Below are 57671 nucleotides of genomic sequence, written 5' to 3'. Positions count from 1 at the left end.
AATCCTTAAGGGAATCCATAATAGATTTTTTAAATTGTGAGTACCACACTCAAAAGTCTAATACTATCCAGTTAAATATGACTAAAAAGGAGTTAGCTGAAATATTGGGAGTTCAAAGGACTTCCCTATCTAGGGAGTTAAATAAGATGAGAAAAGATAATCTTATTAACTATGATTCCCATTCCATAACAATAAAAGATTTAAATGTGTTAAAAAAGGCAATGGATAACTTATAAAATCCATTGCCTTTTCACATCTAACGTTTATTTTTTCAATTTTAAATAATTTAAACCCTACTAGTCTTCATAATTACTTCACTAAAATTAGTAACATCTTGAAATTCTCAACGGCCTCTAAACCATGAGGTATATCAGCAGGCATTACTGTAGTCTGTCCAGCCTCTAATAATAGTTTCGGATTGTCTCCAATACTTATTTCTACCTTACCATCTAATATATATACCATAGCATCTCCTGGTGCAGAGTGAGTACTTATTCCCTCGCCCTTATCAAAAGCAAATAAAGTCATAGTTAAATTATCCCTTTGTACTAATGTTCTACTTACAACTCTTCCCTCTTCATAAGTCACTAACTCCTTCATAACTAATGCCTCTTCAAAGGGTATATTTTTTATAAACTTTCTTTTTTCCATTACAATTCCTCCTTAATTATTATATATAGTGTATAAAAGTATTTATTTTAGTTTCCATAGTATTATGCTTAGTTCCATCAAAATCTAGATTAATTATTGGTGGTATTTCCTCATTTTCAAAATTCTTTTGTAATATGTTCAATATGGTAGCCGTATTTTCATACATGGAACCAATAGTCATAATACCGTTAATATTTTCAGGATGGCGATATAATTTAGTAAATCTGTATCTTCCATCTCCTCCTGCATATAGTTTTAATTTACTATCTGCCCCATTTACAAACTCGCCTAAATCCTTATCGTATGGACTATGTTCACATAATATATGATGCAGCTCACCCATTATGTTTTGTAACTCATATAGGTGTTTTTTCATACTCTTATTTTTCTTCTTCTCCTTAATAAAATAGTCATTCCATCTCATCCACAATAGTTCTCCTAAAGGTTGGTATATTATCTTTATATGTTCCTCTTCTATCTTTTTTAATCTATATTCATTAAGAAATGGTTGGAAGAGAATATTAACTTCTCCTAGGGCCAACACTCTTTTTAAATAATTCCTTTTCTTTAAATCTTCATATATATCCTTAGCCATTTCCTTTAAATTCTGTTCATTTAATTTACCTCTTTTAATAAGATCACATACTTTATCTAAATATTCTTGTCGAACCTCTATATGCGATGTCATCACCAAGTCACCTGCAATGGTACCTAGACCCATATCTATTCCATAGTGAGTTTCATCTATTAACATGTCTTCCATAAATGGGGAAACAATCTTCACGTCTTCATAATTGGCCTCATCTAACTTTTGACGTAGAAGACGATTGTATTGACCAAAGACTTCACTTCCCTCAGTTTTTGGTATATATATACTCCCCTTATTAGATCTAATTTCATCAATATTGCTCATCACATCTCCAATTAACCCTAAGCATGATAAATATTCCTTAGACATGGAATATGATTTCCCAATTTTGAGAGAAGCCTCATTTGTCATAGGCAGAACTTCTGCATCAATTCTCTTATTCTTAAAAATCTCTTTATATATACATCCATAGGGAAATAAATAAGGTATATATAGTTTTCCTACTCCTTGACTATTTGAGCCAATATTTACATTTTTATGCTTAACAACCTTAGAATATTTTTCAATTGGAAGAATTTCTTCCCCTGAAGATGTTATTCCATCTATACTGTTTACAAAGGCCTCTAGCCGAGTGATTACACCCACACTAGATTCATGTTCATCAACTTCTATGTGTAAATATGGTTTGCCCTTCATTTCATCCTTAACGTAATGGGCTATCATACTATCTGGCCCGCATCCGTGGTTTGATAAGTATATGGCATATAGGTTAGGATTTTGTTTTACAATCTGAGTTCCTGATATGATATGTTGACCAAAGGGCCAATACATATTAGGATATTCCTTAGATATATCATGATCATGGGCTGGAAGATTGGATAGATTCAACACTTTATAACCCATTTCTCTTAACTTTTGTGGAATTCCCATGTTAAGTCCCTTATCCACAATATTGTATGTTCTTGTAATGATAACAAAGGCCTTTTCATCAGGTTTTAAATTATCTATAATATCTTTACCTAATTTTTCAACTTCATTTTCATATTCCATAAGTCTTCCCATTCCCTTTTGTAATGCACTTATTGTCTTTATCTTTCCTTTTCCTAATTGGGCACCCATATCCATTAATGTTTTAGCCATATATTTCTTACCAAATTTAAATGAAAGGGCAGGTGCAAGTAATTCTATACCCTTATTTTCTAGGTCCATGACAGAATTCACCATTTGGGGAATTGTCTGCATAAATGTACAAGAATAATCCTCCCTAGTCTTTGAATTTGCATGCTTCATAGTATATAGACTAGGCAGGAATATATAATCAACACCCTTGTCTAGTAATGAAGCCACGTGACCATTAATAAGTTTAATTGGATAACAAGTTTCATCTAAGGAATAGACTTGAATCAATCCTACAATATGCGAATTAGTTTGATCGGAAAGAATAACATTAAATCCTAACTCCTTAAAGAACACATTAAACATTGTAAATAATTTGTGTAAAAATAGGACCCTTGGAATCCCTATTGTCTTCTTAGAAGGATCAATTTTTCCCGTGTATCCTTTTAAGAATAGTTTTTCCATCTTTTCTTCAATCCAACTATGCTTTTCCTTAGGACTTACTTCTAGTGATTCATCTTTCACATTTTGATCAAGATACCATCCCTTGAAGTTTGTTGATTGACCTTTCATCTTTTCCTTAGTTAAAATGGCCACACCATATGCCCCTGTAACACTAAAGAAAGGAGGAACCTTTATTTCCTTTCCTAGTACAGATTCAAATGCATTTACTACGGCTTGATTGTTAGTTACTCCACCTTGGAAAAATATTTTTTTCCCAACCTTCTTTGTTCCCACAACCCTATTTAAATAGTTATTTACAATGGAATAACTAAGTCCTGAAGCTATATCTTCCTTCTTTGCACCCTCAGCCAATGCATTAGCAATGTTCCCTTCTATGAATACTGTACACCTCTCCCCTAAATATATAGGGTTGTCACTTTTCAGTGCTAAATCTCCATAGTCTTCTATGGCAATATCTAATTTCTTTGCCTGCTCTTCAATGAATGATCCAGTTCCAGCAGCACAGATTTTGTTCATTTCAAAATCTACAACAACGCCCTTTTCAATCTGAATATATTTTGAATCCTGACCTCCAATTTCAAAGATGGTATCTACTTCTGGATCTATAGTTATGGCTGCCTTAGCTTGGGCTGTAATCTCATTTACAATCACATCTGATCCTGCCTTCTTCCCTACTAAATATCTACCAGATCCTGTAGTTCCCATGCCTTTTATGGTTACACGGTCACCAAATTCTTCATATATGGATCCTAATCCTTTTTGTACTGCATTAAGAGAGTCACCTAGGGTTCTTAAATATCTATAAGTAATTATTTCATTTTCTTCATCCATTAAAACTAGGTTTGTACTAGTAGAGCCAATATCAATTCCTAAATACGCATCTACTTTTTCATCTTTTCCTATAGTCTTACACCTATGTTTATTTAAAATCTCTCTCTTACCACGTAAGTGTAATGGTTTTTGATTAAAGTCATTTCCCATCTTCCTAAAGGATGGATTCTCACCTTCTTTTACTAGAAATTTAATTAATTCATCTAAGGTCACTGTAGGACCCTTTTCTTTTACATTTATTGCTGCACCTAGGGCTCCAAATACAGGAAACTCTTTTGGAATAATAAGGTCACCTTCTTCAAGATCTAAAATATCCTTAAGAGCCTGAATAATTCCCTCGTTATGTCCTACTCCTCCTGCAAAGATAATGGGTTTCTTAATTGGAGTCTTTTTAATAACACTACCCTTATAATTTCTTACTAGGGCATAAGCCAATCCTAACAACATATCCTCTGTCTTTATTCCCTCTTGTTGGTGATGGATAATATCTGTCTTTGCAAACACACTACATCTGCCTGCAATTCTAGGAATAGAAGTGGCTTTTTTTATATACTCAGAATAATCTTCTAACTTAAGACCTAAACGAGATACCTGTTCTTCTAGAAATGACCCTGTTCCTGCTGAACAACTTGAATTCATAGCAAATCCAATTCTTGATTTATCCCTATTTGACACATCATATATATATTTTGCACTCTGTGCTCCAATTTCTATAATAGAGCCTATATTTTCGTTTATTCCTAGGCTTCCTTCAACTAAACAATAGACTTCGTTAAACCAAAGGTCTTTATTTAATTTTTCAAATCTCTTTGCTCCTTCACCTGTAAGTCCAATATGGCTAATATTATCCTTACCATATAATTCTCCCACTTCTTCAAGTGCTTTTAATAATACTGTACCCATATCTCCCTTATGGAGAATATATCTTGTTTCTTTTATTTCATTTTTTTCATTTATAATTACTAGCTTTATAGAAGCATATCCAATATCAATTCCTAAACTATACATAATATTTCTCCTTTTGTAATATAATGGTCACTTCCGTTTTAGCAATGATTTCCTTTTTCTTTTGATATTTATTCTCATTATAGTATAAGATACATAAAATTTACGTATCCAATGATACGTTTTTGAAAAAAATTTTATGTATTATTGTAATAGTATTTATTATTTTTTACATTTTTTTACTTTATTGTAAAAAATTACTTTACCCTATGTTTTTAAGTTTTAATTTAAGTGGTTAATCCTTCTCTCAAAAGCTATTTTACTATTTATCAGCCCTCTACAAGTATCACTTTTAAATTCATTTCAAAGTCTAAATTTGTCGCAAGCAGGTCCAAAGACCTATTGTTGTATAGTTAGTTTGATTATAAAATTTAAATAAGAATCAAGTGCAACAAAAACTCGATAATGGCAAAACTGGTGAAATCCAGTGACGCAAAGCTATAGGGGCTAAGGTGTATCTTACACTATGCCAGCCAGTTACCGAAGGTGGATAGGCACTTACTATTTGGTTATCATAACCCTGTCTTTCCTTACGGTAAAGGCAGGGTTATTTTTATATGGGAGGTGAATTTTATTGAAGCTCATTAATCTAGATAATGGTCAGGTTTTAGCAGAAAAGGTTCATATGGCAAATACTTTCTTCAAAAGATTAAAAGGACTCATGTTTTCAAAAAATCTACCTTCTGATTGTGCGCTTTATATTCAACCCTGCCGAGGTATTCACACCTTTTTCATGCGTTACAGCATTGATGTGTTACATCTTGATTCTTTTGGAAAAGTTGTAGCAATAGAAGAAAATGTACAGCCTGGAAGAATTGGAAAAGTCCATCCTCATACGATGGAAATCATTGAACTTCCAGCTGGAAAAATTGAAAAAAACCAAACAAAATTGGGAAACACTATTCAATTGAGTAAAAAACAAATGTAAAAAAGGAGTGATACACATGTTAAAAAAATTAAAAGGTTTAATCACTGAAGAAAAAGGTCAAGGTATGACAGAATACGGTCTTATATTAGGAGTAATCGCAGTTGCAGTTCTTGCAGTTATTGGTTTATTCGGTACTAGCATTGAAAATATGTTTAAAGATACACTAGAGAAAGTTGAAAAACCTACATCTACAGAGTCTTAATATTTACATAAAAGGTATTGGCGTATAGATAACGGCCCCACATTAAAATGTAGGGCCATTTTTTTCAATATTCTGAAAGAGAGGTGATAGTATGTGGTTTGATCTTTTATTAGTCATAATTTTAATTATCTGTGTTGTTACAGATATAAAAGAACGAAAAATATATAACAAAGTAATCTTTCCAAGCCTTATGATTGCCTTTTTATCTCATATTCTATTAGATGGACCTAACAGCTTATATTCTTCCTTTACTGGCTTTCTTGTTGGTTTTTTAATCCTTTTGGGGCCTTATCTTTTAGGTGGAATGGGAGCTGGAGATGTAAAGCTACTTGCATTAATTGGTGCTTTGAAAGGTCCTTCCTTTGTATTTTACACAAGCATATATATGGCACTTGCAGGAGGACTCATGGCACTCATAATGCTGATTTTCCAAAAACGACTCCATGCTACCCTTAAATCTATATATTACTATATTTTCAGCTTGAAATATGGCATAAAATTACATTTATTGATCAATAACGATGACCTTTCCAACACCTATCCATACGGTACAGCCATTGCAGCAGGAGCTATGATAAATCTCCTTTTAGGAGGGGGATTGCTATTATGTTAAAAAAGGAAAATGGTCAATCTCTTGTTGAATTTGCATTGATTTTACCTATTTTATTGCTTTTATTATGTGGCATTTTGGATTTTGGAAGGGTAATGTATACATATATGCATCTCAATTTAATCACTCAAGAATCAGTACGGATAGGCGGCCTTGGAGAATCAGATACAGAAATTATAACTTTTGCTCAAAGTAATTTCAATGTGGGAGATGTAGATCTTCTTCTGATTCAAATCTCCCCTAGTGAGTCACAAAGAAAATCAGGAGATTATATTACAGTTACCCTGGAATATCCTGTTACATATGTTACCCCTTTCTTTGCAACCCTATTCCCATCTCCTTACAAAGTGATTACCGATTCTACAATTCGTATAGAATAAGGTGATATAAATGATGAATAAAATTATTTGGAAACAGGCTACCCTGAAAAATTTAAATTTTAAACATTATTCATACCCTATCAAACTAGTAAAGTAGGTGAAAATATGAAATCAAAGTTAATGCTAGTACTTGCAATTATCATGGGACTTATTACAACATTTTTATTCTATAACTATATGGAGACACTCAAAGAAGAAAAGTTATCTAATAGTAAAATGGCAACTATCCTTGTTGCAAAACAAGATATCCGCAAAAATCAGAAAATATCAAAATCCATGGTCATCCTAAAGCAGGTTCATGAAAAAAGTATCCATCCACAAACAGCAAAGAATCTTTCAGAAATAGAAAATCAAATAGCAACAGCTAACATAATAAAGGGAGAACCGATTCTAAAACACCGACTTCAAAACCAGGCTGAAGAAACACAGTTTGTTTCCAGAAAAATTAGAAAAGGTTATAGGGCTGTATCTGTAGGTGTGAATATGGTTCAATCTGTTACAAATTTAATCGAACCAGGAGATTTAGTAGATGTAGTTTTTAGTGAAGAAATAGAAGAATCCAACAAAGAAAAGGTTGTTCGAACAGAGCTAATCCTTCAGCAGGTGCGTGTTTTAGCTGTTGGCAGAAAAATGGTTGAATCAACAAAAGAAAATCCTTATGTGGAGTATAGCGCTGTCACCTTAGAATTAAGACAGAATGATGCTGTAAGATTAGTCAATACTCAAGAAAGAGGAAATATTCATCTGGTTCTTTATAGTAAACTTAAGTAAAGGAGGATCTCATGATAGGAAATCAAAACGCCACGACAAAACGAGGTAAAATGATCGTCATTTGCAGTGCTAAGGGAGGCGTAGGAAAAACCGTACTCACAACCAATCTTTCCGTTGCCCTATCTAAGAAAAAATTTAAGACGGTCATTTTAGATAGCTGCTTTCAGTTTGGAAATATTCATTTGGTCATGGACCTTAAACCTAAATTCACAATAAAAGATGCAGTAGATCAGATAGGTGACTTAAATAAAAACCTTCTTACCTCTTATCTTAGTAGTCATGAAAGTGGTGTGAAAATATTACCTTCACCTCCTAGTCCAGAATATGCTGATTTGATTACTTCTGAGTCTCTTAATAAGGTTTGTAGTCTTTTATTAGATAGTTGTGATTATTTACTTATAGATACAAATGCAGGACTTCCTGAGCATAACCTATATTTCATTGAGAAAGCAGATGAAATTCTCCTTATAACCGATTTAGAAATGACTTCATTAAAAAATACAAAATCTATGTTGTCCATATTTGACGCTTTAAATTTAGGTGAAAAAGTAAAGATTGTGGTTAATCGCTCTACTATGAAAAGTCTTTTAAAATCAAAGGATGTTCCTAAAATCTTAGAGAAAGAATCACTACATTATATTCCTAATAATTTTGAAATTGTATCAAGATCTATTAATATAGGAATGCCCTTTGTCATGCATTATCGAAGAAAAGATATTACAAAAGCTATTTTTCATATTGCTGACCTTCTTTCAACAGAATCATAAAGGAGAGATATAGATGAGTCTTCTAGCAAAATTAAAAAACAAAAACCAGGATAGTACCTCTCCTCCTTCAATAGAGAAGAAAGAGGAGATAAATCAAAAGGTCATACCTACTCCTAATGAAATAAATGCTCCTAATAAACAAAAAAAAGAACCAATTCAACCTACAGATAAAAATCAAGAATTAAAAAAACAGCTCCATAAACAGGTCCTAAGAGAGATGAAAAAGGATTCAATAGAAAACATCATTGAAAGAATTGATGAAATGGCTGTTGAAATCATTAAAGAAGATGAAACACTTTTGGGAATGGTTGATAGAAAAAAAATTGTAGATGAGTTAGTTAATAATCTCATAGGCTACGGTCCAATTAATCCTTTATTATTAGACCCAGAGGTTACAGAGGTTATGGTAAATGGCCCTTCTATGGTATATGCCGAAAGAAAGGGAAAATTAGAACTAACGAATATAAGATTTCAAGACAACGACCATGTAATGCATATTATTGAAAAAATTGTTGCCCCCCTAGGACGCCGAATCGATGAAAGCAGTCCTATGGTTGATGCGAGACTACCTGATGGCTCTCGTGTAAATGCAATCATTCCTCCTCTAGCATTAAATGGACCAACCATAACCATTCGTAAATTTTCAAAGGACCCTTTTACAATAGAGAATTTGATTGGTTTTGGTACCCTTACAAGGGAGATGGCAATATTTTTAGAGGCTTGTGTAAAGGCAAGGCTCAATATCTTTATCAGTGGAGGGACAGGATCTGGAAAAACAACAACCCTAAACGTCCTTTCTTCTTTCATTCCTAACGATGAAAGAATTATTACCATAGAAGATGCAGCTGAACTTCAGCTTTGGCAGGATCATGTAGTATCTTTAGAATCTCGTCCTCCCAATATAGAAGGAAAAGGTGCTATTACCATCCGTGATTTAGTTCGAAATTCATTACGTATGAGACCTGAGAGAGTTGTTGTAGGAGAAGTCCGCGGTGGAGAGGCACTGGATATGCTTCAAGCAATGAACACAGGGCATGATGGTTCATTAGCTACAGGGCACTCTAATAGTCCTAGAGACATGATCTCTCGTTTAGAAACAATGGTCTTAATGGCTGGAATGGAACTTCCTATAAAAGCCATAAGAGAACAGATTGGCAGTGCCATTGACTTAATAGTTCAGCAGTCAAGACTAAAGGATGGATCGAGAAAAATCACTAATATTACAGAAATTCAAGGTCTTGAAGGAGATGTGATTGTACTTCAAGATATCTTTGTTTTCAAGCAACAGGGAGTAGATGATCAGGGAAAAATCATTGGAAAATTAGTCCCTACTGGAATTCGTCCTAAATTCTATGAAACTCTCACAACTAGTGGTATTCATATACCAACAAGCGTATTTATGGAAGAGGAGGATTGGAATCTATGAAATGGGTAATTCTTTCATTCTTCTTGATTACATCATTGATTATTTTTGCAATAATTCTCAATACATTATCTTTTTCTCAAAGACGCTTTGAAAAAAGAGTTCAACATTATTTATTAAGTGATAATGAGAAAATATTAGAAAAGAAAAATTTTAATCTACTGGTACAAATGCAATTAATGAATCAAAAATTTAAAAAGCAACTTCCTTCCATAAAATCTACTGAAAAGCTAGAAACCATATTAAATAGAGCTGGTGTTCCCTTAAGTCCAGAAGAATTTGTTTTCTTCAGGTGGATGGCTGGTGTGTTCTTTGGAAGTTTATTATATATTTTTTCAAAAAATATTTTGTTTTTTATAATAGGAGGATTTTTGGGATATATTTTTCCAAAATTACTCATAAAAAGAAAAGTTCATGAACGTCTCTTAAAATTCAATGAAGGTCTTCCTGATATGATTACCATTATTGTCGGTTCCTTAAGAGCAGGTTTTAGTTTTCCTCAATCATTAAAATCTGTTGTAGAAGAATCAGATTCTCCTATAAAAGAGGAAATCAGTCTTCTACTAAAAGAAATGCAGTATGGTGGAAGTATTGAAGAGGCCTTATACAATCTTCAAGAAAGAATGCCTAGTGGAGATCTTGAACTTATGATTCAAGCTATCTTGATTCAAAGGCAAGTTGGAGGAAACTTGGCTACTGTACTAGATATTATTATACAGACCATTCGTGATCGAAATGCCATTCAACGCCAACTTATGACCCTTACATCACAAGGAAGGCTATCAGGGCTCATTATAGGGCTTCTCCCTATTATCTTAAGTTTTGCCATCTATTTCATCAATCCAGATTATATATCTGTTTTATTTACAGAACGGATTGGACTCATTATGGTTGGAATGGGCATATTTTCAGGAATTATTGGTTTTATTTTGATACGAAAGATTACAATAATCGAGGTGTAGTTCATGATATATATTACTTTTTTCTGTAGCACTACCTTACTCACCCTCCTATTTTTTTCTATTATTTATGGAAAAAAGGGAATAAAAAAGCAAGAAAGCACGTTATCTAAAGATAAGGAAAATAGACCGTCTCTTAGGAAGAGAATATTTTATCCCATATTAAAAAAATACAAGAGGCATTTTCGAAAAAATCTTTCAGGAGAAAAGCACGATAAATTGGAGATGAAAATCCTTCAAGCAGGCAGTCCTTTTGATATGACACCTGTGGATTTTCGTTTAGTTCAAATGATATTGATCATCCTATTTCCTATATTATTTGCAATTTACGGAATCCTCTTAGGTCTTTCTGTCCCAATGATTTTTTTAATAGTTACTTTCAGTATGATATTTGCAAGCTTTCTTCCTAATTTATATTTATCTCAAAAATCAAAAGAAAGAAGTAAACGTGCCCTTAAAGAACTTTCTGATATTGTAGACCTTCTTACTGTGAGCTTAGAAGCAGGTCTTGGATTTGATTTGGCTCTAAATAAATTAATTTCTAAAAATAACGGAGTTATTGCTAGTGAATTTCACCAATGTTTAGAAGAAATTCGTCTAGGAAAACCAAGAAGGGATGCCCTAAAAAAAATCACAGAAAGGCTCCTTTTAGATGAAATGAATATTCTAATCAGTAGTATATTACAAGCAGAAAAACTTGGAATCAGTATGGTTAAAATCCTTCGTATTCAATCCCATGAAATTCGAAAGAAAAGAAAACAAAGGGCAGAGGAACAGGCCATGAAGGCCCCTATCAAAATGCTTTTCCCTCTTATTTTTTTCATTTTCCCTAGTTTATTTATTGTTCTCTTAGGACCTGCTATCATTCAATTTATTAATACATTTCAAAAATAGCCGCTGATTTTCAGGGGCTATTCTACTACCACATTTACTTCTCTTAATGCTGATACAATGCTACTTGAACAAAATGGTTACATCTACAATTCCCTTAATTTTTCCAAAATTCGAAGTTTTACAAGGAAAAATACAGAATATATAGAATATATAATCATTAGACAAAAAGGAAAACCTTTCACTATATATTCTAGAAAAAATTCAGGTTTAAGGAGGGGTCCAAGTGTTCTCAGAAAATGGATATGATTTTATAGATATGAATGCTGTTATCAAAGCATCTCAAACTATTTCTACTGAAATTGAGTTAGATAAGCTACTTGAAAGGCTCCTTAGAATTATTGTAGAAAATTCAGGTGCTGAAAAGGGATATTTTATAATGAAGTCAGAAGGTAAATTTCTTATTGAATGTGAACTGAACAATGAGCATATATCAGTAATGAAGAGTATTCCCTTAGAAGAATGTCAGGATATTTCCCAAAGCATTGTACATTATGTCATAAAAACAAGGGAAAATATAGTTTTGGACCATGCATCTAATGACCAATTATTTTCTGCTGATCCTTATATAGTAAAAAAACAGTCAAAGTCTATTCTTTGTATGCCTATGATTTGTAGAGGAAATTTAATAGGAATTGGTTATTTAGAAAACAATCTATCCATTGGAGTATTCACTAAAAATCATATTGAAGTATTAAAAATCTTATCTTCCCAAGCAGCAATTTCAATTGAAAATGCCATTATGTATAAAAAAATTAAAGAAATTAACCAAAACTTAGAAAAGACCGTAGAAAAAAGAACAAATGATTTAAAAGATACAGTAAAAAAATTAAAAGAAGAAATAAATGAAAGAAAAAGAGCAGAATTAGAATTAAAAGAAAGTCAAGAACGATATCGTCTTTTAGTGGAACTTCTACCCGATTCAGTTTTTGTTCACATTAATTCTAAAGTAGTATTTGTTAATAAAGCCGGTACGAAGTTATTTGGAGCAAAAAAGAGTAAAGAATTAATTGGAAAATCCATAAAAGATTTTATTTATGAAGACTGTCATGATACCTTTAACGAAAGAGCTAATAAAATACAGAATAATAAGAGTTTTCTTCCTTTCTGTGAATACAAAATGATTAAGTTTGATGGAACAATTGTAAATCTTGAAGTTGCTTCAACTCTTTTCCCATGTAACGGCAAACAAATGATTTTGAGTGTTGCAAGGGATATAACAGAGCGGAAACAATCCGAAAGATTACGTAAAAGTGTAAAAGATAAAGATCGATTGCTAAAAGAAGCAATTGAATACGATAGGATAAAGACACAATTCATTACAAATATTTCACATGAACTTAGAACCCCTCTTAATGTAATGTTAGGGGCAATACAAATGTTTCATTTGCTTCTAAATGAAAAATCAAGTAAAAATAACACTTATAAAATGATAACATATTCAGATATGATGAAACAAAATTGTTATAGACTAATAAGACTAGTCAACAATTTAATTGATATTACTAAAATAGATACTGGATATTTCCAATTAAATCTTAAAAAATGCAATATTGTAAAAATTATCGAAGATATTACATTATCTGTTGCAGAATATGTTAAAGATAAGGATATAAATTTAATATTTGATACGGATGTGGAAGAAAAGATAATGCCATGTGATCTAGATAAAATGGAAAGAATATTACTTAATCTTTTATCTAATGCAATAAAGTTTACATATAAAAATGGAAGTATATCTGTAAATTTAAAAGATAAAGGAAAAAGTTTAGCCATATCAGTAAAGGATACGGGAATAGGTATTTCAAAAGATAAGCAAGACATAATATTTGACAGATTTATACAGATTGATAAATCCCTTTCAAGGAATCAAGAGGGAAGTGGTATTGGCTTATCCCTTGTTAAGTCTTTTGTTGAATTGCAAGGCGGTACAATTTCTTTAAAAAGTAAACTAGGCTATGGAAGTGAATTTATCATAGAATTCCCTAACCAAGAGTTAGTTGAAAACCCTCTAAAAGAAATAGCTATCTGCCATGTTAATAACAATAAAGAACATATACAAATTGAATTCTCAGACATATATTTCTAATGAATTGATAGTATAAATTAGCATTCTCATTTAGTGAGTATATTAAAAAAATTAACAATAAGATTTCATAAAGCCCATAAATAAAGAGTGATCCAAAAATTTATACGTTTGGATCACTCTTTATTTATGAGCAACTTATTTGACCAACTTGATTTGAAGATTTTCAGAAAGTGTTTCCCTATATCTACCATCGTAAACCAAGTTTAAATCAGATCCGGAAATAGATTCAAATTCTTTGGCAATTAAAGATCCCTTAATAGTATTTTTACTTCCATTTAATTTAATATTTCCGTTAGGCGCGTAAAAAAGTCCGTGAAATTCTCCATCACTACCAGGGATTTCAATGTCTTTCAAACTATAAAAGGCAACTGAATCATCATCAGATTTATATTTCAAGTTAGATCCACTTAATATGATATTCCCTGTTGCGAAGACTGTACCCTTTCCACTTATATGCCCCCCAGAGAATACAACATCTCCTTCTACGTATATTATACCGTCTACATTTGTATTACTATTTGAAAAGGTCTTCTTTCTATTGTATACGGTTGTTGCATTTGCTTTATATTCATCTTTACTTATATCCAAAATATCCATATAAACTGATTTTTCTTTTCCATTGGGGAATTTATTATTTCCACCACTATTCTTAAGCTTCCCAACATATTCATATATATCATTGAACTGATTATCACTACCGGAGATTTCCGATGGTCCGTTAATATGTACTTTTCCATTAAATTTGTTTTTTGATCCAGAAACATAAAATGTTTTTTTGGGATCTTCAGAGAAAATTAAGTAATCAAATATTGAACTCTTTGTAGAACCAAATAATGCTGCGGATGCTTTAACTGAGACAGGAACCTTTTCAACACCAAATAATCTATAAAAGGGAGTCATTACTTCCTTAGTTAAATAAATTGTTACTTTTTTATCTTCTGGAAATTCAAGTTTTTCTAAACTCTCAAGTTCATTATGGGCTGTTAAAATATAGTTTACAATTGACTTAACTTCATTATTGTTATTGTTTAGCTCCTGTGCACCTGACAAAACAGCTGCATTAGCCGTTTTTTGAAGATGGGTTTTTGTCACATAGAGCATACCTCCATCTATAACCACACCAACCATACAAAGCAACATCATAAACAAAAGTGCAAAAATACTCACTGATACACCATCTTGATTTTTGACAAAGTTCCTCATTTTCAACATTTAAAGTTCCCCCATTCATCTCGTTAGAAAATACCGAAACAGGGACTCTTCCTATGTTCGGTAGCTGGCAGACATAGTTTTTCATTCTAACCTTAGTCCCTATAGCTTTGCGTCACTAATTTTCATCAGTTTTGCCCTTATCAAACAATTTTCGTCATGTTTGTTTCATTATATCAACTGCTTAGAAAATCTTCAATCCACATAAATACCCATATTCATTAACTATTTTCCCACCTTAATACATAGATAATATAACTATGTTTTATTTAGCTAAATAAAAGATTTATAGGGTTTTCCTATATGATAACCTTGTCCATAATCTATTCCTATTTCTTTTAGAACATTTAATATTTTGTCATTCTCTACAAATTCTGCAATAGCAGTCATTTCAAACGCCTTGGCCATGCTTACAATAGATTTTACAAGATATAAATTCTTTTCATTTTCATTTAAATCTCTTATAAATGACCCATCTATTTTTAAATAATCTGCTGGAATACGCTTTAAATATTGCATAGAAGAAAATCCTGTTCCAAAGTCATCTATAGAAAACTTAAATCCTAATTCCTTAAAAGAATGTATTGTATTAATCAAGCGGTCCAAATTTTTTATATTTTGTGTCTCGGTAATTTCAAATACAACATTTGTGTAATTTATTTTATATTCATCTGCTAAAAGAACTACTCTAGGTAAAAAGCTTGAATCGTTCAAGTCTCTTCCTGAAACATTTATGGAAAGTTTAATTACATCTTTCTGATCAACTTCACTCTTATATTTTAGGGCCTTTTCTATTACTGTTAAATCTAGCTTTTCTATTAAATTATTATCTTCTGCCACTTTTATGTAAGGAAATGGAGATAAATAATTTTCTCCATCCTTAATGCGCATAAGAACTTCGTATTTTTCAATCTTATCTTCCTTTATATTGTATATAGGTTGAAAAAATGGAACTATTCGATCTTCCTCCATGGCTTTAATAAGTTCTTCTTTTTTATTATCTCTTTGCTTTTTTATCTCAAGTAGATCATGCGAGTCAGGAAACGCCAAAAAACTCTTTTCGCTAGTTTTCTTTAATTGATTTAAAGTATCTTCTATTAAAAATAAAGAAGTATCCAAGTCTTCCATTTCTAATGGATTTAATTTTGTTAAACCTAAAAAAACATTTATATTTATATTCACATTATCTATTTTTATAGATAAATCTTTTAATTTTTCATTAAGTACTTCTGTCTTTTGAATAGCATTGTTCCAGTCTTCCGTGTGGAATAAGAAAATAAAATCATCTGCTTTAGAGTGGATCAAAAGTCCATCATTATATAAATAATTTTTTAATATATTCGTTAGCTCTTTAATAATCTTGTTTCCCACTTTGCTTCCGTAATTTCCGTTTATTGCTGAGAAATTATATATGTCCATGAATAGAATAATTTTCTTCCCTCTATTAGATTCTTTTTGTAAAACTTCCAACAGCTTATTTTTCCTATAGACACCTGTTAAATCGTCTATATCATATATTTTAGTAAATACAAAATATATAAGTATTCCCATGCCTATTAAAATAACAAATCCTAAGCTGGAAGCCTTTATTAAGTAAAGAAGGTTATCAGTTTTCACTTTTTCATAATCTATTCGACTTACGATTGTCCAGTGTGTGTTAGGAATTTTGTTAAAATATACGTATGCTTTTTCTTTCAAATCACCACTGTAATATATTTTTCCTGACGGAGACCTAAATAAACGTTCTATATTTTCATTCCAAATTTTCATGTAATCTTCCATTTTCTTTTTTTCATCATCTGTAAATTGATCTAAATAGGTTTTTTCAGGTTGAAACGTAGAAACGCCTAGTAATTTTTCTTCAGGATGAAGAACAATACTTCCATTTTCATCAACAATATAATTGACTACATTCTCCTTATGTGTAATAATGCTAAAAGTTTTATAGAAATCTTCTAAAAATATATCTACTGCAATAACTCCTTTTAAGTTACCATTTTTTCTGATAGCATAGGACAAAGTTATGACAGACTTTTTAGTGCTCAAATCTGTATATACTGGTGTTATAATAGGCTCGTCTGAAAAACTAGTATTTACATACCAAGGTCTATCTCTTAAATCAACTTTATTGTTAACATTTCCGCTACTTTTTATCTCACTACCATCTTTCTCATTCACAAAATACATAGCAGATATAAGAGGTACTTCCTTAATAATTTTATTAAAAATCGATTCTATTTTATTAGGACTATTAAAATGAGAATCAGATAATAAAATTCCTGTATTTTCAACGAGGGCTTTCAATGGATCTATTATATTTTCCATGAATACAGAATAGTTTTGAGAACTTTCTATTAAGGTATTTTCCGTTTTTAATAGGGTATCTTTTTTATAATGTTCATAACTGAAATAAATAATAGAACAAGTCAATAAAAAAATCCCTATACATAATAAAATTAAGTATTTTAATTTATTGAATTTCATAATACACCTCCTTAATGCTTTAACCCATTCAACTTTTATGTAGGCAATATTTATGACTCCTTGTAAAGGGGCCATATGACAAAATCTAAAATTTGTTCACAAGTATATTTAATTCTATGAATTTTCTGATAAATAGTCCAATGTATTTTTTACTTGTATAGCAACTATTTCAATGTTTCCTTCTATTTTCAAAACTCTTCAATTCGTTACTTAAAACATCATAATTATACAATAAATTCCATAATTTTACTAGATTTTTTTGTCACTTTTTTATCTAATAATATAAAGGATGATATATGGAATTAAAATCTTGCAGAATTAATATTTGCGCTACTATTACATATGTGCAAAAACAAAGTATATTTATACACATAGTAATTTATCTATATTTTTTTCTCCCTTACTAATAAAATTATCCCTATTAGATTAGACTATAAATGCCTACCTAATAGGGATAATTTTATTAATAGTATGATTTGATCTAACAATCATAATACCTATTTAAATTTTTTCTATGATACATCTTAGATAATTCTATTTTTTGTACATATTCCCAACTTTCCAACAATCAGCAAAAGCATCTCCAAGTTTCCAATACTTTCTTAAGTGCATATCAAATAGCATAGGTTGTACTTTTGCCATATCTATTTTTTCATTAGTAAGAATTTCTTCATTGCAATAAGTATTTTTAGACCTTACTAAAAACACATCATGGTTTGGCATATCAATAATATCAATAACTTCACACTCCATATTTATTGGTGCCTTTTTTATCATAGGTGCTCCTTTTATTTCTCCGTAAAAACTTTCGAAAACATTTGATTTATCAGTTCTCATCCCAGATACTATACCTACATAATCAGCTTCTACAACCATATCTTCGGAAGGAATATTTATACTTAAAGTCATCTTTTCCTTAATCCCTTTATTTGAATAATGTGATTTATGCATACTTAAAGATAATGTGTTCATATCAATAATACCTATATGAGCTATATTAATATAATTTACCTTTCCATCAACTTCAGTCCCCACCAATACAACCGGTGTGGGATATAGTGCATTTACTTCACCTAAATTCTTTTTCATTTTATATTCCCCTTCTCATTTCTTTTTTAATAACGTGGTATAAATTCTTTCTTAATTGTAACTTTAGTCTATATTTGTATGTACAACTAAATATTTTTCAAATTTATAACTTGAATCTTCACTTCAAATTCAAGTTATATTTTGACTAATTTATTTTGTTTCTAATTTTCCAGCTGCTTCGTTAATTAACAAAGTCAATGCATCTCCATCTTCATAACCTAGTATTTCAGAATATCTATCATATAGACTTTTCCAACATTTTTGGATTTCTACTTGAAGCTCTTTTCCTTCTTGTGTTAAATAAATAAAAGAATTTTTACCTTTAAATTCCCTATTTACTAAACCTTTAACTTCTAATTTATCAACAAATCTTGTAATAGTTGATGGAGCAATGTGCAGTTCCTTAGAAATTTCTTTAGGCGATATTCCTGGATTACTATAAACAGTCATTAATAAAAATGCATAACTTGGCGATACTCCTGTTTTTACAAATTCTTCTTCTGCCATCTTTGTTATTATTCTGGATAATTTATTAGCTGTAAAATATAAGCAACAACTAAGTAAATTTTCTGTCATAGAATTCACACCTTCGATATTTGTATATACAAATATTATTCTATATACTTTCATTTGTCAAGTATTTTCATTGCCTATAGTTTGCTAAATATTCATTATTATAGTTCTATAATCATATCTATCATATTGGATTAGCTCACCTTTTACCTTTTCTCAAAAAAGACTTCTCCTTTATAGTAAAAGTCCTAGTCCCTTCTAAAATTAAATACCTTTGAACGACTATTTTCTCTCACTATCACATAATTAATGTACCTTCATAATAGATTCTTAACTTCTTTTCCATTTTTTATTAGTGACTTTTGGTATATTATACTAATTTAACTTTTCAGTTTTCCTTGATCTAATATTTTTTTATTTTCCCTTTTAATATTCTCTTAGCCATCTTTAAAATTACTTTTTGTTTGTATTTATATTCATTTGCCTACATAATAATCCTTTCATATGAATTTTCCTTGAAAATCATGTGTTTTCTAAACTCTAATTATTTTATCAAACCTATCAATGTGTTTTGTTTAATATTCACAATTTTCTAAATACTGGTTGATTTATTCCAAAATTTGCCTTAACATATGGTTATAACTTGTTGAACAGGTTGCACATGTTGCACAGCAAAATCATTATAAATTATATAACTCAACAAATCTTTAAATGGAGGTGGATAATGGTGACCAAACAATTTTGGTATGCAAAAAGTTTAAAATGGTCAATTATTGGAGGTGGAAATGGTGGTCAGGCAATGGCAGGCCACTTAGCTATTATGGGTTTTTCTGTTAAGATATATGATATCTTCTTAGATACCATTGAAGAAATAAAAAAACAGGGAGGAATTAAAGTAGAGGGTGTAGTTCAAGGCTTTGGAAAGCTTGAACTAGCTACAACAAACATAACTGAGGCACTTAATGGTGCAGATATAATTGCAATAGTTACTCCAGCATTGGCACATAAGGAAATTGCTAAAAATTGTGCACCATATTTAAAAGATGATCAAATCGTATTCCTACATCCAGGTTCAACTTTTGGTGCTTTTGAGTTCAAAAAGGTATTGTTAGAAGAAGGCTGTGAAGCTAATCCAGTTATTGCAGATGCTGAAACACTTCTTTATGCTTGTCGCTGTAAAGAGAAAGGTCATGTCAATATATTAGGTATTAAGAATAGATTAAAAGTTGCTGCGCTTCCATCTAATGAGACAGAAAGAGTTGTTAAGATGTTAAATACTGCATTACCTCAAATATATCCTGCTTCCAATGTTATGGAAATAAGCCTAGAGAATGTTAAGCCTATGGTGCATCCTGCTCCAACTTTACTAAATACATCCATGATTGAATCTAAACATGACTGGTTATATTATTGGGATGGTATCACTCCATCTATTGGTCATTTTGTTGAAGAAATGGATAAAGAAAGACTTAATGTAGCTAAAGCTTTAGGTTTGAAAGTAGAATCTATTTTTGAAGTATATAAACGCCAATATGATGTAGAGGCATTGACGTTAACTGATGTTGTTAGAAAAACTAAAGCATACGCAGGTGTAAAAGGTCAGAAAAATCTTAATACTCGTTATATCACAGAAGATATCCCTATGGGATTAGTGCCATTGGTTTCATTAGGTAGGATGTTAGGAGTAAATGTTGAAAGAATGGCAACAATTATCGAGTTAGGTGAATACTTACTGGATAAAGATTTTACTACAACAGGAAGAACTGTTGAAAATGTTGGTCTTTCAGGTATGACTTCTGAAGAAATTATTAATTATGTTCAAACGGGAAAAAGAGAAAATATAGCATTGTCAGAAGTGTAGAAATCTATTAATCTAACATATTGGGCTAGTAGAACTTAGAATAAAAAATAAAAATTCTATAATAATCTCTCATTTGAAAAGGATTTATACATGAAAAAGCTAATTCTAATAGGTACAGGAAGAACAATTGCTTCTTCAGATAACACAAAGTGTTGATGATCTATTAGTTATAGCACTTTATAGAAAATAATCAATTGAACGGGAGTAATTAATGCGTGACATTGGAAAATCCAAAATATAGTAGAAGTTAAAAAGTTTATTGAAACGTTAATTATGGGAAATATTGTGTATTTGAAGGATAACTTTAATTAGCTTATAGCTTTGATTACTTTATCAAAGTCTTCAAAAGAATCTTTATAATGTAAACTTTATAGTGTTTTCAATGGTTGTAGAATTGTACAACTGACTACAAATTATATTATACAAGGGGGATGTATATGATTAATTGGACTATATTATTGGTGTTATTGGGTTTCTTGGGAGCAATGCTTGCAGTAGGAGCATGGGCTGCAAAAAAACAAAAAACTGCTGCTGATTTTTATGTAGGAGGTAGAAATTTTAATACTCTTACGGTTACTGCTACACAAGTAGCTTCTGCCTTTGGAGGCGGGATGATGGTAGCACATGTAGGTCTTGGTTATAAATACGGATTTGCGGAATTTGCTTATACTGGAATTGCTACCGCAATAGGAGTTCTACTTTTAGCAACTTTAGTAGCCGGTTGGTTAAGAGAACAGGACTTTTATACAACCACAGACTGGATGTGCAGTATGTATGGTGACTCCAAAACATTAAGGGCTGTAACATCAGTTACTGCAACACTTGTAACCTTAGGATGGTGGGTATCCCAGCCAATTGCTGCAGGTAAAATAATGAATTTATTAACTGGAATTCCTATAAATGTTGGGATTATAATTTCTGCAGTTGTTGTTGTAATTTATACTATGAGTGGTGGAATTATTGCGGTTGCTTATACTGACGTTGCTCAACTTGGACTAATGTTATTTGGTATGTTGATATTATTTCCAATTGCCGTTGTTAAGGCAGGTGGGTTTAACGAAATTTTCGCAGCTGTTCCTCAAGCAAATCTAGGGTTATTTGCCCCTGGAAAATCTGTAGTATGGGGATGGATACTGGCTGTTTTGCCAGGACAGATGGTTCTTCAAATTTACCATCAGAGAATTTACGCAGCTAAATCAACCAAAGTTGCAAAACAGGGCTTATATAATCTTGTAATTTCTTGTGTTTTAGCAGGTACTTGGGCTTCATTACTAGGTATGGCAATATACAAATTAGCGCCAGATTTAGCAGATAAGGAGATGGCAATGAGCTGGGCTATTACAAACTTATTGCCTAAAACAGCTTCAGTAATAATGCTTGCAGGAATAGTTGCTGCAATAGTCTCTACTGCTGACTCTGCATTGCATAGTACGTCAGCAAGTATAACAAGAGACTTTTATCAAAACATATTTAATCTTGATGCCACTGATGAGGATATATTGAAATTTTCTAAGAAAGCTATTATAGTACTAGGTGTAGTTGGTGTTATTATCGGTATTTATATTCCTATGGTTTTAAAAGTTTTAGTTTTAGGATATACACTTACATCTTCAGGACTATTATTCCCATTATTCCTAGGTCGTTTCTGGAAAAGAGCAACTACGCAGGGAGCTATTGCCGGTATGATTAGTGGAGTGGGATCAGCTTTACTATTCTCATTAGTTCCATCTCTTAAAGCAATGTCAGTACCTGCGATTGGAGCAGGTCTAATAACATCATTAATAACGATGGTAGTGTTTAGTCTTATAACCAAATCCGACAAAGTCAAAGCTGATACTTAATATATTACATGTTATTAGATAATACTTGCTTAGTAGCATTGAAATACTTATTAAAAATGCCTTTTAACAAAGGCATTTTTTTATCAAATCTAAAGATTTTGTAGTAAAAGTTCAAATTTTCAATATCATTATACAAGATAAAAAATAAAAACTCTTTGAAATTCTTTCAAAAAGTATTATATTTATATTAATAAGATAATTGCACAATATGTGTAGTATGTCTTTAGAACTTTTATATAAATATATGTTAGAAAGTTTTTAAAATTATAATTATGCACTTTTCTCAAATAAACTTAGTAGTTACTTTTTTCTAGACAATATTAACAAACGCTTATGGAGGTAATTCATGATTAAATCAATTACAGGCAAACACTTTTATGAAGAGGTTTCAACTCAGATAATAGATATGATTAAGAAAGGCGAATGGAAACCTGGGGATAAAATGCCCGGTGAGATAGGACTGTCAAAACATTTTGGGATAAGTAGACACTCTCTGCGTGAAGCTTTAAAAGCATTAGCTTTGATAGGAATTTTGACTTCAAAGGCAGGAAAAGGAACATACGTTTCCGAGGATGCTCTAATAATTATTAATAACATGCAATCCATGTCTTTGACAAAGAAAGAATCTTCTATATTTGAATTAATGGAAACTAGATTAATAATTGAACCTGAATTAACATTTTTAGCTGTGAATAAAGCAACTGATGAAGATATCAAAAAGCTTGAAAAAATTATAGAACAAGAAGTTGTAGCTCTAAGAAATAAAAAGTATACATTCAATATTGGATTCGCGTTTCATAATCAAATAACAAAAATTTCAAAAAATAGTGTAATAGGAGACTTTTTAGATTCAATCTCTAATCAGCTTATTGCTCAAAGAGAAAAAGTAACTCTTGAACATCTAAATGAAACTATTATTAAAAATGGCCACAAAGAACACATTGAAATACTTAACTATTTTAAAACTAAGGAAGCTCATAAAGCAAAACAAACTATGTACAATCATATTTGTAATTCACTAGAGATTTTAACTAGTAAATAACTCAAATATTTATTGTTATCTCATTAAATTACTTTAGTTGTGTAAAATAAAAATCAAGGACATGGATTTTTAGTGTTTCATCTTGAGAAATATTAAAGCTTGATAGTTTAAAGCCAGTAGAAATAAAGAACCTTACTACCTTAAGTACACATGTAGCCTTATATCCAGCTTTTATCCACTTTGTAGCTATTTCTAATTTATCGTCTATAGTAGGTTCTTTTTTTGCTAAATCCCTTGTATAGATATTTCTAAGTTTTCAACAACCTTATTATTAATATTTTAACCACAAAAGCAGTTTAAAAGCAGATTCCTAATTATTTTTAGATTCCCTCCCCCACCTTCTAACAGTTCCAGGAATTAAATCATGTTCTCTAGCTACTATATGTTACTTTCTGTTTCTAAATAAAGTGGTATGATTATAAATCTAAATATTTTTCAAAGTAATATCATTCCAATAAATAAGTGTATTAAAACAGAACATTTCATATTTATTGTAACTTTATTCATCATTTTGATGAAACAATGCTTTTTCTTTATAAAGGGATTGGTCTCCTCTTTTAATCAAATCATCTATTTCTTCATCTTTTAAATATTCCGCTATTCCAATACTTATTGAGTAGCTAATATTTTCTCCTCTATGCTTAAGAGTCCAATTTTTTGATTCATCATTGATTTTTGCCACTACTACTCTTGCTTGGTTTTCATTGGTTTCAGGTAAAAGAACTAAAAATTCATCGCCGCCCCATCTAGATACAACGTCTTGTCTTCTTAATATACTTTTTAAATTTCTAGAAAAATTAATTAATACCTCATCTCCTGCCAGATGTCCATAACTATCATTAATTTTCTTGAAACTATTTATATCAATTATTAAAATTGTAAAAGTTGTTATAGATCTATATGATTTATTTTTTTCAAATTCTAATATTCTATTTATTGCACGTCTATTTAAAAGAGCAGTAAGTACATCTATGGTTGCTTCCTTTTCTAATTCTTTATTCAATTCTTCAATTTCTTTTTGCTTTTTTAAGAGTTCTTTATTTTGCTTTTCAAGTTCAAGTTGTAATTTTTTAATTTGTGTAATATCAGTATGGGCACCCAACATCCTAATTGGTTTGAAATTTTCATCTCTTATGACTATACCTCTACATCTTATCCAGACTGTAGATCCATTTTTATGCTTATACCTAACAATTTGATCATAAAGATGATTAGGATCTTTGCAATGTTTTTCAAAATTGTTTAAAGCAGTTTTTAAGTCTTCTGGATGAATTAAGTCCTGCCACTCACTAGTTAAATGCTTTTTTTCTTTTGGGTCAAAACCTAATGTTTCCCACAATCTAGGGCTCATCCATTCGTTTTCTATATTTTCCAAATCCCAATACCATATACCATCTAATGATCCGGATTGTATAAATTCAAATATTTTTGAGTTTTCTTTAACAAGGTTATAAAGTTCTTTTTTCAAGTAATTTTCTTCCCTCTTCATATATCAATCTCCAATCTAAAAGATACTTTTCCTTTCACTAATAAATATTTTTCTATATTAATATGTTCAGTCTCAAAAGGACATCAGGAATATATGTACTACAATCATACATATATTCAAATTATATCATACCATTTTGCAGTTTTCGACATTCCTCCTCAAAAGTTCCATATTATTAAACTTACAGTTTTGTAATTAAATTGTGCTGCCAAATAATCATTAAAGATCTTTGGTTCATCATATAATGCATGATATGCACGACCAAATGCTGATACAATTGCTGTCATACTTCCTTTACCATTCTCCATAAAAAACATTCCTTTTAAACTTTTCGTAACTTTGTATTGATAAATCATTTAAGTTGTGGTATATTTAAATATTGCATTCTTTTAGTGTCAATTGTATAATTTTATTGTCAATACTACTTATTACTATTGAATAATTAAAGCCATGAAGTTTATTACTTCATGGCTTTTTCTGTCTTATTATTTTTTATACTTTCTTTAATTAATTATCTGCTTACCACTCTAAATATGAAATGGTCATTACCTGTTTTAGTAACTACACTAGTTGCAAAATCAGTTTCCAATGCCTTAGAGCAGTAATTACAAGAGCTGTAGCAAATAGTTATACAACTAGTGCAGGTACAGGAGGTGCTAATGATTACGTTGGATTCAGAGTAGTACTTAAACAGTAAATGCTATAAAAAAACAGAGCTGCCTCTGTTTTTTTATTTATTAAATTCTGCTCCTTCAAGAGCTTTTTTTACTGCTTCTATTATACCTGTTGATGTAAAAGTAGCACCACTTACAGTGTCCACGTCGGCAGATTGTTTTTCTAGTATTGCATCTATTATAGGACCTTTAGCCTTAGTGTACCAATCCCAATCTTCATCATGGTCTACTATGGATATTTTAGTGATAACCCCTTCTTCTATGCCTACTTTAACTTTAATTAAATCATTATACCCATTTGCCTCTCCAATATAATAAGTAGCATTATCAACCTCAGGTTCTTTAGTTGTTTCTTCTACAATTTTACTAGTTTCAACAGCTTTTACATTAGCATCTACTATTGATGTTTTTAAAAAATAGTCTGAATGAAGTGCACCAACATATATGGCTCCTATCAATACAGCAAAAGCAACTTTTTTCTTTAAAAGATTCGGTTGCACTAGACCAAATGTTAGAGTATTCTTGATAGGGCATTTTTTTATACACTCAAAACAATTAATACAGTTCATAGAATTAACTGAATTACAAGTAGAAACAGTTATACCCATCTCACAAGCTCTGTCACATAACTTACAGTTAACACAGGATTTGGTATTTCTTTTTATGCTAAAAACTCTAAAAATACTGAGTAATCCATATTCAGCACCTTTTATACAAAAGTAATTACAGAAAGGTTTTTTATAAAAAAGTGAAAGTGTGCAAAACATTATAACGCTAATAATCATTGCATAGTTAATCTGTTTTCCAATTAAAACTAAATATAGATTACTTCTAGCATCATATCTTAGCAGTATAAAAATAGCACTTACACTTAGTACTGTGACTAATATATAAAGTATATATCTAGTTAGCTTTAAAATAGAATTTAATTTAGGTGGTACAGTTTTTTTCTTAATCTTAAGTTTATTACCTATAATAGACACTATCTCTTGTAGAAATCCAAATGGACAGAGATAACCACAATAAAAGGCTCCACCTATTGCTGTAAGTATTAGTATAAATACAGAGAAATAAGTTTGGTTATTAAGTGCAATTACAGTTATTGGCAAAAATGCAATAGTTTGAATTATTTTTCTGATAAGTCCGATTTTTTTCATATTCACCTCATAAAAAAAGAGGGTGTTTTAAATGTAAGATTTACTCCACCCTCTTAATCTCTTTTAAATTAATAACATATTTGCTAATTTCATATAGCTTCTTTATTATTTTTTAGCTTGTAGTAAAGCCTTTGCTACACCCATTTTAATAGATTCACTAGAAATTGTTGCTGATGAAATAACGTCCACGTCTAAAGATTGTGCCTCAACAATTCTTGGTGGTAAAGACTCAAGGGCCGTTCCTGATCTATCCTCTCTAGGTTCTTCTTGAGTTGCTTTTATATCTATGACCTTACCATCTTTTACTGTTACAGTTACATCAATAGGCGTTAACATGTAACCCGTATTACTACTAGTGTATACTCCATCTTTTAAATCTGTAAAAGTTGCAATCTCACCATTTTTTGCTTTTGTTGCCAATTCTCTAAAACCTTCAGCTAACTGATAGCATGACTTCCAATGACGGTTAAAGTATTTTGCTTTACGACCTGATTTAAGGTCGTTATCAAGAAAATACGCTGGATTAGTTGAGTCAATTCCTTCTAAAATCAACTTCTCTGTAAAGTCAAAAACTTTATCATAATCTCCTTTTGCATATGCATATGAGGAAGCTGCAAGTACATTTGAACTAGCTTGCCAAGGTTTCAAGTCATTAAAATTTTCTGGACTAATACCGTATTCAAAAAGTTTATAAGCTTCTTCTTCTTCACCTATAAGTCCCATTGCCCAAGCTGCAGAAGTTAATTGCCATGAGAATACTTCTCCATTTGTTTCATAATCGTATTCTTCATATCTTGACATAACTTCATCACCATATCCAGCTTTTGCAATAGCCTTTAACATTCTACCGTGAGCAATTTTTTGTGCTAAAGTCTCTCCTATAGGCTCTATAACTCTCTTGCCATCTACCTTCTCTGTTCCATAGTTGGCATCTGGAGAAAGGTTCACTATTTCGTTTAAATAATGGTAAGCAAGATGATTTTCACCTAATTTTAATAAACCATTACCTAGATTACTTTTCCAGATATTATGATATGGATATTCATCTGTATCTTCACTATTTTCTACTAAATAACGTATTTTAGCTATATTTTCTCTAGCTGTTTCAATATCAAAGGTTTTTCTTACAGAAGTAGGTCCTTTCCTAGTTTCTTCGTTTATTTCAACTTGGATAGGTTCTGCCCATTCTGGCCATACCAGCTCTTGATTTGCCCATTCTTCAAAAGTTAACTCGGCTACCTCCTGTGATGCATTTTCATTTGTAGAACAACCTGTAAGCATACCAATTGCAATTATGCATATTAATATTGCTAAATTAAGTTTCTTATTAAACATTATAATAACGTCTCCTTTTTATTATGTATTGAATTATTAAGTCAGCCGTTCATGAATAATAATTCTCAATTGAAATTTTATATCATTTATAAAGAGTTGTCAATATGAACTTTTATAAAAAAGCACAAACTATTTTTTCATAATCACGAACATAAAAAATATCATGGAACGCTTTTAATATAACCATCAAGAGATGTGTAGAAAAATGTCCCGCTAAAGTTATTTATTAAGAGCATATAATAAATCTTGATGGTTCTAAAACATCAAGTAATTACAAATTATGTGCTACCACCTTGTATCAAGAATTGTATCTTTTTCAAAGGTGATTATAATAAATTAAGGAGTATGAAATGAACCCATTTGATATATGAAAAAATCTAAGGGAAATACCATATAAAACAATCCCCTATCAAAAACCTTTTGATAGGGGATTATACTGTTCATTTTCAATAAATCTAACACACCTTGATTACTTAACTATCTAGCTTTACAATAATTCTTTCAAAGTCATTGATCAATTTTTCTAAGTAGTAATACAGTCTCTACATGTATTGAATGTGTAAACATATGAAAAAAAACATGGCTACTTATGGTAAGGTTTGCCGTATTGGATGCAACGGTGATTTTCAATTGTATAACTTATTCAATCCTGTTACTTATATTTTATAGTTCATCTTTTCTAATAAAAATACTCCTAATGCTTCTATGGCTTCTTTGCTTTCAGGAAGATTCGAATCTGCTGCAAAAACGTGATATAAGTTATCCCATACAATAAGATTTACAGTAGTATTATTAAGTGCTGCTTTTCTAGCTAAGTTCATTGAATCACTAAGTAACACCTCACGACTTCCTGCTAAAATCATCATAGGTGGGAAATCTTTATAATTAGCATAAATTGGAGAAATTAAAGGATTATCTAACTCTTCTTTTCCAGCATAAATTTTTGCTGATCCTTCTAATTGTCTTTTACTTAATATGGTTTCGTACTCTTTTAAAGTTTCTATTGTATCTCCTTTTAATGTTAAATCAACCCAAGGTGAAAATAGCCCTAAAGCAGCTGGTAAATCTAATCCTAAATCTCTTAGTTTTAAAACAGTTGCTACAGCAAGGCCTCCACCTGCTGAATCTCCAGCAATAGCAATATTATTAGAACTATATCCTTCTTCTAGGAGATATTCATATATATTTAGTGCATCTTCCAAACCCTTTGGAAATGGATCTTCAGGAGCTAGACCATAATCAACTGATAATACCTTTATCCCTATAGCATTTGAAAGCTGAATTGGAATTGTACAGTAATTCTTCACATTTCCACTCATATATCCTCCACCATGAAGATATATTATAACCCCTTTATTTTTATTAGAGTTGGAAGTGTCTATCCAAACAGCAGGGACTCCTTTAATCTCTATTTCTTTTAATGAATACTCCTGTTTTAATTCTTTTAACAACTTATTTGACTCTTCGTTCAAAAAGTTCCTAAAATCTCTTATAACATTACTATCTGTAAAGTCCCTATTATGAAACTTGGAATTTCCTCCATCACCTGTCTTTTTATTTTTATAGATAGGATCTTTTTCTATATTTTTTTCTGTCATAATCTTAGCTCCTTTAATTTGCCAGTCTACTTATTGTGGATTTAAATGAAATATCACCTTTACTTATGGTATAGTTTAGCTTATAGTATGTACAGCTGATTATTTAAAAATACAAAAAGACATTTTATAGTAAAATGTCTTTTTGTATTTTTAAATAATATGATCTATTATACATTACATTGTAAAATCAATTTCATTAGTAGTTTTTAACTCTACAAATCTTCCACCTAAAATACCATGGTGGTGTTTAATTATTTGTACATCCGCGATTAATAATGTTGTTTTATTATCCCTTAACCTATCCCCACTTTCTTCTATACCCCTATTAATGTGCATCTATAAACCTTTGTATTTCATCATGCCATTCATCAGGCTCAAATGTACCAATGTCCGTATTTTCTCCAAACAAAAGATCTACAATATAACGTGGTTTTTTACCTCCAATATGCATTGACTTAATACATGAAACACAATAAACTACCACATTGTCACAGGGCATCTCCTCTGAACGTTTTCTCATCTGCTCTTTAACCTTCTCTACAGTCAATATTCCGTAAAAACTATCTCCACAGCAGATAGACTTTGTACGAGTATTTTTAGGTTCTATAATCTTAATGTTCATCCTTTGGAGAAGTTTTCTCATTGCAATATGTACCCTCTCTTCTGTACGAGTAGGACAGGCATCATGTATAGTCATTTCCATACCCTCATAGTCTGGAAATGAAAATGTATCACTTTCAGCTAATATTTCCCACAAGGACACCGTTGATATACCTTCATAAAGTTCTCTATATCGTCTATCACATCCTGGGCATGTGTTAAGTACCTTTGTATCCTTTTCTAAATTAGGCTCATGTTTACAACAAATCATATGATTAGGAATATTCTCCAAATCCTTATTTAAAAATTCTGATATTTTTTCAGCAAGTTGTGGCTTATAAATCATAAGCGCACAACCTGGCGCATAAACTTGTTTCATTATAATTCCCCCTCTGATTATTCTATCATAAAGTAATTTTATCATAATAAAATTATAGACTGTAATATTCTTTTCTTTATAAAATTTATAGGATATAAATAAAAAGAAACTTGGCATGTATGTATTCCATTTTGTCAGATAACATATTTACCAAGTTTCTTTTTATTTTTAGTTATAATTTTTTTCCATTCATCTGTTGCTTATGATTTAAATATCTTTTATCATTAGGACCAAGTTTTGCAATTGAAATACCTGTAAATCCATAAAAAATTGCAAGTCCTATACTCAAATAACAGGGTATTTCCCATATCCAAAAATCTGCTGGCCATACTCCTAATGCTCCAATATAAAATACGCCTGCACTACTCCAAGGGATTAAACAATTAAACATTGTTCCTGCATCTTCTAAACTTCTAGATAGATTTTTAGGATGAAGTCCCATATCAATATAGAGATCTTTAAATAATCGTCATTACTAATAATGTTGAAACTGATTCTAAAAATGTAGGTTTGCGTTTTAACATCTTATCATCTCACTTTTAGATTATTGTTTGAGCTACTTCTACTTCCTCTAGTGTCATTTCCTCTTCTTCTAATTTCTTAGTAAATAATCCTGTAAATCCATATATTATAAGCAAAGCAGATGAAACCCAGAAAGAATAATAATGAGGTAAGAAATCTGCCCAAGTGATTCCAAGAGTGGCATAAATTATAACATGACTTCCGCACCAAGGAACTAACGCACTTGTATGTCCTGATCCTTCTAATACAGTTCTAGACAAGTTAATATTAGCTAAACCTATTTTTTTATAGGCACTTCTATACATTCCAGCATTCAGAATTACTCCCGTATAAGCAGTTCCTCCTAAATACGTGGCTAATATTGATGTAATATAAGATGTAAGCACTAATGGTCCTCTTGTTTTAGTTAATGAGCCCATCTTAGTAACTAAAGCATCCATCGTTCCAATAGTTTCTAAAGTACCTGCTAAAACAAATGCACAGAAAATTATCAGCATTACGCTCATCATAGATAGGAGTCCTCCACCACTTAATAACTTATCAATTTCTGTAACTCCTGTTTCCGTAACATATCCATTATATAATGCATTTATGATTTGTGCCAAATCCTTTCCTTGTACTATTACAGCTAAAGCTATTCCAACCACTACCCCTAACATTAGTACTGGAAGTACAGGCTTTCTTTTTATAGCAAAGTATATTACAACAACTATCGGTAGTAATAATAGGGCATTAATATTGTATAATCCATTAATTCCATCTAATAAACTTTGGATCTTACCAGAATCAATTACACCTCCTGAATACTTAAACCCTACAATGGTAAATACTATCGCTGCACCAACTCCGCCTAGTCCACTAGTGTGGAAATTATATTTAAATACAGAGAATACGTCTTCTCCAGTAACTGCAGCTCCTAGATTGGTAGTATCTGACAGGGGACTCCATTTATCTCCTAACCAGCATCCACTAACAATGGCACCACCAGCAACTCCTGGAGGAATTCCCATTCCCTTTGCTATACCCATTAAGGCAACTCCAAATGTGGCTACAATAGTCCAGGATGAACCTGTGGCTATAGCTACTATTGCCGTAACTAAAAATGCTGCCACTAAAAATATGGATGGATTTAATATTTTTAATCCGTATACAATAAGAACTGGTATGGTACCTGAGGCAAGCCAGGAAGCACTTATGAAACCTACCATAAGTAACACGAGGATAGCCGGCATTCCCATATCAAACATTTTTAATATATTTTTAAATATGTCATCCCAACTGGTTTTAAGTACCCATACACCATAAGCTGCTGAAAAGAATGCACATATTAATATGGCCATACCTGTTGGGAACTTACCTTTACCCCATACAAAGACTGCAACATACACTAAAATCATACCAAAAGCCTCAATAAAGGTTATATCTCTTTTTTTCGAGGAATTTTCCATGTTAAACCTCCTTTAATTATTAATCTTTGAATTTTTTAAAGTTGTAGTTTACTTCCAACACCTTTTTCCATGGCCTTCTCATATATATACTTTCCAAAAGAAATATCCTCACAGGCTAAGCCTATATTCATTGCGATTATCTTCTCGGTATCGTTTTCCCTTCCTGCCTTCAATCCTGCGATAACCTCTCCAGTTTCAGCATGTAACTCAGGGATTCCACCTGAAAATGCTCCTTGTGATTGATATAATTTAGCTTGTTCTAAATCATCATTAATAAATTTATCAACTCCAAACAAAGCCTCATTGGTCCAAGCTCTACTTGATTCTAACGGAAGTCCTAAGACCCCTTCTTTCAGCCATTCATATTTAACAATTGGCTCTGGTAGTTTTTGAGTTGCTGTTATTACTATGTCTGAATTTCTTACAGCTTCTTCAGGACTACTTACAATTTCAATTTCAATATCTAGTTTTTTTGATATTTCCTCTCTGAAACCATCTGAAGCAGCTGGGAATATATCATAAACTTTACATTTTTTAATTTGTGGTAATATTTTTTTCAATGCTATAATATTAATTCTCCCTTGAACTCCTGCTCCTATTATTCCAACTACTTCTGAATCCTTTCTAGCACAGCGCATTGCTGTTACGGCAGATACTGCAGCAGTTCTTACAGTTGTAGTCCAAGTTGCATTCATTACAGCTAACGGTACACCTGTTTGTGCACAATTTATTATCTGTAATCCATTTATTACGGGTAAATTCTTTTCACGATTAGGTGGATATCCGCTCACCCATTTTAATCCTATGGCTTGCATTTGCTCTAGATATGCTGGCATAGCATGTATAAATGAATTGCTTAAACTATGAACACCAGGTTTAGGTGGATTTTCAACTGTCTTCTCACCATGTTCTTTTAAAGCTTTTTCAACACTCCCAAATACCTCTTCCCATGAAATATTAAGACCTAAAATATCTTCTTCTGATAAATATAAAAATTCTAATTTTTCCATATTTTCATCCTCCTAAAAATTAGTCATCATATTGTACTCTAAATTCATATTATGATGATCCATTAGGAGGATCTAATCATCTTATGAATCTATGTCAATATGAAAATTTTTTTTAAATGTATCTGATGAGTTAATTATATGTTGGGTCATATATTGACTGGCCATATATCCATCACCTAATTCAAGATAATGAATTATTTTTCTCCACTCATTTATACTTGCTTCTTTTCTTTTATCTAACAATGAAGTCTTAGAAGTTATTCTTAAAATGTTATCCATCATATCATTTATAATGTTAACAATAACTTTATTGTCTGTTTTTTCTTTTATTACATTATGGTTATCAGCTTCATAATAGCCATATTTTTCAGTATCACCATTTTCCATGGAGTCACAATTTTTTTTCAAACGCAAAATGTCTTCATTAGTAATGTTAGGTATGGCCAGTAAAAGCATATTGGGTTCAAGTAGCAATCTAACCTGAAAGTTATCACTTATTGCTTTCGTATCTACAGGTGATACATATGTGCCTGATTTTGCTTGAACATAAAGCCACCCATCATCTTTTAGTTTATTAATTGCACTCCTAATTGTTGTCCTTGATGTGTCATAAAGGTTTCCAAGATATCTCTCACTAATTTTTGTGTTTTCTTTTAATTCTCCAACTAAAATTTTATTTTTAATGTCCTTGCAAATTTCATCTGTCATCTTTAAATTTCCCATAATTATTCTCCTTTGTTTTTTCATATATAATCTATAAAGTAGCATCTCTGTTTAAACTCAGTATTTGCTAAAAATATATACATATATTTAATCATATTAAAATCATTTAGACAAACACCGCTTGCTTTTTATAGATTTCAATATAACAAATTGAAGAATAACCGTCTCTTCTGGTATACCAAAATGTTTTAGCGTTTATTAAATATTTATGATTTTACCTATATTTATCATTGTTTTGTTAAATTTCACCTCTCCCCCATTATGTTTTATGCACTTTTTTATTTTTTTTATCATTTCTCTTTGAAACTAGTATACCAGTTTCGATTATTTTTCGCAATATGTTTTTTGAATAATTTGAATTGTCAGATTTTTATCAATCTTAGATTCTCTAAAAAAGCATTCGCTTATAACACAACGCTCTAAAGAAATATACTAAAAAAACGTCGTACCTATAATACCTTTTACAGTAAATAGCGTAACGACGTTTAATCACTTTTATATTTTTTTAATAAGAAGTATATATGCCTTGATCTCTTTTCTTCTGAGCATTTTTACTTAAATAGGAACCTTCTACTAGGTTTTTATATCCCTTTTTTACTATAATGCTTTTAATATAATCAATATGAGGACATCTATCATAATGATGATTATCAGTTACTATACACGAAGATAAGTGAATGACAACTTCATTTTTATTTATGTTATTAATTTTTCTAGATTTTTTAGCAAAATGTTCTAATTTAGCTGCTAAGCCTTTTCCACAGCATCCACCACACGTAAAAGAAATGTGCTTTATACCTTCATCATAATTTTCAAATGCTCCTTCCTTATTGTAAAAAGCATTTGTACAGGCAAAGCCACTACATCTCCTGTGTGCAATATCACACTGAATAATAATAACATATTTTGTATCCATATTTAATCCGCCCCCACATCTAATATATAAATTTATTTCCTTTAATTCATATATAAAAATACTTTTGAAATACTGTCCTAATAAAATTTTTCTCATAACTAATCCACTCTGTACATGACTATCAGTAAACCTGACATATGTAAAAGTTTCTTCAATAATATATTACTTATGATTATAGCATATATTGTCAATATCAAATTGTCTCCTATTATCTATAAGAATAGATACAAGGGGACAGTTTGGAATAACCCCTCGTATCTTAAAAGCTTTTAAGATTCAATTTATAATTTCATAGGGTCTCATCATCTCATGGTCTTCATGTTCTAGTATATGGCAATGCCAAGGATATAAGCCTGCATATGGAACAAATCTCATAATTATTCTAGTAATTTCACCAGGATTTGCTCTTACTGTATCCTTCCATCCCCTTTCATTAAGGTCAGGTAATATTGCTGGTCCAGTAGGAAGAATCTGCCCAGTTTTATTGTAGTATTCAACATGAAAGGGTTGTCTACCTAGAATTTGAAAATTAACTAAGTGAAGGTGTATTGGATGAGTAGAGTTTGCTAAATTAATTAGATTCCAAACCTCTATACTACCCAGTCGCGGTTTAATTGTAATTGGATCATCCCATCGCTTTCCGTCAAGAAGAAGAAATGCCCTTCCAAATTTATCAGTTTCTCTTACAAGGGTAAGATTCCTTATTAATCTTGCACAGCTCTCCTTTAAAGGTATTATTGTATTTAACCTACATGGGATAATGCTAAAATCATAGCTTGAAAGTGGAAGACATACTCTAAATTGCATAATCTGGCCTTCAGTGTCCACATTAACAGGATTTCCCCTTGGATATGGTGAAGGAGCGTCATTAGTTATCACAATATTATGGCCCTTGAATTTAGAGAAATCTATTATAACATCAGCACGTTCCGCAGGAGCTAATAAAATCTGTTTCGTTATAATAGGCGTATTAAGCAAACCTCCGTCCGTTCCGATTTGATAAAAGGGCTGACCTGAAGAAAGTTTCATTCTATAGAACCTTGAGTTTGAGCCATTTATAATTCGAAATCTATACTTTCTTGGTTCAACATCTAAATATGGCCAAATCTTTCCATTAACTAATATGTTATCTCCGAAAAAATCAGGAACTACAGAAGGACAAACATTTGGTACAGGTGGCTCTGGCCCAATGGGATAATAAAGGGAGCCATCAGCATTAAAGGATCTATCTTGAATGAGCAAAAGCATTTCATAGGGTCCTTTAGGAAGATTAAGATATTCTTCTAAGGGGTCACGGATTATATATCCACCCGCTAATCCTGCATATACATTAAGACGTGTAATACCAATTGCATGGGCATGATACCATAGGGTAGTCCCACGTTGTCTATTTGGATAATCATATATTTTTCTGGTAAAAAGAGGTCCTACTTGTCTATATCCCCTAGTAAACCATGCATCTGGATATCCATCACTTTCTGGCCGTACCACTCCCCCATGAAGATGTACTACAGTTCTTACTCTAGGTTTGTTGGCTTCAGCACCATGTACTGTAGTATCAATAGGAAGCAAATGTCTTTGTGGAAGATCATTTATCCACTTAACCTTTATCCATTCCCCCCTATTAACCTCAATAGTTGGTCCCGGATAATTCCCTTCAAATCCCCATACAGTAGTTCTCGGAAGATCTCTATGGAGCTTCTGTCTACATTGCTGCATTCTTATTTGGTAATAAGGAACCCCATCCATCATGCCCTTGGGCTTTAGAGTTCTAATTACTGGCAGTTCATCTACAAATTTGGATAAAGTCATTTTTGACTGTCTCCTTTCAGATTACTATTTACATACCATAATATGAATTATTTGATTCTGTTGTGTTTAAATAAACAAAGCTATTTGAGACTACATAATATTTTTTTACAAAAAAACTCCAGTTATCACATGGTTCTCATATAACTCTTTTATAATAGCCATAAGAAAGCTAAAAAGAATAAAAATATATTTGAGGGAGGAAAAATTATGTTTAAGAAAAAATTTATTAATTCGTTGATTATTACAGGCTTGTTGTTCAGTAGTATTGGATGTTCAACCATGGAACCAGAAGCTGTTGAACCTGAGGAGCAAGCACGTGTAGAAGTACAGAAAATAGATGAAGATATGGTGAAGAAAATTAAGTCTATCTTATCCAATTATGATTTTTCGGCTTTAACTGTAGAAGAGGCTAAGGCCATTAATGAATCATTCAGAGCTGCTGGCTTTAAAGGTGGTAAAAAACTAGAGGAAGCCATTAAGTCAGCAGGTTTTGATCCAACTATAATCGGTAGATTAGATCCGCCACCTTCATCAAATAAAGATGCTAATCAACCCAAGAATAAGAATACTAACCAGCCAAAGAATAAAACAGAAAAACCTGAAAAAAATACTGAGAAAAAACCTGGTCAGCGTTATTCTGTTCAGCAGGCCATTTCAGACAATGCCCAGTTGCATACTATAGCCTTTGATGCCCTTGCATTTTTTACTGGCGAATTGGGTAGCGATTCATTCTTTCCTCCTGGGAAAGTATCAGACTTCTTTGGATTTCAATACCTTAGAGATGTAGATGCAGGAGAGCTTGGACACAACACGACTTTTGTACCACGTGTTGCTAATAATGTTCTATATATTTTAAATGATTCACAGATTGATCAGTTAAAAACCTTAGCTGTGGAACAGGAAGAGCTTCTTAAAGACTACGGGTATAGTCGTTTCCCATTGATGGAGGCATTCCGCCGACTACTTGGAGACAATATGCCGAATGAAACCACTGCTTTAAGTCTAAATGCAGTGACTGATTATTCAAGTGATTTGTATGAAATTGATGGATTACTTAGCTATAATCGAGCAAAGGTACTTGGAAATATTATCAATTCATTGGATGATGAGCAAAGAACCTATCTTGATAAAATGGCTGAGGGTAGTTCGTTGACATGGCCCACAAAACAGGATCAGATCGATAAGAGAGAAATGACTCACGAACAACACGTTTTAGTCATGACCTATGCCAGTGAGATGTTTAGCTGGTATGCAGGAGATGTTGAAAGCGATACATACTTCTGCCCTGAAAGACATGGAACTTATTTTGGTTCTTTTTATATGAAGGATATTCCGGCTATGGGTAACCCTGACTATTCTATTGGTACTAATATCACAGGTGATAGTGGTAAGGATTTTTTAAATATATTGACAGAGGAGCAGAAAAAGCTAATTACGGACTTAGTAGATATTCAAAGGGATGAACTCCTTGAAATCGTTGAAACAAGAAGAACAATAGCAAAACAATTACGCGAGTTTATGAAGGGTAACGATGTTGATGAGGAAACTGTGATCCAGCTATCTAGAAAATATGGTGAACTTGACGGTGAGATTGTGCACAGTTATGCTACTCATTTTAGTAAGGTATATAAGACTTTGACAGAGAAACAAAAGGAGCAGTTAATAAAACTTAGAAATCTGGATGATTACCAAGTTGAAGGAGCCTTCCTATACTCTGAACCTATTGAGATGCCTAATATCATTGATACAGATTTCCTCTTTAAATAAGTATCTGATAATACAATAACCCATCTTCGTAAATGAAGATGGGTTATTATTCTAGGTCATTTCTCCAATAGGAATATGGCCTAGAACGAAAGAACTTCATATTCTTAGGTTTTTATTACCTTCTTCAGATATTAAGAATGTTATAATATATCCAAAGAGTACCCCATAGGTTATTTAGGGCGATACTCCATCTACTCCATAGATTGAAAGGGGACTTTATGATGATAGGTAAAATACTCGTTGCTGATGATGAAGCCAATTACAGAAGACTTGTTAAGATGTTTCTAGAGCAGGCAAATTATGAGGTGCTCACTGTCAGTGATGGCAACGAGGTCATAGATATATTAAACCAATGTAATGATATTGATCTAGTTATCTTAGATGTTATGATGCCTAAGCTCAATGGCTGGCAAACCTGCCAAGAGATTAGAGAAAAATCCAGTATTCCCATTATAATGTTAACTGCCTTAGGGGATGTAACTAATGAGGTTCACGGTATTGAAAAGGGTGCAGATGACTATATTTCCAAACCCTTTTCACATGAAGTTCTTATTGCCCGTGTGGGTGGGTTACTACGTCGAGTACGAAGAAATGAACAAGAGCAATTCCATGATGAAGGCATGGCTTTTGAGGAATCAACAAACTCTGTTTACATTGATGACAAAAGGATTTCCTTGAGACCAAAGGAGTATGAACTTTTAATGTGTTTAGTACTTAATAAGTCCATTGTCCTTTCTCGCGAGCAGATTTTAGACAAAGTATGGGGATATAATTATTTTGGGGATCCCAGAACAGTTGATACCCACATTAAGAGCCTCCGTGCCAGATTAGGCGAGATAGGAAAACGTATTAGGACCTTGAGAAATAAAGGATATTCTTATAGAGGTGTTGACTAATGAAATCCATAACAATGAAATGGATGTTAGCCATGGTAGTTTTATTGACCCTATTAATTGGATCAATGATCTTGGTAAACTCTATTTTTCTTGAAGATTACTATATATTTAAAACCAAGGCAACTTTTGTTAAAGAATATGAGGAACTATTAGAGGAGTATCGGGGCATATCAGATCGTAAATTTCTAGATATTTTACGAAGGCGCAATTCGGATAATGGATACAAGTATCTGGTTGTTAACGAAAAGTATGATATAGTCCTTTCATCGGCACCTGAGTTTAAAGAAGGTAATAGGTTACATCTATCCAAGTTTCAAAAAGAGTTCATGAAAAAAAATGAAAAAGAGCTTACTGATGGAAAGGTATTCTATCAAGCCTTGAAACGGGATGATAGTAAACAATATGATATCACTTTAGTGGCACAGCTAAGGAAGGATCATTTTTTACTGATTGCCCAGCCTTTGCAGCAGGTTAGTGAAAATGTAGCTATTGCTAATGATTTTATCCTTATGATTGGTATAGGTATCTTAATAATAGGGGTAATCATTGCCAATTACATGTCACGAAGAATAGTAAGACCTATATTAGAGATAACGGAAATTACCAGTAAGATTGCTAATTTGGATTTTTCAGAGCGATATCATGGAACTTTAAAGGATGAAGTTGGTATACTGGGCAAAAGTATTAATAGAATATCTGAAAAGCTCCATTCCACTATTAGTGATTTAAAGCATACCAATACTGACCTTCAAAAAGAGCTACAACTACAAAAGCGGTTTTTGGCTAGTGTATCCCATGAGTTTAAAACCCCTGTAGGTTTGATCAGAGGTTATACGGAATCACTTCATCTAGGTATGGCAAAAGACAAGGAAGAGGCCCAAGAGTTCACATCAATTATCCTACAGGAAACGGATCATTTAAATCGATTGATTAGCGATATTATATTTTTGATGCATATAGATTCAGGGATATTTCAAATGAACATGAAAGGTTTTGATCTAGCCATATCTATTCAAGGGGTGGTGAATAAGTTTTCTCAAATGCCAAGTGAGAAGTCATTCGAACTTTCGGTTGAGACACCTTCTAAATTACAAGTTTGTGGTGATGAAGGGAGATTGATTCAAGTTTTGGAAAACTTAATCTCCAATGGGATACGCCATGTTAGCCCTGGTGGTATACTGCAACTTACCGCCAATCAAAAGAATAATTTAGTTAAGGTGGAAATCTATAATAGTGGCAAACAGATTCCTAAGGAACACTTACCCCATCTATTTAATGCCTTTTATAGTGCACAGGATTCTCGATCACGCAATAATAGCGGTACTGGATTGGGTCTATCAATAGTTAATAGCATAATACAAAAACATAGAGGAGAGTGCGGTGTTTTCAACAGAGCAGATGGAGTAGTGTTTTGGTTTACCCTTCCCACAAGTAATGACAAATGTTAATAGCTTAAATATGATAGGATGGTTCTAGTATATCTTAAAAGCTGTCGCCCATGCTAGGCACACTATTTAAAGGAGATTGATAATTATCAATCTCCTTTTCTGATTATTAACTATATTTCCTGTAATAATTTCTCTGTTTTTTTCTTTTCCTCAGGATTCTTAAGTGCTCCTAGTATAGTTTCAAGCTCTTTCTTTAATTCACTTTTAAAGTCATATAACTTCTTCTCTTTCCTCGCATCTAATAATTCTTTAAACTTTTGTTGGATTAAAATATCTGTTAAAGCAATTGAATCTGTCATTTAGTACCTCCTATAAATTTAAATAGTCATATACAGATTCTATGCAATATATATAAATCCTTTTGGTATGTAATGGAATTAGCATATTTCATCTATAGCAAAGAATTTTTCTTATTTGTAAACCTGTCCCATTAAAATTCATAGTATGTACTAAGAATAATTTTAGGAGGAGATATTTAATGTATATAACAGGTGGAGTTGTTTCTAAAGATAACCCTCTCTACTTGGAGGCTAGCACTGATTTTAATCTAGCTATAAAAAAATTCCCTTTTATTATAGTCTTTTGTTTTTCTGAAGATGATGTTATAAATACATTGAAATATGCAATATCAGAAGATATTCCCTTTAGAGTTAGAAATGGAAGACATGATTATGAGGGCAATTCTAACGTAAATAAAGGAATAGTAATAGATGTTAGTAATATTAATTACACTTTTATTGATGAAGTGAATAATAAGGCTAAATTTGGTGGTGGAATAACAACTGGAAAGATGTACTCTGACTTAGTTAACAAGGGTTATACTGTACCCTCTGGCACATGCCCAGATGTAGGCTTTGCCGGTCTAACTTCTTGTGGTGGGGTTGGATTTGCAGCTAGGTTGTTAGGACTTTCCTGTGATAATTTATTAGAAATAGAATTAATAAATTATAAAGGTGAGAAAATAGTTGCAAATGAATATTCCAATGATAATTTATTTTGGGCTGTAAGAGGTGGACTTGCTTCAAATTTCGGAGTAGTGGTTTCATTAACCTATAAGATCACTCCCGTATGCAATGTTTCAACTTATGTTATAACTTGGAACCCTAAATATTTTGTTGACGTATTAGATACTTGGCAAAGCTTTACACCTTATGCTGATGTGAGATTAACAACTAGTGTTGAATATAAAAAAGAATCTTCTGGTGATATTTTATTATCATCAAGTGGACAATTCTTTGGAGGAAAAGAAGAATTAGAACGTATAATAGAGCCCCTTTTAAAGGTGGCCCCAACAGAATCTGTAGAAATAGAAACTATTTCATATGAAGAAGCTTTAGAAAAATGGTCTAGTGATTGCACTGGCCCTGAGAAGTTTAAGGGAACAGGTTCTTTTATATACACACCCCTTAGTAAACGTATATTAAATTGTTTAGAAGCAGAACTAATAAGTGCCCCTAAAAATTCTACACAATTCTATGAGTTTATAGGCCTTAATGGAAATGTAAGTAAGGTTAAACCAAATGAAACTGCTTTTGTTCATAGAAATTCATTGTATCTAATAGAAATAAAATCTGCATGGGATTTAGAAATGGATAGAGAAGATAATGTTAATTGGACAAACAATGTTAAAGATTTGTTAGACTCTGTTGGAATAGGAACCTATAGGGGTTTTACTGATTTTGATATTATAGATTGGCAAAGACAATATTATGGAGATAATTATCCAAGACTTAGAGAGGTTAAAACTCAATATGACCCTCTAAATATATTTAACTTCCCACAATCAATAGAACCTCTTTAAAATTTAAAGTTAAGACAAAAACACTAACTATTTAATAGTTAGTGTTTCATTTTAACTTTATTCCAATCTTTCCATTAATTTTAATGAGTATCCTATCTTGTCTATCTCTTCTCTACTTAATACAACACCTTCTGGTGGTCTTTCATTTAATTTAATAACTACTGCCTTTTGTCCAACCGCCTGCTTAAATTGTATACGGTTCATAGGTATATGTATACCTAGTAAATCTGATAGGGCTTGAGCAGTTGATTCATGTCCTATTGCAGATATAAATCCATTTTCCTTTATAAGTTTTTTAGCATTATCTATATCTATATCACTTATCTTATATATACCGTTTGTAGTAGCAACTGTTCCATTAAATAGTCCCACTTTCATATCATTAGACCCCCTTATCACCTCTATTAATTACTTATATTTAGCTCCTCTTTCTTGCCTATAAATCTATGATACAAAATTCATTGAGATTTGTCCAAGATAATTAAGGGGCTTATGAGCTTTTACTATGCAATATATAGATTCTTTTCTTTTTTAAAAGCCATGACCTACTAGAATAATACTGCCTAAATAAGGATAATCTAGAAATAGTATTATTTATTATAGGAGGTTTTGTTTATGAACATAAAAAATATAACTTGGAAAGAAGTTTTAATAAATAAAGGTTATAATGAATCTTTAGTAAGATCATTCATAGGATTTATATCTTGGGATGAAAGTGAAATATTTTCTAAACTAGGACAAGAAATAAATGATGTATTAGGTGGATACGAAGGAAAAATAGTTGCTAAGGATACTGTATGTGCTAAATATAAAAGTAAAGGTATATTATTTTTTGATAAAGATATATCTCAAGACATTGCAGATAACGTATTTAAAGCAATCCAAGACTATGAACATAATGAAGTTTATAAATAAATTAAAAACCTCAAACTTTACCAGTTTGAGGTACTTTTTATTACTCTAATTCATACATATTTATACCTTTTTTCTTTACAACATATCTAGGTATTAAGGATATGCCCATAAATACAATAGCTCCAATAGCTAAATACATAAAAATTTTCATAGCGCTACCATCAGACCCAATGGCACCTCCCATAAACGTAAAAGCTATTATCCCCGGTATAGTGCAAATCCAGGAGACTAATATATACGAAGAGAATTGGATATTTGTTAAACCATAGGCATAGCTTTGAATCATATATGGGAATACGGGTATTAGTCTTGTGATCATCAATATTCTCCACCCTTCCTTTTTAACCCCTTCATCAATTCTCTTAAAGCTTTTATTTTCATTTGCCCACTTTGCAATCATATCTCTAGCTGCATATCTTGCAACTAAAAAGGCTGTGGCATCAGCAATAATTGCTGCTAAAGCCGTCCATAGTGTTCCCATTAATGGTCCAAAAACTAAACCTGCTAGAATCACTAATGGTGGTGCAGGCAAGAACAGTAAACATCCCACAATAAATATAAAAATATATACTATAGGCCCAAGAGGTTCAAAACTTTTAATCCAAGTCTGTAAGTTCTCTATATTATCCATACTAATATAATCATAAATACCAAAAACCTTCATTGTAATAACGCAGACTATTATTAATACACTTATAATAACTGGCTTAATCCGTTCAGAGGATAAATTTATTTTTTTCATTCATTTCTCCTTCTAAATATTCATTTTGTATGTACTATTACAAAATTATTATAAAAATGATGACACCTAATGTCTAATAGATTTTATCTATACATTACCAAGTTCTATAAGACTTTTAAATCCTTGTTAAAATCACAAGGATTTTAGATTAGGCATTGTTAATTAATTTTTTAATATGTATCTAACTCCCAGAAATAATGTCACGTATTTTTAAGTAAAAAGGACTTCTTTCTAGTTTTAATTTTTACTAGAAAAAAGTCCTTACAATTAGCTATTTCATAATTTGATTATAGATTTGTTCCACTACAGTGCTCATAGTATTATCGTCCATAGCCCTAGAATATTGTATAGCGCCCTTGTATGAAGTCAGTATCATAAGGGCCATACTTTTAGGATTGCCCTTAAATTCAAAGATGCCTTCTCCTAAACCTTCTTCAAGGATTTCACTTAAATAGTCAATCTCTCTCTCACTTAAGTCAGCCACCATCTCCTTCATAGAGTCCGGGATCACATTATATTCAGCTTGTAATGATGATATAGGGCAAATATCTCCTGTCTTAGCACAATTAAGAAGGTTATCAAATATATACTTAATCTTTTCCTGGGCAGTGTCTAGTTTATCAATCTTACTCTTTACAACCTTAGCTTTTACTTTTAACTTCTCACAAACAGCCAATCCCAAATCTTCTTTTTTAGGAAAGTGATGATGTAGAGTTGCCTTTGTAATTCCTACGGCTTCAGATAAATCTTTATAACTAAAGCTATCAAATCCATATTTCTCAATAAAATCAATAGCAATATTTACAATCTGTTCTTTTCTATTCTCCATATTAACAAGTCCTTTTCTATCATTTGCTTTATATCCTATCATACTACTAAGTAGGTCACAAGCTTTTATCTACCCTTTCTATTCAGATAGAAAAAAGAAACTAGTGTACCTATTGTATATTATTTTTTATTGAATATACAAATAGTTCCACGTGGATTAAAACATTTATTACATGATATACATTTTGACTTTTGTGTATCTCCTTCTAACCATCTTGTTACTAGCTTTGGCTCTATTATGAAAGGTCTACATAGAGCAACTGCATCAACATGTGTATTTTCAATTACCTCTTTTACCACATCTAAGTTTCTAAATCCACCTACTACAATAACTGGCGTACTTATTTCCTTAGCTATTTCATTTGCATATTCTCTGTGATAAGCCTCATCCTCTCTTGCTCTTATGGCAGGTCTCACAGCGGTATGCTTCCCAATCTTAATTCCTCCACTTACTTCAATAGCATTAAAACCTGCTTCTGAGAACATCTTTATTGCTTTTTTACTATCTTCAAAGGTAAGTCCACCTTCATCAAGGAAATCACAGGCATTTATCTTTATAAATATAGGGAAATCTTCTCCACACTTCTTCCTAATATTCTCATATGCCTCAAGTATTATTCTTGCTCTGTTTTCAATACTTCCTCCATACTCATCATTTCTTCTATTATAATAAGGAGTTAAAAATCTACTGAAGAAATATCCATGGGCTCCATGGATTTGAACCCCATCAAAACCAGCCTTTTTGGCTCTCAAAGCTCCATCTCCAAAGTCCTCAACTAATTTTTTTATTTCTTCTTTAGTTATTTCCCTTGATTTAACCCTTGATCCTTCTTCTTCAATACCCGATGGACTATATGGTTCATATCTAGGTCTACCACTTATCTGTGATCCATGATGGACTAATTGTACAACTATTTTATTGCCATTACTATGTACTAAGTCCGTTAATTTCTTTAACCCTTCTATATAGGAGTCATCATGTATTTTCATTAAAGTGTGAGTAGCAGTTCCTTCTACTACTTCTGTTAATCCTGTAATTAATAATCCTATATTACCATCACATAGTTCACTATACATATTTAAAAGCCTATCAGTCATATAACCATTTGAATCACCCATAAGTTCTGCTGTAGCTGATCTAACTATTCTGTTATTAATTTCTATACCACCTAGATTTATTTTTTCAAATACTTTCTTCATATTTCTCACTCTCCTTATTTATACGAGAAGTATATCATACTAGTAGGTAGGCAGCAAATACCTTTTTCTTTAATTAGGAAAATATTTACTAAATTCTTTTAATAACTTTGGACTTCCCTTTATTTTTATTTTACCTGTAATGATTCCAGTCATTAATCCCTTTCCCGTAGATAAGAACTCTACCCATTTTCTACTATCTGCGTTTAATACGAGATTAGGTTTACCTGCAAGACCATCTGTTACTTTTAGCTTTCCTCTATTTATATCTACTGTAAATTGAAGATTTTCTTCTCCAGTAAAGATAAAATGATATATCACTTCTACATCCTTTGCATGATTTTTTTGAAATCCTAATTTTAATGCGTTCCTAAAATATTGTACATTTCTCATTTCCATGCCATTACTAACATATTTTTTCCTTTTCTTTTCTAGTTTATCAACATAATAATCGCTGTCACTTCCCTTTAGCACATAGATATTCTCTTCCTTTTCCTTAAACGGCTTCACATATGTGTCATAATAAGCCTTCCTGTCTTTTTTAAAGTTCTCCACTTCTCCTTTTGCAGCTGGACAGACAGCTACACAATAAGAACAACGATAGTTAGGCCCAGAATACACACTTTGCCATATGGCAGATTTTTCAGCAGAATTAATTTTGTCTAACTTCTTGTTCCCAGATTCAAGCCTGTTTGTTAAATCTAAAAAACCATTTCTCATATCCCTATAGTTATGTGTATAGCATCCCGTAAAGTTAAAACCATCTTCACTAATACTTCCCGTTGGACAAACTGTTTTACATAGGTTACAGTTTATACATGGATTTTCCTCTATTTCCTTATCGTATTTATCAGGCTCATAATCAATTAAAATTGTATTTAATATAATATTAGGTCCATAAATTTCATGGATCACTAGAGTATTTAAACCCATCTTTCCAATACCAGCCTTAACTGCCACTTCCTTATGGGATATTAACCAGGCGTTTGGTCTACTTATATCTGTCTCCATGGGAAAGTCTGCAACGGCTGCTACTACTTCCATCCCCTTTTTTATTAATTCATTCTCTAAGTCATAAGTAACTTTATGAAGCTTTTTAATGGCATAATGATATTCATTGTTAGATACGGATCTATGTTGGCTTTTTATTGCATTTGGATTATGCTTTACAGCAATAGATATTAATGCCCTTGTTTTAGGAAATATCTCTTTGATTTTATTTATCTCCTCATCTTTAAAACTTTCTAAACTGACTATTCCCACGTCAGTAGCTCCACAGCTCATGGCTAAATCTTTTATTTCTTTATTTGTTAATTTAATAGTAGTAATTTTAACCCACTCCTCTTTTTTGATGACCGTTCGTCATATTTTTATTTAAAAATAAAAGACTATATTAATAAGCCTTTTAAATACCTTATAAAATTCTCTAAATGTTTCATATCATTTGAAGTTCCAGCCCTCATTAAGGCTCCTTGCCACGTGTACATTATAAGTTCTGAAATGTATTCTGTCTCATTAGGATCCCTATTAGTATTTTCTAACAGACATTGTTCTACTTTACCTTTCATCCTTTCATGTAAATTATTTAGTACGGATACTATGGCTTCATCTGCTCCATTAAGTTCTAAGGATAACTTACCAATAAAACAACCATACTCTAATTTTTTATCAGTAATGTCTTTTATCATACTTTCAAAGGCTTTTACTACCCTTTCCTCTGATGATAATTCCTTATTCCTTAGGATTGCATAATAACTTTCATCTAAATAGTTATAAAACAACTCTAAAGCCTTTATAGTATAGTCAACTTTATTTTCATAATAGTTATAAAAAGAACCCTTTGGTATTCCTAGTTCATCTGTTATATCCTTAATACTAGTACCATGGAATCCATTTTTATGCATAACCTTTATAGATTTAACTAAATATTCTTTGGCTTTCATCTCTCTTTTATTCATGATTCAATTTTATGACCATTCGTCATATTTGTCAAGTATGCATATTAATTTTTTTATTTATTTGTAATTTCATTAAGTTAATAATAGGTACAACCCTAGTCATTATTATCTTTTACAGCTACATACAATTCTATATAGTCAAAATCATTGAAAAAAACCTGTTTAATGTCATGGATTTCAACAATTTCTCCAATTATCCTTAGATTATTTTTCTCTGCGAAACTATTAATCAAATCAACAGGATAACCACTATCAACCAACTCTTCTCGAGGATAAAAGAAATGTATAAAGGTATTATGTGAATAAACAAAATCTTCATTTTCAAAAGCTTCAATATGAACATTATAGCCCTCTAAGGTTTTTGTTTCGAAATTCGTTATAAATAATTGCTTGTCCTGCATAAGTTTTGAAGCTGAGAAGTTTGAAGGAGCGTTTGTATCAACCTTCTTCATCTTAAATATCTTTTTCACAAGTTCTAAGTTTGTTTCTCTTGAAGTTGGCATTTCATTAGCTTCTTTTAACACATTTCTTTGGTAGATTAGTTTTTCAATTTCATCGTCTAACAGCTTAATATGATTATCAATAATATCCTTTTTATCATGAATATCTTCTCTTTTAAGAAGCTCCTTAATTTCTGATATACTGAATCCCAAGTCTCTGAAAAAATTGATTTTAAATATTTTAAAGTAGTCTTGGTCTGTAAATACGTTATAGTTATTATCATCCTTTTTAATATGAAGCAGACCTTTTTTCTGCCAATGTCTGATAGTATCTTTACTAATTCCTATAAAATTACTTACTTGACCCATTCTATATCTGTTATTCATACGTCCATATCACCCTCCTAGAAATATTTTAACAGATTTTTTTCATTTTATGTTGACTGTTGACCTGGTCTACACCTTAGAATCTATCTTGAGGTGATGAAAGTGAACAAAAAAGAATTTGTAAAAATCTATAGGGAATTCTCCCATAGGGTTATAACAACAAAGGTAATACTGTCACTTGCTTCAAGTGCTGATCACATTATAGCAGCAACATTTATTAATTCAGCAGTCCTTGCAGCTCTAACATTGATTAACCCAATATTATTTTTCATATTTGCATTTGCATTTATGTTTGCGTCCGGATTAGGCTCCTATATTGGTTTGCTTATGGGAAAAAAAGAGATTGATAAGGCTAATGAAGCTGCCAGCTTTATAATATTAATTCTTACAGCCATAGCAGGAGTATTAGCAATTTCTACCTCTCTTAATGCAAGTAAAGTTGCTAGTTTTCTGGGAGCTTCAGGTGATTATCACAGGATTGCAACTGAGTATTTGAGATATCTTTCTATTGCCTTCTTCCCTCAGATGATATCTGTAGTTTTAGATGGCCTAATTATGAATGATGGAAATCCAAAGTATAATTTTAAAGTAAATATTATAACATTGGTAATGAACTTTATCTTAAATATGATTTTCGTTGTAGTTTTCAAACAAGGAGTAATGGGCTTAGGTGTAGCAACCCTTATAAGTAACAGCTATCATCTTATTGCTGATATTTATTATCTAATATATAGATCTAAAACAATAAAAATTAGTATGCCTAAAAAGAACTATAAGGCTCTTAAGAGAGTTTTGTATAACGGAAGTAGTGACTTTTTGAGTGTCTTTATTGAATCAATAATGGTATATGTTGTTAATACATCAATATTAAAATTCTTGCCAAATGTATACCTTGAGGCATATGCAGCTTCAGCAGTGTTTACTCTATTTATTACTAAGATTTATATGGGATCACAATATGGATTGCAGCCAATATCCTCTAAGATGATGGGACAGGGAAAGTACCATGAATTGAAACAGCTTTTTGTCTTCTCTGTTAAGAGAAGTGCCCTATATGCAATTAGTTTCTATGTTACTCTAATTCCAGTTGCATGGTTTGGACTGCCATATTTCTTAGATAAACCTGAGCTTGTAAAAATTGCTTTTATCCTGTATTTAGGAGTTGGTTTTGCCATAGTATTATCAAATATAGGGATACAATCATCAGTCTTCTTTACATCAATTAATAGACCGATAGAATCATTATCTATAGCTGTAATAAGAACTTTAATTTTAATTCCTGTATTTAGTTACACTATGATTTGGATGTTTAAGTTTACAGGAATTACACTTGGATTCTTAATCCCTGAAATCTTATTAACAATAGGTTTCATTCATTACTTTAAGAGGTTAGATTTATCACAATTAAAGGTATAGATTAATAGTTTTCTTCTATTTATTTAGAAGATTCCATTTGTAGACGCCCCTGAGACAACTGTCATGAGGGGCGTTAACCTTTTATAATCTTGTTATTTTCATCTGATAATATATTTAAAATTATTAATTTAGCTTTTCAACACTGAATTCCTTATCTATAGGGAACTTAGATTTAACCTTCAATAACTTTTATATTTACTTTTCTCTTTCTAGGTCCGTCAAACTCGCAAAAATATACACTTTGCCAAGTGCCTAAAAGGGGCTTTCCTTCATTTATGATAATTGTCTTTTCTACACCCATATAAGATGATTTTAAATGAGCATGAGAATTTCCTTCAAAATGTCTATAATCTCCTTCTATAGGAAATACCTTATTAAGGGCCACTAGCATATCCCTTACCACATCTGGATCAGCATTTTCATTAATTGTAATACCTGCCGTAGTATGGGGACAATACATCACTACAATACCATTTCCAATACCTGATTTTTCTATAGCTTCATCAATTAAATATGTAATATCCACAAATCCTTGAGGCTTTTTTGTTTGAATTTCAAATTGAAATAAATTATTCTTCACTTTCTATACCTCCACTTCTATTACGGAATTAATGCTTATTCAGTATAATAATACCATTGGTATTATTATGAGTCAAAATCCCCTTTTCCAATCCACTCCATATAACCATTTCACAAAATATAATAGGAGAGTCCCAATTTTGAATATGGAATTCTCCTGTTTTCTTTTCCATTTTTGGTTGGTGGAATCATACTTAATACATTATCTTAACTTTTCTTTCCTCTTGCATCCATAGTACTGTGGCTCCATCATTTGCATATTTTAATGGGACTAAAGTTCTTCCATTCTCTATTTTAGCTGGTTCTTCCATCTTTATGACCTCACCATTTTGTTTCATTTCCATACTATCTATTTTAAATTCCAAAATTAATGATAAAGGCTGTAATGTACAAAACCCATATCCATACAACTTATCCTTTCCTTTTATGCTTAAATCCTTTACAAATTGATTTTTAAGCATATATCTCAGTATATTCACTGGTATCTTTTTACCATTATTAAAGTACTTATGCTTGCAAACTAACAAAGCTGCTATTCCTGTCACAATTGGAGTTGAGAAACTAGTTCCTGACATTAATGCGTATTCATTAGATGAAATAGAATGTGCTGCTAATACATTTTCACATACTTGACATACGTCTAAGGTACTTCCATAGGTAACCCATTTTATTTTTTCATAATCGTAATTCACACCTCCCACTGAAATAGTTTCATCAAATGCTGCTGGATACCTCTTTCCTTCACTCCCATCATTGCCACTACTACATATAATGAGAACATTATTAGCTTCCGCATACTCTATAGCTTCTTCTACTCCTCCATAATTGGCATAATGAGAATAAGAAATGTTTATTAAGTCACATCCTTCATCTACAGCATATATAATCGCCTTTGCTATTTTGTCTAAATGAGGATCACCAACACTATCTTTTATTTCTATAGATAGAAGTTCACAACTTGGAGCCACGCCTAGATCCTTTCCAGCAATTAAACTGGCTACTGCAGTGCCATGATAATTCGGTTCAACCTTATCATCTAGCATACTTTTTTCCGTGATTTTTACATCCTTAAACTGTTCATGATCTATTAGAATTCCTGTATCTATTACAGCAACCTTAACATTTTCTCCCTTAAAGCCCTGGCTCCAATATGCTTTTCTTCCACTAAGATTCAATAATTCAAATGAGTTATTATGTGGATTTTTCATCTTTTCCTCCTCTTCTATAAAGATAATCATTTTGTAGATATCTATATACCCTTATCCACTTCCATAATATTCCATAAATAACCCTTTTGTTTATGTATTAATTGTTTATATGTTAATTATTTGTGTTTTAATTCTTTTTATATTAATTTTTTTATATTTCAATTCTCAACTTTTATTTTCTTAAAAGTTCTTTTATTACCATATATGAACACTAAACATATGAACACTAAAAAAGCTCCTTTGATTAGTATGTTTGATCACTACCATAAAATCAAAGAAGCCTCTTTTTTTAAACATAAGTAATTTTCCAATGTGAACCTATAATTATTCTATTTAAATCCAAAGATTACAGTTACTTAGTGCTAAGTTAACAATATACGGACTGATAACTTGACCTAACTGAATTGGACTTTCCACAAGCCCCTGTTCAAATAATACACTAGCCGTGTGCATAACAGTTGGAAATTGGAACTGTCCCATATCATAGGGGCTAAAACCTTGTGGCATAATAAATCCTTGCACTGATCTTAACATTCTTTGTTGATGTTCCCTGGTACTTCTACCTTTTGGCATAAATCTCATAACAATATCTATTGCCTCATGTGGGTGTGCAAACGCATATCTCCATCCTCGTAAAATGGCTGCCACAACACCAGCACTTAAGGTTGGCTTACAATGAACCAATTGTTTTGTGGCTATGATCGTATCCTCAAGCATACCTACACCCACTTGTGAGAATAGGAGAATGTTTAAATCCTCTGGTCTTAATCCTTCCTTAAAAGGAGGTTGTAATTGATTGTATATGGCCACAGACCCTACATCAATTTCTTTAGTTAATAGTTCTTTTATGGACTCTTGTAAAACAAGCTCTACTTTATGTGAAAGACAGAATTTATTCAAAAAGGCAAATAGCTGTAATTCATTAACTCCACCAAGTGTTCCCATGGTTTTTCCAATCAACTCAGGAATAGTATCAATTCCCGATGATTTTAAACTAGCAATCCCTTGAGTACTACTTTGGAAAATTTGTGCTATAGAGACAATAGGTAAACCCCTTTTTTCATGGTACATAACACTACCTAATGATGAAACTCCAAAATCTGCAGAACCACATGCCACCAACTGATCTACATTAGTACCTGGAGCCCCATCAATTATTTCTGCGTCTATTCCTTCCTCAGCAAAAAATCCCTTTGCCTTTGCAACAAAAATCCCAGCAACGTTAGCATTTGGAAACCATTTCAATTTAATACGGACCCTTGTCAAATTAGATTCTTTTATATTCATTAAATATCACCCTCTTTCCACTTCCTATATGTTATTCAAGAAGAATGAATGAAGTGAATGTACATGTTTTACTTTATTCTTTCATAGTATTACTTAAAAATTTTTTAGAATTAATATTTCTTGACATTATAATCCGCGGAATATATAGTTATTATATAAGTTCCTAGAGAACATGATTTTTTTAAAGAAATATGATCCGCGGAATATATTTGCTCGGAATATATTCTTGTTATTTATGAAGGAGATGAAAAAACATGAAAAATATCAATAAAAAATTGCCGTCGAAATGTAAAAATTTAAAGGCTGCCTACTTACCAGCAACTAGATGGGGGTGTAGTTTTTGCAGTCCTACAGGAGGACATATGTGCTATCCAATATGTCTCTTAATCGGAAAAAAGAAGTAGTTATATAATCAGTTAATAGCTTATATGCAAACTTCCGTATTTGCATATCTAATATTCTAAGAGTATTTCAGAAGGGAGAATATTTATAATGAAGGTACATTTAATTTATTTTAGTCCGGGTGGCACTACTAAAAGAACAGTGCACAATATTGCACAAGGCATGGGAAATGTGGAAGTCATTGAACATGATATGTTAGTCCAAGAAAATAGAAGAAAGAAATATAATTTCAAAACTGATGATTTGGTAATCCTTGGTATGATGACAGCTACAAAGCTATTTGGTGTACCAGAAGAAATTTTTAATTCTATCCAAGGACATAATACGCCTATAGTTGGAGTAGTTTTATACGGAAATGGCTATTATGGAAAGTCCCTTATATGTATGAAAAAAGAAGTGGAATCTAGAGGTTTTAAAATGGTAGCAGCTGGTGCTTTCATAGGCCAGAGTAGTTTTGCACCTAAGATTGCAAAAGGAAGACCCGATGCAAAAGATAGAGAAATTCAGTTACAGTTTGGTAAGGATATTTATGAAAAAGTAGTTGTGAATAAAGATTTTAGTTTTAAGTCTAAATTGAAAATAAATTGGCCTAAAGATGACACCCTTACTTTTGTAAAATGTGCAATTGGATCAGCCTTACCTGGATATACTGTTAAATTGCCTTATGCTTGGAATCAACTATCACTAAATGATAATTGTATCCAATGTAAAAAATGTGAAAAACATTGTCCCGTTAATGCCATAGATATTTTTACTAAATCATTTGATCGCAAAAAATGTTTAGGTTGTGCTGGTTGTATCAGTATTTGTCCTAAGAAAGCCATTAGCCTTGCAAATCCCTCATTGGTCAATATGATGAAAAAACTAGAAACTACTCGCGCAGAAAGAAAAGAACCTAAAACATTTTTTTAACCAAAATTATTAGTGTAATATTATTTATAAAAGGTACATGAAATAACTGTTGTATAAGTTCCTATAGAACATGAGTTTTTTTGAAAAAATATATTCCACGTAATATATTTTCCAGTAAGATAGTTTAAGTATATCTTACTTAGGTAATACTAATGCCAATATAAATTAAAATCATTTGGAGATATTTCTCATATGAAATAAAGTTTATTGGTAAAGTCATTTACTTGCGTACCTAATACTCTAGGAACATTTCATAAGGAGGAATATTTATAATGAAGGTACATTTAATTTGTTTTAGTCCAGGTGGAACTACTAAAAGAACAGTGCGTAATATTGCAGAAGGCATGGGAGATGTGGAAGTCATTGAACATGATATGTTAATTCAAGAAAACAGAAAAAAGAAATACAATTTTAAAAGTGATGATTTAGTCATACTTGGTATGATGACTTCTACAAAGTTATTTGGTGTTCCAGAGGAGATTTTTAATTCAATCCAAGGACATAATACTCCTATAGTGGGAATAGTACTATATGGAAATGGCTATTATGGAAAGACCCTTATATATATGAAAAGAGAAGTAGAATCCAGAGGCTTCAAAATGGTAGGAGCAGGGGCTTTCATAGGTCAGCATACCTTTGCAGATAAGATCGCAACAGGAAGACCTGATGCAAAAGATAAAGATATTCAGTTACGGTTTGGTAAAAATATTTATGAAAAAATATTTATAAATAAAGATTTTAGTCTTAAGTCTAAATTGAAAACGGGTTGGCCTAAAAATGACACTTTCAGTTCCGTAAAGTGTGCACTTATATCAGCCTTACCTGGATATGGTGCTAAAATGCCTTATACTTGGAATGAACTATCTATAAATGATAATTGTATCAGCTGTAAAAAATGTGAAAAACATTGCCCTGTTGGTGCCATTCATATTTCTACTAGATCATTTGATCGTAAGAAGTGTTTATGTTGTTATGGTTGTGCCAATGTTTGCCCTAAAAAAGCCATTAAACTTGTCAATCCAACCTTGATAAATATAATGAAAAAAGTAGAAACTACTCGTACAGAAAGAAGAGAACCAGAAGTATTTTTATAGTAATATGGCTTTTTTAAAGGTTAAATCTGATTTAGCTTGTATTGACATCTTTGATGAAGAGTTATACTATAATAATTGAATATACAAATAGGAAAGTGTGGTTAAATATGGCAAATAAAGATTTAATAATTAATTCAGATATAGACTTAGATCAAAAAGTACTAGGTCTGCTAATATGTACTGCACAAGAGCAAACTGCGAAGATGATGCGAAGTATTAGACATATGAACTTATCATTAACACAGGTAAATATTCTACATGCATTATCCAACTCACCTTCTGGCCAGTTAACAGTTAATCAGATAAAAAGTTTTATGGTAGATGAAAGTCCAAATGTTTCTAGATCTTTAAATAAGTTGATGGAAAATGGGTATATTGTAAAAGAAAGAAGCAATGAGGATCAACGAGTTGTTTATATTACAGTCACTGACAAGGGAAGAGAAATTCATGAATCCGCAGACAAAGAGTTACTTAAACTATCTCTTAATTTGTCTCAAGGGGAATTAGAAAAAATGTATGAATTACTAACAAAAATCTAATCTGTGTAAAGCATTTATAAATAGGCTCAATGAAAGAGTCCTCAATAAAATTCCTTAACAAAAATAAACTTATTCCCAAATTTATTAGTTTCTAGACGATTGTGTAAATAACTTTGTTCTTTAAGATAAGTACTAATCAAATCTCACAATCATTAATTCAATGGTAGTTTGTAATTGTTCATAATACACAGTTTAAGACTAAAACAAAAAGGCTGTAAGTTGAGCTAGCTCAACTTACAGCCTTTAATCTTCTCACACTGAAAAATTATATATTTCTCATCAATAAAATCAATGAATCTTCATCTATTAATGCAATATAAATTCATCTTATTGTCCTTTTCTTATTTTATTGTAGTAAGTATATTAGCAATCCAATTGAAATTTTATGTGATTTTTTATTTTTACATAAACTTTCTCAGCAATGCTAATTATATATCAATTTTTAAATAATAAAAAAGACAAAGGATAAAAATCCT

General features: G+C 31.5%; 53 protein-coding genes, 1 pseudogene and 2 riboswitches (1 of these 56 running past the window's edge). Of the genes and pseudogenes, 24 read left to right on the top strand and 30 right to left on the bottom strand.

The genetic code is table 11. From position 1 onward, the window contains the following. A protein-coding gene (locus tag CCE28_RS15705) for a Crp/Fnr family transcriptional regulator (RefSeq protein WP_095134682.1) crosses the window boundary here: on the top strand, positions 1-236 show its 3' end. Its footprint begins 454 nt before the window's first position; 236 of the gene's 690 nt are visible here — the last part of the coding sequence; its start codon lies off the left edge, out of view; the stop codon is at positions 234-236. Between the two features lie 73 nt (positions 237-309). Here CCE28_RS15705 and CCE28_RS15700 read toward each other — a convergent pair whose 3' ends face one another. Together CCE28_RS15700 and CCE28_RS15695 are read right to left on the bottom strand one after the other, a co-directional pair. After that, positions 310-651: a cupin domain-containing protein gene (locus CCE28_RS15700; RefSeq protein WP_095134681.1), complete on the bottom strand. Its 342-nt coding sequence runs from the start codon at positions 649-651 to the stop codon at positions 310-312. Between the two features lie 19 nt (positions 652-670). Next, on the bottom strand, positions 671-4660 hold the full coding sequence (locus CCE28_RS15695) for an acyl-CoA dehydratase activase (protein WP_095134680.1): 3990 nt from the start codon (positions 4658-4660) through the stop codon (positions 671-673). Between the two features lie 394 nt (positions 4661-5054). After that, positions 5055-5142: riboswitch (cyclic di-GMP riboswitch) on the top strand. A gap of 89 nt (positions 5143-5231) precedes the next feature. On the opposite strand from CCE28_RS15695, the gene CCE28_RS15690 reads away from it, so the two are divergent. The 10 genes from CCE28_RS15690 (at position 5232) to CCE28_RS15645 (ending at position 13677) form a co-directional block, all read left to right on the top strand. After that, entirely contained in the window at positions 5232-5585 is a 354-nt protein-coding gene (locus CCE28_RS15690) for a DUF192 domain-containing protein (RefSeq protein WP_095134679.1), read from the top strand. A 7-nt stretch (positions 5586-5592) separates the two neighbouring features. Next, positions 5593-5787 carry a Flp family type IVb pilin gene (locus tag CCE28_RS15685; RefSeq protein WP_408607040.1) on the top strand — a complete coding sequence of 65 codons (195 nt, stop codon included), beginning with the start codon at positions 5593-5595 and terminating at the stop codon, positions 5785-5787. Positions 5788-5878: 91 nt separating this feature from the next. Continuing rightward, positions 5879-6400 carry an A24 family peptidase gene (locus CCE28_RS15680; RefSeq protein WP_095134677.1) on the top strand — a complete coding sequence of 174 codons (522 nt, stop codon included), beginning with the start codon at positions 5879-5881 and terminating at the stop codon, positions 6398-6400. Continuing rightward, positions 6394-6777 carry a TadE/TadG family type IV pilus assembly protein gene (locus CCE28_RS15675; protein ID WP_095134676.1) on the top strand — a complete coding sequence of 128 codons (384 nt, stop codon included), beginning with the start codon at positions 6394-6396 and terminating at the stop codon, positions 6775-6777. The genes CCE28_RS15680 and CCE28_RS15675 overlap by 7 nt, the downstream gene beginning before the upstream one ends. 105 nt (positions 6778-6882) lie before the next feature. Next, positions 6883-7548 carry a Flp pilus assembly protein CpaB gene (gene cpaB / locus CCE28_RS15670; protein WP_095134675.1) on the top strand — a complete coding sequence of 222 codons (666 nt, stop codon included), beginning with the start codon at positions 6883-6885 and terminating at the stop codon, positions 7546-7548. Positions 7549-7559: 11 nt separating this feature from the next. Then, on the top strand, positions 7560-8315 hold the full coding sequence (locus tag CCE28_RS15665) for an AAA family ATPase (protein WP_095134674.1): 756 nt from the start codon (positions 7560-7562) through the stop codon (positions 8313-8315). A gap of 13 nt (positions 8316-8328) precedes the next feature. Next, positions 8329-9741 (top strand): CpaF family protein, encoded by a 1413-nt coding sequence (locus CCE28_RS15660; RefSeq protein WP_095134673.1) that lies wholly within the window; start codon positions 8329-8331, stop codon positions 9739-9741. Beyond that, on the top strand, positions 9738-10700 hold the full coding sequence (locus CCE28_RS15655; protein ID WP_095134672.1) for a type II secretion system F family protein: 963 nt from the start codon (positions 9738-9740) through the stop codon (positions 10698-10700). The genes CCE28_RS15660 and CCE28_RS15655 overlap by 4 nt, the downstream gene beginning before the upstream one ends. 222 nt (positions 10701-10922) lie before the next feature. Next, positions 10923-11591 carry a type II secretion system F family protein gene (locus CCE28_RS15650; RefSeq protein ID WP_242972997.1) on the top strand — a complete coding sequence of 223 codons (669 nt, stop codon included), beginning with the start codon at positions 10923-10925 and terminating at the stop codon, positions 11589-11591. A gap of 223 nt (positions 11592-11814) precedes the next feature. After that, on the top strand, positions 11815-13677 hold the full coding sequence (locus CCE28_RS15645) for a sensor histidine kinase (RefSeq protein ID WP_095134670.1): 1863 nt from the start codon (positions 11815-11817) through the stop codon (positions 13675-13677). A 135-nt stretch (positions 13678-13812) separates the two neighbouring features. Here the strand turns inward: CCE28_RS15645 and CCE28_RS15640 are convergent, their stop codons facing one another. The 4 genes from CCE28_RS15640 to CCE28_RS15625 form a co-directional block, all read right to left on the bottom strand. Further along, on the bottom strand, positions 13813-14889 hold the full coding sequence (locus CCE28_RS15640) for a Tad domain-containing protein (protein WP_095134669.1): 1077 nt from the start codon (positions 14887-14889) through the stop codon (positions 13813-13815). A gap of 56 nt (positions 14890-14945) precedes the next feature. Continuing rightward, positions 14946-15035: riboswitch (cyclic di-GMP riboswitch) on the bottom strand. A 124-nt stretch (positions 15036-15159) separates the two neighbouring features. Next, a complete protein-coding gene (locus tag CCE28_RS15635) occupies positions 15160-17370 on the bottom strand; it encodes a GGDEF domain-containing protein (protein WP_176461869.1) in 2211 nt (736 codons plus the stop codon). Positions 17371-17904: 534 nt separating this feature from the next. Further along, entirely contained in the window at positions 17905-18459 is a 555-nt protein-coding gene (locus tag CCE28_RS15630; protein ID WP_095134667.1) for a flavin reductase family protein, read from the bottom strand. 150 nt (positions 18460-18609) lie between these two features. Further along, positions 18610-19035, bottom strand: a complete 426-nt coding sequence (locus CCE28_RS15625) for a MarR family winged helix-turn-helix transcriptional regulator (protein ID WP_095134666.1) — start codon at positions 19033-19035, stop codon at positions 18610-18612. A gap of 661 nt (positions 19036-19696) precedes the next feature. Between CCE28_RS15625 and CCE28_RS15620 the strand changes: the two genes are divergently transcribed. The 3 genes from CCE28_RS15620 to CCE28_RS15610 all read left to right on the top strand — a co-directional run bounded on the left by CCE28_RS15620 (position 19697) and on the right by CCE28_RS15610 (position 23716). After that, a complete protein-coding gene (locus tag CCE28_RS15620) occupies positions 19697-20833 on the top strand; it encodes an NAD/NADP octopine/nopaline dehydrogenase family protein (RefSeq protein WP_176461868.1) in 1137 nt (378 codons plus the stop codon). Between the two features lie 437 nt (positions 20834-21270). Then, the gene (locus CCE28_RS15615) at positions 21271-22674 is read left to right on the top strand and encodes a sodium:solute symporter family protein (protein ID WP_176461867.1); all 1404 of its coding nucleotides are present in this window, start codon (positions 21271-21273) and stop codon (positions 22672-22674) included. A 346-nt stretch (positions 22675-23020) separates the two neighbouring features. After that, positions 23021-23716: a FadR/GntR family transcriptional regulator gene (locus tag CCE28_RS15610; protein ID WP_095134663.1), complete on the top strand. Its 696-nt coding sequence runs from the start codon at positions 23021-23023 to the stop codon at positions 23714-23716. A 499-nt stretch (positions 23717-24215) separates the two neighbouring features. Here CCE28_RS15610 and CCE28_RS15605 read toward each other — a convergent pair whose 3' ends face one another. The 13 genes and pseudogenes from CCE28_RS15605 to CCE28_RS15555 all read right to left on the bottom strand — a co-directional run bounded on the left by CCE28_RS15605 (position 24216) and on the right by CCE28_RS15555 (position 37379). Beyond that, positions 24216-25205, bottom strand: a complete 990-nt coding sequence (locus tag CCE28_RS15605; RefSeq protein ID WP_095134662.1) for a sensor domain-containing diguanylate cyclase — start codon at positions 25203-25205, stop codon at positions 24216-24218. Between the two features lie 158 nt (positions 25206-25363). Beyond that, the gene (locus tag CCE28_RS21885) at positions 25364-25513 is read right to left on the bottom strand and encodes a class I SAM-dependent methyltransferase (protein ID WP_141228377.1); all 150 of its coding nucleotides are present in this window, start codon (positions 25511-25513) and stop codon (positions 25364-25366) included. Positions 25514-25935: 422 nt separating this feature from the next. Beyond that, the gene (locus CCE28_RS15600; RefSeq protein WP_095134661.1) at positions 25936-27036 is read right to left on the bottom strand and encodes an FMN-binding protein; all 1101 of its coding nucleotides are present in this window, start codon (positions 27034-27036) and stop codon (positions 25936-25938) included. A 105-nt stretch (positions 27037-27141) separates the two neighbouring features. After that, positions 27142-28371, bottom strand: a complete 1230-nt coding sequence (locus CCE28_RS15595) for an FMN-binding protein (protein ID WP_095134660.1) — start codon at positions 28369-28371, stop codon at positions 27142-27144. 656 nt (positions 28372-29027) lie between these two features. Next, entirely contained in the window at positions 29028-29969 is a 942-nt protein-coding gene (locus CCE28_RS15590; RefSeq protein ID WP_095134659.1) for an alpha/beta hydrolase, read from the bottom strand. Between the two features lie 174 nt (positions 29970-30143). Beyond that, entirely contained in the window at positions 30144-30305 is a 162-nt protein-coding gene (locus tag CCE28_RS22320; protein ID WP_176461866.1) for a hypothetical protein, read from the bottom strand. Further along, on the bottom strand, positions 30295-30948 hold the full coding sequence (locus CCE28_RS15585) for a (Fe-S)-binding protein (RefSeq protein WP_095134658.1): 654 nt from the start codon (positions 30946-30948) through the stop codon (positions 30295-30297). The genes CCE28_RS22320 and CCE28_RS15585 overlap by 11 nt, the downstream gene beginning before the upstream one ends. 172 nt (positions 30949-31120) lie before the next feature. Beyond that, positions 31121-31402 (bottom strand): annotated as a pseudogene (locus CCE28_RS15580) (Na+/H+ antiporter NhaC family protein); the annotation flags it as partial. Positions 31403-31487: 85 nt separating this feature from the next. Then, complete coding sequence (locus CCE28_RS15575; protein WP_095134656.1) at positions 31488-32918, bottom strand: Na+/H+ antiporter NhaC family protein; 1431 nt, start codon at positions 32916-32918, stop codon at positions 31488-31490. Between the two features lie 35 nt (positions 32919-32953). After that, positions 32954-33928 (bottom strand): ornithine cyclodeaminase family protein, encoded by a 975-nt coding sequence (locus CCE28_RS15570; RefSeq protein ID WP_095134655.1) that lies wholly within the window; start codon positions 33926-33928, stop codon positions 32954-32956. Positions 33929-34009: 81 nt separating this feature from the next. Beyond that, positions 34010-34651: a GntR family transcriptional regulator gene (locus tag CCE28_RS15565; protein WP_176461865.1), complete on the bottom strand. Its 642-nt coding sequence runs from the start codon at positions 34649-34651 to the stop codon at positions 34010-34012. A 505-nt stretch (positions 34652-35156) separates the two neighbouring features. Beyond that, positions 35157-35663, bottom strand: a complete 507-nt coding sequence (locus CCE28_RS15560; protein ID WP_330396872.1) for a CGGC domain-containing protein — start codon at positions 35661-35663, stop codon at positions 35157-35159. A 180-nt stretch (positions 35664-35843) separates the two neighbouring features. Then, on the bottom strand, positions 35844-37379 hold the full coding sequence (locus CCE28_RS15555; RefSeq protein ID WP_095134653.1) for a multicopper oxidase family protein: 1536 nt from the start codon (positions 37377-37379) through the stop codon (positions 35844-35846). A gap of 207 nt (positions 37380-37586) precedes the next feature. Here CCE28_RS15555 and CCE28_RS15550 point away from each other — a divergent pair, with 207 nt between their 5' ends. The 3 genes from CCE28_RS15550 (at position 37587) to CCE28_RS15540 (ending at position 41490) form a co-directional block, all read left to right on the top strand. Further along, complete coding sequence (locus CCE28_RS15550; RefSeq protein ID WP_095134652.1) at positions 37587-39146, top strand: Spy/CpxP family protein refolding chaperone; 1560 nt, start codon at positions 37587-37589, stop codon at positions 39144-39146. A gap of 218 nt (positions 39147-39364) precedes the next feature. Then, entirely contained in the window at positions 39365-40042 is a 678-nt protein-coding gene (locus tag CCE28_RS15545) for a response regulator transcription factor (RefSeq protein ID WP_095134651.1), read from the top strand. A 23-nt stretch (positions 40043-40065) separates the two neighbouring features. Then, positions 40066-41490, top strand: coding sequence for a sensor histidine kinase (locus CCE28_RS15540; RefSeq protein WP_176461864.1), 1425 nt, complete (start codon positions 40066-40068; stop codon positions 41488-41490). Positions 41491-41600: 110 nt separating this feature from the next. Here CCE28_RS15540 and CCE28_RS15535 read toward each other — a convergent pair whose 3' ends face one another. Continuing rightward, positions 41601-41789 carry a hypothetical protein gene (locus CCE28_RS15535; RefSeq protein WP_095134649.1) on the bottom strand — a complete coding sequence of 63 codons (189 nt, stop codon included), beginning with the start codon at positions 41787-41789 and terminating at the stop codon, positions 41601-41603. Between the two features lie 179 nt (positions 41790-41968). Here CCE28_RS15535 and CCE28_RS15530 point away from each other — a divergent pair, with 179 nt between their 5' ends. Beyond that, entirely contained in the window at positions 41969-43291 is a 1323-nt protein-coding gene (locus CCE28_RS15530; protein ID WP_095134648.1) for an FAD-binding oxidoreductase, read from the top strand. A 57-nt stretch (positions 43292-43348) separates the two neighbouring features. Here CCE28_RS15530 and CCE28_RS15525 read toward each other — a convergent pair whose 3' ends face one another. Continuing rightward, complete coding sequence (locus CCE28_RS15525) at positions 43349-43669, bottom strand: YddF family protein (RefSeq protein WP_095134647.1); 321 nt, start codon at positions 43667-43669, stop codon at positions 43349-43351. Between the two features lie 237 nt (positions 43670-43906). Here CCE28_RS15525 and CCE28_RS15520 point away from each other — a divergent pair, with 237 nt between their 5' ends. Further along, positions 43907-44206 carry a hypothetical protein gene (locus CCE28_RS15520; protein WP_095134646.1) on the top strand — a complete coding sequence of 100 codons (300 nt, stop codon included), beginning with the start codon at positions 43907-43909 and terminating at the stop codon, positions 44204-44206. A 40-nt stretch (positions 44207-44246) separates the two neighbouring features. Here CCE28_RS15520 and CCE28_RS15515 read toward each other — a convergent pair whose 3' ends face one another. The 6 genes from CCE28_RS15515 to CCE28_RS15490 all read right to left on the bottom strand — a co-directional run bounded on the left by CCE28_RS15515 (position 44247) and on the right by CCE28_RS15490 (position 49758). Beyond that, positions 44247-44948 (bottom strand): TVP38/TMEM64 family protein, encoded by a 702-nt coding sequence (locus tag CCE28_RS15515; protein WP_095134645.1) that lies wholly within the window; start codon positions 44946-44948, stop codon positions 44247-44249. 271 nt (positions 44949-45219) lie between these two features. Further along, complete coding sequence (locus CCE28_RS15510; RefSeq protein WP_095134644.1) at positions 45220-45819, bottom strand: TetR/AcrR family transcriptional regulator; 600 nt, start codon at positions 45817-45819, stop codon at positions 45220-45222. A 77-nt stretch (positions 45820-45896) separates the two neighbouring features. Beyond that, on the bottom strand, positions 45897-46976 hold the full coding sequence (locus CCE28_RS15505) for an NADH:flavin oxidoreductase (protein ID WP_095134643.1): 1080 nt from the start codon (positions 46974-46976) through the stop codon (positions 45897-45899). A gap of 69 nt (positions 46977-47045) precedes the next feature. After that, on the bottom strand, positions 47046-48257 hold the full coding sequence (locus CCE28_RS15500) for an SCP2 sterol-binding domain-containing protein (protein ID WP_095134642.1): 1212 nt from the start codon (positions 48255-48257) through the stop codon (positions 47046-47048). 104 nt (positions 48258-48361) lie between these two features. Continuing rightward, positions 48362-48931: a TetR/AcrR family transcriptional regulator gene (locus tag CCE28_RS15495; protein ID WP_095134641.1), complete on the bottom strand. Its 570-nt coding sequence runs from the start codon at positions 48929-48931 to the stop codon at positions 48362-48364. Between the two features lie 95 nt (positions 48932-49026). Beyond that, positions 49027-49758, bottom strand: coding sequence for a MerR family transcriptional regulator (locus CCE28_RS15490; RefSeq protein WP_095134640.1), 732 nt, complete (start codon positions 49756-49758; stop codon positions 49027-49029). A 102-nt stretch (positions 49759-49860) separates the two neighbouring features. Between CCE28_RS15490 and CCE28_RS15485 the strand changes: the two genes are divergently transcribed. Continuing rightward, on the top strand, positions 49861-51174 hold the full coding sequence (locus CCE28_RS15485; protein ID WP_176461863.1) for an MATE family efflux transporter: 1314 nt from the start codon (positions 49861-49863) through the stop codon (positions 51172-51174). 172 nt (positions 51175-51346) lie between these two features. On the opposite strand, the gene CCE28_RS15480 is transcribed toward CCE28_RS15485, so the two are convergent. The 3 genes from CCE28_RS15480 to CCE28_RS15470 all read right to left on the bottom strand — a co-directional run bounded on the left by CCE28_RS15480 (position 51347) and on the right by CCE28_RS15470 (position 54248). Continuing rightward, positions 51347-51754 carry a secondary thiamine-phosphate synthase enzyme YjbQ gene (locus CCE28_RS15480; RefSeq protein WP_095134638.1) on the bottom strand — a complete coding sequence of 136 codons (408 nt, stop codon included), beginning with the start codon at positions 51752-51754 and terminating at the stop codon, positions 51347-51349. A 193-nt stretch (positions 51755-51947) separates the two neighbouring features. Further along, positions 51948-52961 (bottom strand): S8 family serine peptidase, encoded by a 1014-nt coding sequence (locus tag CCE28_RS15475; RefSeq protein ID WP_176461862.1) that lies wholly within the window; start codon positions 52959-52961, stop codon positions 51948-51950. A 333-nt stretch (positions 52962-53294) separates the two neighbouring features. Next, entirely contained in the window at positions 53295-54248 is a 954-nt protein-coding gene (locus tag CCE28_RS15470; protein WP_095134636.1) for an ABC transporter substrate-binding protein, read from the bottom strand. 254 nt (positions 54249-54502) lie between these two features. On the opposite strand from CCE28_RS15470, the gene CCE28_RS22315 reads away from it, so the two are divergent. The 4 genes from CCE28_RS22315 (at position 54503) to CCE28_RS15455 (ending at position 57195) form a co-directional block, all read left to right on the top strand. Further along, entirely contained in the window at positions 54503-54652 is a 150-nt protein-coding gene (locus CCE28_RS22315; protein ID WP_176461861.1) for a hypothetical protein, read from the top strand. Positions 54653-54740: 88 nt separating this feature from the next. Continuing rightward, the gene (locus tag CCE28_RS15465) at positions 54741-55562 is read left to right on the top strand and encodes a 4Fe-4S binding protein (protein WP_095134635.1); all 822 of its coding nucleotides are present in this window, start codon (positions 54741-54743) and stop codon (positions 55560-55562) included. Positions 55563-55834: 272 nt separating this feature from the next. Continuing rightward, a complete protein-coding gene (locus tag CCE28_RS15460; protein ID WP_095134634.1) occupies positions 55835-56656 on the top strand; it encodes an EFR1 family ferrodoxin in 822 nt (273 codons plus the stop codon). 53 nt (positions 56657-56709) lie between these two features. After that, the gene (locus tag CCE28_RS15455) at positions 56710-57195 is read left to right on the top strand and encodes a MarR family winged helix-turn-helix transcriptional regulator (RefSeq protein ID WP_207652909.1); all 486 of its coding nucleotides are present in this window, start codon (positions 56710-56712) and stop codon (positions 57193-57195) included. Positions 57196-57671 lie beyond the last annotated feature (476 nt).

It is taken from the genome of Anaeromicrobium sediminis, assembly GCF_002270055.1.
GTDB lineage: Bacteria > Bacillota > Clostridia > Peptostreptococcales > Thermotaleaceae > Anaeromicrobium > Anaeromicrobium sediminis.
The sequence above is the reverse complement of the archived record's forward strand: the minus strand, read 5'-3'. Positions and strand labels throughout refer to the sequence as shown.

Excerpts from the sequence above, each read along its gene's own strand:
- CCE28_RS15475 (WP_176461862.1), bottom strand. The coding sequence starts at position 52,961 with ATGAAAAATCCACATAATAACTCATTTGAATTATTGAATCTTAGTGGA.
- CCE28_RS15600 (WP_095134661.1), bottom strand. The coding sequence starts at position 27,036 with ATGAAAAAAATCGGACTTATCAGAAAAATAATTCAAACTATTGCATTT.
- CCE28_RS22315 (WP_176461861.1), top strand. The coding sequence starts at position 54,503 with ATGAAAAATATCAATAAAAAATTGCCGTCGAAATGTAAAAATTTAAAG.
- CCE28_RS15470 (WP_095134636.1), bottom strand. The coding sequence starts at position 54,248 with ATGAATATAAAAGAATCTAATTTGACAAGGGTCCGTATTAAATTGAAA.
- CCE28_RS15625 (WP_095134666.1), bottom strand. The coding sequence starts at position 19,035 with ATGACAGAAAATTTACTTAGTTGTTGCTTATATTTTACAGCTAATAAA.
- CCE28_RS15700 (WP_095134681.1), bottom strand. The coding sequence starts at position 651 with ATGGAAAAAAGAAAGTTTATAAAAAATATACCCTTTGAAGAGGCATTA.
- CCE28_RS15540 (WP_176461864.1), top strand. The coding sequence starts at position 40,066 with ATGTTAGCCATGGTAGTTTTATTGACCCTATTAATTGGATCAATGATC.
- CCE28_RS15500 (WP_095134642.1), bottom strand. The coding sequence starts at position 48,257 with ATGAGCTGTGGAGCTACTGACGTGGGAATAGTCAGTTTAGAAAGTTTT.
- CCE28_RS15525 (WP_095134647.1), bottom strand. The coding sequence starts at position 43,669 with ATGAAAGTGGGACTATTTAATGGAACAGTTGCTACTACAAACGGTATA.
- CCE28_RS15635 (WP_176461869.1), bottom strand. The coding sequence starts at position 17,370 with ATGAAATTCAATAAATTAAAATACTTAATTTTATTATGTATAGGGATT.
- CCE28_RS15695 (WP_095134680.1), bottom strand. The coding sequence starts at position 4,660 with ATGTATAGTTTAGGAATTGATATTGGATATGCTTCTATAAAGCTAGTA.
- CCE28_RS15530 (WP_095134648.1), top strand. The coding sequence starts at position 41,969 with ATGTATATAACAGGTGGAGTTGTTTCTAAAGATAACCCTCTCTACTTG.
- CCE28_RS15620 (WP_176461868.1), top strand. The coding sequence starts at position 19,697 with ATGGTGACCAAACAATTTTGGTATGCAAAAAGTTTAAAATGGTCAATT.
- CCE28_RS15650 (WP_242972997.1), top strand. The coding sequence starts at position 10,923 with ATGAAAATCCTTCAAGCAGGCAGTCCTTTTGATATGACACCTGTGGAT.
- CCE28_RS15655 (WP_095134672.1), top strand. The coding sequence starts at position 9,738 with ATGAAATGGGTAATTCTTTCATTCTTCTTGATTACATCATTGATTATT.
- cpaB (WP_095134675.1), top strand. The coding sequence starts at position 6,883 with ATGAAATCAAAGTTAATGCTAGTACTTGCAATTATCATGGGACTTATT.
- CCE28_RS15535 (WP_095134649.1), bottom strand. The coding sequence starts at position 41,789 with ATGACAGATTCAATTGCTTTAACAGATATTTTAATCCAACAAAAGTTT.
- CCE28_RS15590 (WP_095134659.1), bottom strand. The coding sequence starts at position 29,969 with ATGACAGAAAAAAATATAGAAAAAGATCCTATCTATAAAAATAAAAAG.
- CCE28_RS15495 (WP_095134641.1), bottom strand. The coding sequence starts at position 48,931 with ATGAATAAAAGAGAGATGAAAGCCAAAGAATATTTAGTTAAATCTATA.
- CCE28_RS15665 (WP_095134674.1), top strand. The coding sequence starts at position 7,560 with ATGATAGGAAATCAAAACGCCACGACAAAACGAGGTAAAATGATCGTC.
- CCE28_RS15610 (WP_095134663.1), top strand. The coding sequence starts at position 23,021 with ATGATTAAATCAATTACAGGCAAACACTTTTATGAAGAGGTTTCAACT.
- CCE28_RS15660 (WP_095134673.1), top strand. The coding sequence starts at position 8,329 with ATGAGTCTTCTAGCAAAATTAAAAAACAAAAACCAGGATAGTACCTCT.
- CCE28_RS15615 (WP_176461867.1), top strand. The coding sequence starts at position 21,271 with ATGATTAATTGGACTATATTATTGGTGTTATTGGGTTTCTTGGGAGCA.
- CCE28_RS15595 (WP_095134660.1), bottom strand. The coding sequence starts at position 28,371 with ATGTTTAATAAGAAACTTAATTTAGCAATATTAATATGCATAATTGCA.
- CCE28_RS15585 (WP_095134658.1), bottom strand. The coding sequence starts at position 30,948 with ATGAAACAAGTTTATGCGCCAGGTTGTGCGCTTATGATTTATAAGCCA.
- CCE28_RS15455 (WP_207652909.1), top strand. The coding sequence starts at position 56,710 with ATGAAGAGTTATACTATAATAATTGAATATACAAATAGGAAAGTGTGG.
- CCE28_RS15575 (WP_095134656.1), bottom strand. The coding sequence starts at position 32,918 with ATGGAAAATTCCTCGAAAAAAAGAGATATAACCTTTATTGAGGCTTTT.
- CCE28_RS15505 (WP_095134643.1), bottom strand. The coding sequence starts at position 46,976 with ATGAAGAAAGTATTTGAAAAAATAAATCTAGGTGGTATAGAAATTAAT.
- CCE28_RS15560 (WP_330396872.1), bottom strand. The coding sequence starts at position 35,663 with ATGAGAAAAATTTTATTAGGACAGTATTTCAAAAGTATTTTTATATAT.
- CCE28_RS15490 (WP_095134640.1), bottom strand. The coding sequence starts at position 49,758 with ATGAATAACAGATATAGAATGGGTCAAGTAAGTAATTTTATAGGAATT.
- CCE28_RS15515 (WP_095134645.1), bottom strand. The coding sequence starts at position 44,948 with ATGAAAAAAATAAATTTATCCTCTGAACGGATTAAGCCAGTTATTATA.
- CCE28_RS15570 (WP_095134655.1), bottom strand. The coding sequence starts at position 33,928 with ATGGAAAAATTAGAATTTTTATATTTATCAGAAGAAGATATTTTAGGT.
- CCE28_RS15605 (WP_095134662.1), bottom strand. The coding sequence starts at position 25,205 with ATGAAGAGGGAAGAAAATTACTTGAAAAAAGAACTTTATAACCTTGTT.
- CCE28_RS15510 (WP_095134644.1), bottom strand. The coding sequence starts at position 45,819 with ATGATAGGATATAAAGCAAATGATAGAAAAGGACTTGTTAATATGGAG.
- CCE28_RS21885 (WP_141228377.1), bottom strand. The coding sequence starts at position 25,513 with ATGGAGAATGGTAAAGGAAGTATGACAGCAATTGTATCAGCATTTGGT.
- CCE28_RS15555 (WP_095134653.1), bottom strand. The coding sequence starts at position 37,379 with ATGACTTTATCCAAATTTGTAGATGAACTGCCAGTAATTAGAACTCTA.
- CCE28_RS15465 (WP_095134635.1), top strand. The coding sequence starts at position 54,741 with ATGAAGGTACATTTAATTTATTTTAGTCCGGGTGGCACTACTAAAAGA.
- CCE28_RS15675 (WP_095134676.1), top strand. The coding sequence starts at position 6,394 with ATGTTAAAAAAGGAAAATGGTCAATCTCTTGTTGAATTTGCATTGATT.
- CCE28_RS15565 (WP_176461865.1), bottom strand. The coding sequence starts at position 34,651 with ATGGGAAATTTAAAGATGACAGATGAAATTTGCAAGGACATTAAAAAT.
- CCE28_RS15630 (WP_095134667.1), bottom strand. The coding sequence starts at position 18,459 with ATGAAAAAGAATTTAGGTGAAGTAAATGCACTATATCCCACACCGGTT.
- CCE28_RS15460 (WP_095134634.1), top strand. The coding sequence starts at position 55,835 with ATGAAGGTACATTTAATTTGTTTTAGTCCAGGTGGAACTACTAAAAGA.
- CCE28_RS15520 (WP_095134646.1), top strand. The coding sequence starts at position 43,907 with ATGAACATAAAAAATATAACTTGGAAAGAAGTTTTAATAAATAAAGGT.
- CCE28_RS15680 (WP_095134677.1), top strand. The coding sequence starts at position 5,879 with ATGTGGTTTGATCTTTTATTAGTCATAATTTTAATTATCTGTGTTGTT.
- CCE28_RS15640 (WP_095134669.1), bottom strand. The coding sequence starts at position 14,889 with ATGTTGAAAATGAGGAACTTTGTCAAAAATCAAGATGGTGTATCAGTG.
- CCE28_RS15550 (WP_095134652.1), top strand. The coding sequence starts at position 37,587 with ATGTTTAAGAAAAAATTTATTAATTCGTTGATTATTACAGGCTTGTTG.
- CCE28_RS15545 (WP_095134651.1), top strand. The coding sequence starts at position 39,365 with ATGATGATAGGTAAAATACTCGTTGCTGATGATGAAGCCAATTACAGA.
- CCE28_RS22320 (WP_176461866.1), bottom strand. The coding sequence starts at position 30,305 with ATGCACATTAATAGGGGTATAGAAGAAAGTGGGGATAGGTTAAGGGAT.